This is a genomic window from Kribbella sp. VKM Ac-2569 (assembly GCF_004216905.1).
Taxonomy (GTDB): domain Bacteria; phylum Actinomycetota; class Actinomycetes; order Propionibacteriales; family Kribbellaceae; genus Kribbella.
This window is the reverse complement of record NZ_SGXJ01000009.1, coordinates 57672-114483: the sequence shown is the minus strand read 5'-3', so window position 1 is coordinate 114483 and position 56812 is coordinate 57672. Positions and strand designations below refer to the sequence as shown.

Genomic DNA, 56812 nt, shown 5'->3' with positions numbered 1-56812 from the left:
GGGCAGGAAGATCGCGGTCGCGATGATCTGTCCGGCCTGGGTGCCGTTGAGCGTGAAGCTGGTGTAGTACGCACGGCGTGTCGCGGGCGCGTGCTCCAAGGTCATGGAATTGGCGCCGGCCTGTTCGCCCGACACGGAGAACCCTTGCAGCAGGCGGAGAACGACGAGCAGGACCGGAGCGAGTACGCCGACCTGGTCGTAGCTGGGCAGGCAACCGACGAGGAAGGTCGACGTACCCATCATCACCAGCGTGGTCACCAGGACACGCTTGCGCCCGAACCGGTCCCCGACGTGCCCGAGGACGAAGGCGCCGACCGGACGGGCGAGATAGCCGACTCCGAAGGTGGCCAGCGCGAGCAATGTCCCGGTCGCGGGCTCGGAGGACGGGAAGAAGACCTTGCCGAACACCAGCGCCGCGGCGGTGCCGTAGATGAAGAAGTCGTAGTACTCGAGTGCGCTGCCGATCCAGGCGGCGACCGCCGCCTTGCGTGGTTTGCCTTCTGTCGTCACGGTGACTCCCGAGGTGGAGAGGGCGGGCCCGTTTCGGGACGCTAACTCACTAGTTCGTACATTACAAGGGTAGAGTGGAGGAGAGGATTCCGTCCGGAGAAGGAGATGCCGATGAAGTCATACCTGATCGGATTGGTCGGTTCCGGCATCGAGCCCTCGCTGAGCCCGGCGCTGCACGAGGCCGAGGCCGCAGCCCTTGGCTTGCGGTACGTCTACCGGCTGCTGGACTCCGACGTACTCGAGGGCGATCTGGGTGAGCTGGTCAGAACCGCACGTCGCCTCGGGTACGACGGACTCAACGTCACCCATCCGTACAAGCAAGCCGTCATCGCGCACCTGGACGAGCTGTCCGATGACGCGGCCGAGCTGGGTGCGGTGAACACCGTCGTGTATTCCGGCGACGGGGCTGTCGGCTACAACACGGACTGGACGGGCTTTGCCGGGTCCTTCACCGAGGGACTGCCTGACGTGCCGATGCGCCGGATCGTCCAGCTCGGAGCCGGTGGAGCGGGCGCCGCAGTGGCGTATGCACTGCTGAGCCTTGGCGCCGGGCAACTGACGATCGTCGACAGCGAGGCGCAGCGAGCGGTGGAGCTCGCTGACCGGCTGGCGGATCGGCGGGTATTCCACGCGAGTCAGGACGGCCTGGCGGATCTTGTGGCGAACGCCGACGGGTTGGTCAACGCCAGTCCGATCGGGATGGCGCAGTACCCCGGCGTGCCGCTGCCCGAGGCGTTGCTTCGGCGGGAGTTGTGGGTCGCCGACATCGTCTACCGGCCGCTGGAGACCGAGCTGCTCCGCCGTGCCCGCGCGGCGGGCTGCCGGACACTCGACGGTGGCGGGATGGCGGTTCTGCAGGCGGCGCACGCCCTCGAACTCTTCACCGGTCGTACGCCGGACACCAGCAGGATGCTCACCCACTTGAAGGAGCTGGCCAATGCGTGAGGCGTGCGGTGCTGCGCGATCCGGGCGCGGGTCCTCCCTATGATGAGGCCCATGGCTACTACGGAGCGCCGGCGCGACGCCGAGCGCACCAAGGCGGAAATCCTGGAGGTCGCGCAGCGGGAGTTCGCCCGCAAGGGCTACGCGGGTGCTCGGGTCGACGAGATCGCCGAGATGATGCGCACGACCAAGCGGATGATCTACTACTACTTCAGTAGCAAGGAGCAGTTGTTCATCGCCGTACTGGAGAAGGCGTACTCCGATGTCCGGGCAGTCGAGCAGGAAGTCGACGTTACCCACCTGGACCCGGTCGAGGCGATCCGTACTCTGGCCGAGCTGACCTTCGACCACCACGACGCGCACCGGGACTTCATCAAGCTGGTCGCGATCGAGAACATCCATCAGGCCGACCACATCCGCAAGTCCGAGGTGCTGGCCAATCTGGGTACGCCGGTGCTCGATCTGATCGAGCCGATCCTGGCGGCCGGTAAGGCGAGCGGCGACTTCGTCACCGAGGCCGACGCCGTCGACGTCCACATCATGATCAGCTCGTTCTGCTTCTTCCGCGTGTCCAATGCGCACACGTTCGGCGCGCTTTTCGGACGCGACATGACGGCTCCCGAGAACCGTGCGAAGCTCCGCACGATGGTCGGCGAGATGGTCGTCGCCTACCTGCGCGGCGTCGGCGCCCGAGACTGACCGGCAGGATTCGGAACGTGAGCTACCCGCCGATCGGGGCGTGTTCGGCTGTCTGGATCGTCAGGAATGCATCCCGCGCGGTGATGAAGCCGTCGCGCAGGTTCTGTTCGGTGACGTCGCGGACCTTGGCGACGTACGACCGGTGGGACGGGGACAGCTCCGCAAGGGTCGTCTGATCGAAGGGGATCCAGCTTCCGCTCTGGCGGCACGGAAAGGAGGTCAGAGGCCCAGGTAGATGCGCCTCACTTGGGGGTCGTGCCGGAGGTCGTGGGAGGTGCCGGTGGTGGCGATCTCACCGTTCTCCATGACGAGGCAGGTGGTGGTGACTTCGAAGGTGAGCTTGGCGTTCTGTTCGACCAGGACGATGGCGAGGCCGTCCGCGTTGAGTCGGGTGAGGACGGCGGCGATCTCGGCGACCAGGATGGGGGACAGGCCCATCGACGGTTCGTCCAGCAGCATGACCTTGGGCCGGCACATCAATGCGCGGCCGACGGCGAGCATCTGCTGCTGGCCGCCGGACAACGTCCCCGCCAGCCGATGACGCATATCGGCGAGGACAGGGAAGAGGTCGTAGACCTCGGCGATCGCGGTGTTCTTCCAGCTTCGGCTGTAGGCGCCGAGCAGAAGATTCTTCTCGACCGGCAACCCGGAGAAGACGTGCCGGCCTTCGGGTACGTAGCCGATGCCCCGCCGGACCAGAGTATGCGGCGCGGCGCGCAGCAGGTCGTCGTCACCGAAGCGGATCGCACTCGCGTCGCGCGGCGCGAGACCCATGATCGCCTTCAAGGTGGACGTCTTGCCGGCCCCATTGGCGCCGATGATGCCGAGCGATTGGCCCGCTTCGACGGCGAAGGTCACGTTGTGCACGGCGCGGACACCGCCGTAGTGGACCGACAAGCCGTCAACGGTCAGCGTGCTCATGCTCGGCCTCCCTGTCCGTGTCGTCCTCGGTCGGCGCGGCCATCGAGTCGCCGAGGTAGGCCTCGACCACGCGTGGATCGACGGCCACCTCGTCGGGTGTGCCGTCGGCGATGACCCGGCCGCCGGACAGCACGGTGACGTGATCGCACAGCGACATCACCAGGCCCATGTTGTGTTCGATCACCACCACCGTGACGCCGGAGTCGCGGATGGACCGGACGATCTCGGCGAGTTGGCGCACCTCGTCGCCATTGAGTCCCGCGGCCGGTTCGTCGAGCAGCAGGAGCGACGGCCGCATCGCCATTGCCCGGGCGATCTCGATCCGGCGCTGGATCCCGTACGGCAACGACCGCGGCACAACGTCGGCGAAGCCGGTCAGCCCGAACCGCCCGAGTACGTCGTCCGCCCTCGAACGCAGGCCGCGGTCGTACGTCGACACCGTCCACGGCAGCGCCAGATACCGCCAGATCCACGAGGTCCGGGTGCGGTCGGCCGCAACCAGGATGTTGTCCCGGACCGTCAGGTCCTCGAACAGCCGCAGGTTCTGGAATGTTCGCGCGACCCCTTTCAGCGACAGCCGGTACGGCGCCGCGCCGGTGACGAATGTCCCAGCCAGCCGGACTCGTCCCGCGGTCGGCGTGTAGAACCCGCTGATCACGTTGAACAGCGTGGTCTTGCCCGAGCCGTTGGGTCCCACGATGCCGCGGATCTGTCCGGCCGGCACGGACAACGAGATGTCCTGCAGTGCGATGAGTCCCTTGAACCGCTTGGTGATCTGGTCGATCTCGAGCACGGTCTGCGCTTCGACGGCGGGTGCTTCGTCGTACGGGATGAACGGCGACAAGCGAGGCCGTTCGGCGCGCTTGCGACGGAACACCTGCGCCGGCAGGCCGGCCAGGCCTTTGGGGAAGAAGACCACGACGAGTACGACGATGACGCCGTAGCCGAGTTGGGCGAAGGCCGACACGTCCAGCAAGGCTTCCCGGACGAAGGCCAGGCCGAGGGCGCCGACCACACAGCCGATGACACTGGCGCGACCGCCGATGATCACCATCGCGAGCAGCAGGAACATGTTGCCGATGTTGAACGTCTCGGGCGCGACGAACTGGATCAGCCCGGCGTACAGCACGCCGGCGATCCCGCCGTACAGACCGGAGAGCACGAAGGCCGTCATCCGCAGCAACGGAATCTCGGCGCCGAGTGCACCGGCGGCCAGGTCGTCGTCACGCATCGCGCGGAGTCTGCGCCCGAGTGGCGAGCGGGTGACGAACAGGGCGAACGCCAGCGCGAGGACGAAGACGACCAGCTCGAGGTAGTAGTACAGGTAGCCGCTGGACAGGTCGATGCCGAACAGCGGCGGCACAGGGATGTCGCTGATGCCTTCGGCGCGACCGGCGATCTCGGCGTTCGTGACCCAGTTGATGAAGCCCAGCGCGAGCCCGAGCGTGACGATCCCCAGGTAGTGCGACTGCATCCGCAGCGCCGGGATGCCGACCAGCAGGCCGGCGACGATCGAGGCGACGACGGCGAGTACGGCGGCGGGCCAGAAGCCGAGTCCGGTCTTGGTGGTGAGGATGGCGACTGTGTAGGCGCCGATACCGAAGAAGGCGACCTGGGCCAGGTTGATCTGTCCGGCCACGCCCATCGTCAGGCCGAGACCGATGGCCAGGACGGCGAAGATGACCGCCACGTCGACCACGTGCATGGTGTAGCCGCCGAGGCCGTAGGGGAGGAGCCACGCCGCGACCGCGGCCGGTGCGAGGTACAGCAACCGTCTCCTCACGCGCGGTTCACCGTGGCCTCCCCGAAGATCCCGGTCGGCCGGATCATCACGGCCAGCGCGAAGACCACGAACGTGACCAGTTCGGAGTACGCCTGGAAGTTGCCCGCGGCAAAGGCATCCAGGAGCCCGAAGGCCATCCCGCCGACGATCGCACCGGGCATGCTGCCGAAACCGCCCAGCATGGCGGCGGCGAAGCCCTTGATGCCGAGGGTGCCTCCCATGGTCGGATTGACGTAGAGCATCGGGCCGATCAGGCTTCCGGCCACCGCGGCCAGGCCGGCGCCGATTCCGAACGACAGGGCGTTGCTCCGGCCGACGTGGATTCCACACGCGGTGGCGGCCTCGTGGTCCATTGCCACCGCCTGCATGGCCGCCCCGAGTTTGGTCCGTCGCAGGAACAGCGCCAGCATGGTTGTGGCCACCGCGGCGACCCCGATCACCAGCAGGCTGTACGTCGGAATGCGCACACCGCCGAGGTTGATCGGCTCGGTCGCGACCGGGTTCGGTACCGCGTGGCCGGTCGCGCCCCAGATCAGGATCGCCAGCGCTTCCAGGACCGCTCCGAAGCCGATCGTACCGATCAGCATCAGCGTGAAGTCCTTGTTCTCCAGTGGACGCAGGAACCGTTCGATGACGAGTCCGATCAGGCCGGTCACCACGATGGCGACCACCATGGCCACCGCGAACGGCAGCCGGGTGGCCATGTAGAAGGTCGAGGCGGCGTACGCGCCGATCATCACCACGCTGCCGTGGGCGAAGTTGACCAGGCCCATGGTGCGATAGACGATCGAGAAGCCCATCGCGACCAGCGCGTACACCGCTCCGAACGTGATGCCGCCGATCAGCGTCTGGAGGAAGACCTGCACGTCAGCTCGCGGCCGCCGGCACGGCCTTGCCTTCCTTGACCAGGCCGATCTTCGTCTCGTGGATGCCGACGCCGGACTCGTCGTAGTTGTACTGACCGAGCAGACCGTCACGTTTGACGCCGCGAATCGCGTCGGCCAGCTTCTGTCCGCCCTCACCGCCTGTTTGCTTGAGTGCTTCGATCATGATCGACGCGCCGTCGTACGCCTTGGCGACGTGCAGCCGTGCCTCCTCGCCGTACACCGCCTTGTACTTGGCGGCGAACTCCTTGATCGCGGGGCTCGCCTCGTTGCTGAGGTACGGCGAGCTGACCACAGAACCCTCCGCGTTCGCCAGGCCCGCGGTGGTTGCGTAGACGTCTGTGCCCATCGGCGCGCCGCCGGCGAAGACCGCCTTCAGGCCGAGTTCACGGGCCTGCTTGGCGATCAGCCCGGACTGGACCTCCTCGGCGCCGATGAACAGCACCTCGGGGTTCTGCTGGCGGATCTTGGCCAGGTTGGAGTTGAAGTCCTTCTGCTCAGGGGTGACCACCTCGTCGGCGACCGGTGTCACGTTGCGCTGCTTGAGTGACTTCAGGAAGGCGTCGTGCTCGCCGCTGCCGTAGGCGCCGTTGTTGCTGATCAGCGCGATCTTCTTGGACGCCTTCTCGTCGACCAGGTACTTGGCGAGCGTCTCGTCGAAGGTGACGCTGGTCGGCGCGTTGAGGAACAGGAACGGGCTCTTCAGGTCGGCCAGCTTCGGCGATTGGCCAGAGGTGATGTTCGGGATCTTGGCGGTCTTGAGGATCGGGGCCATCGCCAGTGTCACCGCGCTCTCCGCCGTGCCCAGCATCGCGACGTACCCGTCCGCCGAGATCTTGCGAGCCAGGTTGGTGCCGACGGTCGGGTCGCCCTGGTCGTCGAACAGGTCGAGCTGGACCTGGCGGCCGTTGACACCGCCGGCCTTGTTGGCCTCGTCGACGGCCAGCTTGACGCCCTTGTTCTCCCACTTGCCGAGCGAGCTGAGCTGCCCGCTCTGGGCGTTGATGTTGGCGACCTTGATGGGTCCTTCGGTTTTCTGCCCCGACCCGGAGTCCTCCCCGGGAGGGGCGCAGGCGGTCAATGCCACCAGCGTGACGGCAACGATCGTGAGCTTCACGGTTCACCTCTTCTCAGGCGTGGAACACGCCTTGGTAAATGTCTTTGATGTTCCAGTGGCCCGGAGTGGGGACCGGCTCGTTGACCATCGGCACGTCGACGACCGCCGGCCTACGGTTCGCGACGGCCTGGCCCAGGGCGACGGCCAGTTCGTCCGGTGCGGTGACGGCGTACCCGTCGGCTCCGCAGGCGGTCCCGAGCGCCGCGAAGTCGGGAGTGGCGGCGAAATCGCAGCCGTAGCTGCGACCGAAGAACGAGGACTGCAGGTCGGAGATGGTTCCGTGCGACTGGTTGTTCATCACGACGAAGATCACCGGCGCGCCCTGCTCGACAGCCATCGGCAGAGCAGGCAACTGCGCGCTCATCCCGCCGTCCCCGATCAGGGCGACGACGGTTCGGTCTGGCTGGGCCAGCTGGACGCCGACCGCGGCGGCCGGCCCGAAACCCATCGTCGACGCGCCGCCGGGAGTGATGAAGCGGCCCTCGTCAGGCAGCTGGTAGCACTGCGCGACGCCGTTCTTGTTCCAGCCGACGTCAGTGACCAGTACCGCGTCGGACGGCAGCGCGGCGCGCAGATCGGTCAGAATCCGTTGGGGTCTCAGCGGGAAGGCGTCACTCGAGTCGCGCACGAAGGATGCCGTACGAGTCGCGCGGATCGTCTCGCGCAACTCGTGCCGCTCCACCGCGGGATGCGACTTGACGGCTTCGCCGATGGCACGGATCGCCAGGCCTGCGTCGGCGACCGCCCCGATGGCGACCGGGTAGCTGCGGCCGAGCTCGGCCGGATCGATGTCGATCTGGATCAACGTGCTGTCGCCGAAGTCCCAGGTGTAGCGCGGATCCCACGAACTGGCGTCGGTCTCGGCGAAGCGAGTGGCGACGGCAAGTACAACATCCGCGGTGCGCGCGTAGTCGTTGGTCAGGTCCAGACCCCAGAACCCGGTCATTCCCAGCACCAGTGGATGGCTGTCCGGGACGGTGCCCTTGGCCATCAGCGAATGCGCGATCGGGATGTCGAGATGCTCGGCCAGCCCGATCAGCACGTCCTGCGACTCGCGCAACCCGCCGCCGACGTAGATCAACGGCTGCTCGGCGCCGGCCAGTTCTGCGGCGATCCGCTCGGCGGTGTTCGTCGGCAGGTCCGGACGTTCCGCGTGGCTCGGCTTCGGGTACGGCGCCGCCGGCCTGCTGAACACATCCATCGGCACGTTGACCAGGACTGCCCCTGGCCGCCCGGTCGTGGCCGTCCAGAAGGCGCGTTCGACCGCGCGGCCGAGCTCCTCGGTGTGCTGGACATCCCAGACCCGCTTGGCGAACGGCCGGAAGACCGCCGACTGGTCCCCATCGGCGTGGAGGTTGATCTCCTGATGCGGATGCCGTCCCCGGTAGTACGACGGGATGTCGCCGGAGATGACCACGAGCGGCACGGAATCCAAAGCGGCCGTCATCACTCCGGTGGCCGCGTTCGTCAGTCCCGGCCCGACGTGCACGAGTACGACTCCGGGCTTGCCCGAGGCGCGCGCGTAACCGTCGGCCGCGTGCGCAGCGGCCTGCTCGTGCCGTGCGATCACGAAGTGGATCGGGCTCCGGCCGAGGGCGTCCAGGACGGCGATGTTGGTGTGACCGCAGGTGCCGAAGACAACCTCGACGCCATGGTCCTGGAGCTGCGCGACAAGCGCCTCGGCAGCTGTACTCATCGGTCCCCCCAGATCGACATCCCGCGCAGCAGCAAGGTCTTGGTCACGGTGAAGTCCTCGATCAGCCAGCGCGGCGACTCCCGGCCGATCCCGGAATCCTTGACCCCGCCGAACGGCACATGGTCGAGGCGGAAGTTCGACGAGCCGTTCACCACGAGGCCGCCGACCTCCAGTTCGCGCCAGGCGGTGACGACGCGGCGTACGTCGTACGTGAACAAGCCGGCCTGGAGGCCGTAGCGGCTCTCATTGCAGGTCGCGACGACGTCCTCGAACGTGTCGTAGGGGAGTACGGCGACGCACGCGCCGAACACCTCCTCCTGCACGAGTGTCGCGTGGGGGGTCGGTGCGGCGACGACAGTCGGCGCGCAGACGGCGCCGTCCCGACTGCCGCCGATCGTGACCGTGCCGCCCGACTCGGCGCTCCAGCGGACGACCCGTTCAGCCGCGTCGTCGTCGACCATCGAGCCGACATCGGTGTCCTCGTTGAGCGGATCGCCCACCACCAACGCCTTGACCTGGGTGGTGAAGATGTCGACGAACTCGTCGAAGCGTGCGCGTTGGACGTAGACGCGTTGCACGGAGATGCAGCTCTGACCCGAGTTGCTGTAGCCGGTCCGGGCGCAGATGGTCGCGGCCTGCTCGATATCGGCGTCCTCACACACAATGGTCGCCGCATTGCCACCGAGCTCCAGCAGCGTGCGCTTAGGCCCGGCCGCGCGGGCGACCGCGGCGCCGGCGGCAGCGCTGCCGGTGAAGCTCACCACCGCGATCTCAGGTCCTGCGCACAAGGCCGCCCCGACTTCGCCGCCGCCGTGCAGCACCTGCACTGCCTCGATGGGCATCCCTGCCTCGAGCAGCAGCTTCACCAGTTCGGTCGAGACAGCCGGCGCCTGCGGGGGAGGCTTGACGATCGTGGTGTTGCCGGCCGCGAAGCTCGCGGCCAGCTTGTGGGCGAGCAAGTTGGCGGGCGCGTTGAACGGCGTGATCGCCAGCACCGGGCCGGCCGGGGCGCGATGGGTGAAGGCGGTGTTGCCTACTCCGCGCGCCCAGCCCGCGACCGGCAACGTCTCTCCACCGATCGCACGGGCTTCCGCGGCCGCGACGGACAGGGTGTCGGCCACCCGGAGCATTTCGCCGCGACCGTCCTTGAGCGGTTTGCCCAGCTCGACGGCCAGCAGGTGCGCGAACTCGTCACGCCGCGCGGTGACCTGAGCAGCCGCGCGTTCGAGGATTTCGGCCCGCGTCGCCGGAGCCAGTCGGGCGATCGACGCGGCTGATTTCCGTGCGTAGGCGAGCGCAGCCGCGATGTCATCGGGTTGGGCTGTTCGAGCGCGGCTGACGGTGCGGCGTACGTAGGGACCGGATCGCTCTCTCGCAGAGCCGTCGGTCACCCAGTTGCCGGCCACCAGGGATCCAGCTTCGTAGATTCGGTCCATCTCACTCCGTCCGTTGGCGGTCCGGCGGCCCGTGTGCTGAATGAACTAACCGTATGGTTCATAAGCGAGTCTGACAAGAGTCCATGAAGTGGGTCAGAAGATCCGCTGAGTGGACCCCCGGTGGTAGCGTGCGAGGCACGAGATTCCCGGCGGCGGCAAGTGAGGAAGAGTGCCTGCGAACAACAGCGCGGAGACCGGCGTGCGGAGCGTGCAGAGGGCCTTCGACATCTTGTCCCTGCTGACCGAGGGGCGCCGTACTCTCACCGTTCGCGAGGTGGTCGAGGAGACCGGGCTGGCCAAGACCACGGCCCTGCGGCTGCTGCAGACGCTGGAGCAGATGGGGTTGCTGTGGGCGACCGCCAACGGCTACACCGCAGGGCCTGCGCTGTGGCGCTGGGCGCACCTGGCGAGGTCGGCGTGGGAGCTGCCGCCGGAGACGCTGCAGCTGATGCGCGAGCTGGCCTCCCGGCAGCGCGAGACGGTCAACCTCTATGTTGCCAAGGGCATCCATCGCGTCTGCATCGCGCAGCAGGAGAGCCCGCAGTCCTTGCGGCACGTGGTCCGGGTCGGGGACGAGTTGCCGTTGTGGGGCGGTGCGTCGGCCAAGATCCTGCTCCGCGACGCGCCGGCGGCTGTGCTGTCCAGGGTCGCCGCGAGTTCGCCGTACGGCAAAGGGCATGTGGACACTCTGCGCGAGTGGGTGGCCGAGGCCGAGCGGGACGGCTACGCCATCAGTCACGGCGAGCGGGAGCGAGGGACTTCGGCGGTTGCGTTGCCGGTGACGAGTGGCGCCGGGACGATCATCGCGGCGCTCACTCTGAGCGGACCGAGTGTCCGCTTCACCGATGACAAGATCGACGGGTTCGTCGCGGACCTGCGCGAGGCGGTCAAGCGGATGACCGAGCGCGGGTTCGATCACCCGTTGAGCTAGGTCCTGTCTGGTGATCCAGACAGGACCTAGTAGACCTCGACCTTCCCGGCCGGGCGGCCGTCGTTGAAGAAGTACTCGCCCTGCTTGGTGAAGGTGTACTGGTACGACTCGCCGGGTTCGAGGGCGATGTCGAAGAGTCCCTCGAAGAACTGTGTCGCGCGATGGACCTTGGCGTTGTCAGCCGGGTTGACGAAGGTGACCGTCGTACCGACAGGCACCCGGAGGTGGGTGGGGGTCACGGCGTTCACTGCGTCCGATTCGACGCTCTGGCCCATGACGCGGCCCAGTAAGACGGTGTTGTTCACGGTGCTGCCTTCGACGGGGCTGCCGGACACCGGACGTCGAATCACCGGTGGCGGCGGCGTGGCGGCCGGAGGCTGGTCGCCGCTGAGTTTGAACGCCCACAGATGGTCTCCGCGTGGGGCCGAGTTGCCGTACGGAATGCCCGTGCCGCCCGCGTAGACGGCGATGTACTGCTCCCCGTCTACCTCGTAGGCGATCGGGCTGCTGCTCACCGCGGCGCCGGTCTGCCAGCGCCAGAGCTCGTGACCGTTCTGCGCGTCCAGGCAGAGCAGGTTGCCGTCCGGCCGGCCGATGAACAGCAGGTCGGAGGCGGTGGTGAGGATACCGTTGCCATGAGCAAGTGAGTACGGCATCCGCTTCTTCCAGCGGACCCGGTTGGTGCGCGGATCGACCGCGACGATGCCGCCGGTCATGTACTCGCCCGGCGGACGGAGGCCGTTGGACGCCTCGGTCAGCGAATGGGCTGCGGCGACATAGCCGAATCCTGTGTAGACGAGTCCGCTGCGGTGACTGTACGACTGATGGTTCCAGTCGGCGCCCCCGCCGTGACCTGGGATGGTGAGGATCGGTTCGTCCCAGTGCGGGGTGTAGATCCGGCCGACCTCGAAGTTCGGTACGGCGCGGTTCGGGTTGCCGGGGATCTCGGTGCCCAACGGCTGGAGCACCGGTTTCTGTTCGGTCCAGCCACCCTGGCGAGGGAACGGCTGGGTCGGCCAGGTCTTCTGCCGTGGCTCCTGCGGGACGGGGCGCTCGTCGATGCCGAGTGGCGCCGAGCCGTCGCGTCGGTCGAGGAGGTAGTACATGCCGGTCTTGCTGCCGTAGACGACCAGCTTGTGGTGCGGTGTGTCGACCAGGACCGGCGCCATCACGTTATCCATGTCCCAGATGTCGTGGTGGATCGACTGGAAGTGCCAGCGGTATTCGCCGGTTTTCAGGTCGAGCGCGACGATGGAGTTGGCGAACAGGTTCTGGCCACCGCGTTGCGAGCCGTCCTGGGATGACTGACTGCCACGGGCGTTGCCGAATGTCCAGTAGGCCAGCCCGAGGTCCGCGTCGATCGCGCAGTGCATCCACGGTGTCGCGCCCCCGGTCAACGCGGACTCTCCCTCCCAGGTGTCGCCGCCGAGTTCGCCGGGAGCTGCCGTACCCCAGAAGTGCCAGAGCGGATCGCCGGTCTCGGCGTCGAAGCAGAGCGCCGCACCGCGTGGACCGTCGTTGGTGCCGCAGTGGAGCCGGCCGTCGTGATAGACGATCGCGACCTTCTCGAGGTTGCCGTAGTCGTTGTGCTGCCGTTCCCAGACGACCTGACCGGTGTGCTGGTCCAGCGCGATGAGCCAGTTCCCGTTCGCGCACGTGAAGACCTTTCCCGCGCCGATCGCGACGCCGCGCCGGGTGAGTGGTCCGCGCGTCTGCAGGTACTTCCACTTCGTGGCGCCGGTGCGGCCGTCCACCGCGATGACGTTGCCCAGCGCGGACTCGATGTAGAGAACGCCGTCGACTGCCACGGCGGTGCTCTGGCTGTTGCCCGCCATCGCACCACCCTCGATGTTGTTGACCCAGGCCCCTTTCAGGCGGTTGATGTTGCCGCGGTGGAGGCGGGCCAAGGTGCTGTAGTTCTGGTTGCCCAGATTGCCGCCGACCTTGGGGAAGTTCCGGCCGGGCAACTCGGGCTGCGGTGGCTTCGTAGCCTCCGCGGTGTCTGCTTGGGTGAGGACGGGGACAAGGGCGGCGGCTTTGAGCAGGTCCCTGCGACGGAGCATGAGCGATCCCTTCATCGGTCCGCCAGGCGGACTTATGGAACCGGTGAATGGACGCACCCTAGGTCTTGTCGTGCTCAGGGTCAACGGCTACGGTCAAACCGCTATCCGGTCCTGTCGAACCGCTCTACGGACCTAGGAGTCGCCATGCGCTTCGCTCTCGTCACCCTTCTCGTCGGCCTGGTCCTCTCCCCTCCGGGCGCACAGAACCTGGGCGATCCCGACTACGGCGTCTGCCGTGGCACGGACGCCCGGTGCTACCACGACTGGGGAAACTTCGACCCGGCCAACGGCTACCGGCTGCTCGTTTACTCCCGTACGGCGGGACCACGGCACGCCCATCTCGGTACGCTGCTCGCGCCGGGGCTCAACCCTCCGTTGAACGACAACAACGTGGCGGTGAAGGCGATCGTGAAACTGGGGGCGGAGAACGGGTTCGCCGTCGACTACACCGAGGATGTCGCGCAGTTGTCGTCGGCCGGTCGGCTGCTGTCGTACAACGCGGTGATGTTCCTCAGTACGACCCGCGACACCCTCGACGACGCGGCGCAAACGGCGCTTCGCCAGTACGTCCGGGCCGGCGGTGCCTTCGTCGGCGTGCACAACGCGTTCGGCACCGAGTACAACTGGCCGTGGTACGAAGGCTTGCTCGGCAACGCCAACTTCTACGATCACAGCGCCCATCAGCCCGGTGTCGTCGAAACCGTGAACAATCGCGACGTTTCCACCCAAGGACTGCCGAAGCGGTGGAACTTCAGCGACGAGTGGTACAACCTCGTGCCGGCTCCGACCCGTGTTCGCGTGTTGCTCGAGGTCGATGAGAAGACGCTGGCGCAAGGTGTCCGCGGCAGCCTCGGGCATCCAGGGCACGGTGAGAAACACCCGGTCAGTTGGTGCCAGTACTACGACGGCGGCAAGGCGTGGGTGACCACGCTCGGACATGACGTGAAGGCCTGGACGGACGAGCCGCTGGAGGGCGACCAGTTCTTCACCCAGCACCTGCTTGGTGGGATCCGGTCGGCCCTCGGGATGGCGCCGTTCTGCCGCTGACCCGTTGGCAAGCAGGTGCCGGTCGGCGTATAACTAATGAACTAGTTCGTTCATTAGTGAGGTGCGATACGAGTGCTCACAGCTGAACGTCAGACCGCCGCGCCGTTGGACACAGGTCCTCGCCCGGTGATCGCCACCTCCTGTCTGTCCGGCACCCTGGAGGACAAGCTCCGTGCCGCCGCCGCGGCAGGGTTCACCGGGGTCGAGATCTGTGAAGACGACCTGATCATGTCGCCGTGGTCGCCGCACCGAGTACGGGACGAGTGTGCGGCCCTCGGTCTGAGGATCGATGTCTACCAGCCGTTCCGGGACTTCGAGGCCGTGCCGCCTGACATGTTCGCGGCGAACCTGCGCCGAGCAGCGAGGAAGTTCGACCTGATGGAACAGCTCGGGGCCGCGACCCTCCTGGTCTGTTCAGCGGAGTCGTCGGACGTTGTGGATGACGATTCGCTGGCTGCCGAACAGCTTGGGGAGCTGGCCTCTGATGCCGAGCGCCGTGGGCTGCGCATCGCCTACGAGGCTCAGGCCTGGGGACGCCACGTGACGACGACCGCGCACGCCTGGCGAATCGTGCGAGCGGCGGACCATCCCGCGCTGGGCCTGTGTTTGGACAGTTTCCACGAGTTAGCGGGGAATGAAGAGGTCGGCGGGCTGAGCGACATACCCGGATCGAAGATCTTCCATGTCCAATTGGCCGATGCGGCGCGGCCCGGAATGGATGCGGCACAGTGGAGTCGGCATCACCGGCTGTTCCCCGGGCAGGGTGCGTTCGACCTGTCCGGCTTCCTCGAGCAGGTGTTGGCGACCGGGTACGCCGGGCCGCTGTCGCTCGAGGTGTCGAATGATGTCTACCGGCAGGGCGACCCGCGATACACGGCGATCGATGCCATGCGAGCGTTGCTCGCGTTGGAATCGCCGCCGCTCCTGCCTCCGGCGCCGCGGCTCGGTGGTCAGGCATTCACCGAGCTGGCCGTCGACGAGATCTCGGGACCTGAGCTGGGACATGCTCTCGCGACTCTTGGGTTCGTACACGTCGGGCAGCATCGGTCGAAGCCCGTACAGCTCTGGCAGCAGGGGAGCGCGCGGATCCTTCTGAACTTCGCTCCGGATCGTGCCCTGCATCCGGCGACGGCGTCGATCTGCGCGCTGGCGGTGAACAGTGCGGATCCACAGCTGTCCGCACGGCGGGCGGAACGCTTGCTGGCACCTGCCCTGCCTCGGACGCGTCGCGCGGATGAGGCGGATCTCTGCTCTGTCGGAGCACCCGACGGTACGGCGGTCTTCTTCTGCCGCAACGATTGGCTCGACGACTTCCTGCCGACAGGGGCGTCGTCGCCTGATGGACCCGTGAGTACGACCGACCACGTGTCGTTCACCGAATCGGTCGACGACTTCGATCACGCCGTACTGTTCTATCGCTGTGTTCTCGGCATGCAGTCGGACCAGATCTCGGAACTGCCGGCGCCGTTCGGTCTGATCCACCGACGTACGGCTACCGATCCTGATCACCAGGTCCGGATCAACTTGAACACCGCGCCCCTGCGCCGCGGCGATTGGGGGCCGGCGGTGCCGAGTCCCCAACACGTTGCCTTCAGCACCGATGATGCGGTGGGGGCGGCGCGGGCGATGCGTGAGCGTGGAGCTCAGCTGCTGACGATCCCGGACAACTACTACGACGATCTCGACGCCCGCCTCGGGCTGCCGTCCGGGCTGCTGGCGTCGATGCGTGAACACTCGATCCTGTACGACCGCGACGAGCACGGCGAGTACCTGCACTTCTCCACCGAGATCGTCGGTGGACACCTCTTCTTCGAGGTTGTGCAGCGCATCGGCTCGTACGAGGGTTACGGCGGGTCGAACAGCGCCGCAGTCTGCATGGCCGCCCATCGGCGTAGCCGACGGGTAACGCTACCCACCAGCCAGAACTACTCACTGGCGCATCTGACGGCGCTCAGCCTCTCACCGCCCGAGTTGGTCGAGGCGGCCGCGGAAGCGGGCTACCGGTACGTCGGGCTACGAATGACCCGGGTGACGCCGCAGGAACCGCACTACCCGCTGGCCACGGATCCAGCGCTGATGCGAGCGACGAAGAGCCGGCTCGCTGCGACAGGTGTCGACGTACTCGACGTCGAGCTGGCCAGGATCGGCCCGGACGGCAATCCGCGCGACTACCTCCGGTTCCTCGAGGCCGGCGCCGAACTCGGCGCGCGCCACGTGATCACCCAGCTGCCCGACGGGGACTTCGCTCGCAAGTCGGACCGCTTTGCCGAACTGTGCGACTTGGCCAGACCACTCGGCCTCACCATCGACCTCGAGTTCCCCTCCTGGACCGAAACCCCGAACCTCGCCGAAGCCACTCGCGTCCTGCGTACGGCGGCACGGCCGAACGCCGGCATCCTCGTCGACCTGCTGCATTTCGCCCGCTCCAACTCAAGCGTCGACGAGCTCCGCGACCTGCCCCCGGAGTGGTTCCACTTCGCCCATGTCTGCGACGCCCCAGCGGAGATCCCGCCCACCGAGGAAGGCCTCATCCACACGGCCCGCTTCGAACGCCTCTTCCCCGGCGAAGGAGGCATCGGCGTCCACACCATTCTTTCTGTTCTCCCACCCGGAATCCCTTACGCGCTGGAGATCCCACACGCCGAGCGCGTCGCCCAGTTCGGCGCCAAGGAACACGCCCGCCTGGCCATCACCGCCGCCCGCAAGCACCTCGACCCCGCCCAACCCCACATCGACGCCGCGTAGGGACGCAGGGGCTCGCCCGGTCTGCGGCGAACCGTTATGGGCGTCCGACGTTGCGCAGTCGCGATCATTCGAAGGAGCAGCTGGATGAAACGTCGAACCGTCATTACCTCAGGCGCCGTTGCCGGCGCCGCCGCGACAATCGGTGCCGCGAGCGCCACGCCCGCGCACGCCTTCGCCGCCGATCACCTGACTGCCGCCGAAAGAACAAATGCCCGACGACCTGAAACCATTGCCGCCCGCCGGCTGATCTTCGGCGTCGAGAATGTCGATTCCCGAACCGGCCTGCTACCTACAGATCGGATCGTCATTTCATGGATCACCAATTCGAGCTTCGCCGTCGCAGTGGCCGGCCGAGTGGTCCTTCTTGACACGTTCATCACTCGCCTCGAGGTAACTCCGGGGCGTACCCCATTCGTGATTAAGGACCTCGTCGACGTCGCGCCAAGTGCAGTGTTGATCGGCCACGGGCACTCCGACCATGCCGAAAATGCGGCCTACCTCGCGGGAAAGACCGGCGCAACTCTCTACGCTTCTGAGGAGACCTGTGGCGTGCTGCGCAGTGACTTCGAGCGCATCGGCGAAGACCCCGTGATTCAGAACGATCCGGTCGCACGCTTCCCGCGTGACGCGAGCCTCAACCTGGTTTCGGTGACCGCAGCGGGTTCTGTGCCTGGAACGCAAGTCCTGCGGCTCAAGTTCCTTGAGCCCTTCGCCCAGGTTGTCGCTTTTCGCCACCTGCACTCGATCGCGACACCCCCCGACCCGACGTACCCGCGCAACACTCTTATTCCACCGGATGGTGTCCTACCGGTTGACCCCCGTGATGCTGCCCTGTTCCCGGTTGGTGTCCCTCTCCGGCCTTCCGACCCGCCAGTTCGCGGACAGATGAACCTCCGCACCGGTGGAGGTGCCGGCGGGCCTGTGGCCATCTTCTACAACATCACGCTGCGCACTGGCTCACATTTCTCTCTGGGTTGGCAGGACACCATTGGCGCGCTCAGAGAGGGCAAGGGATCAGCATGGCCGGACGGCACTCCCGCCGACGGAAAGCGCATCACAGATATCCTGGAGAGGCTTGCGCCCCTGGATTTCTTCTCGGCGGCCGTCGGGACGGCAAACTTCCTCAACAACGGCTTGCGTGACCTCATCGACTATCAACAGGCGCTGCGCGCGCGAATCTTCGTCCCCAATCACCAGACCACTGGTGGGTCGGACGTGGGGGAGACGAAGGCGGTGATGCACTACGCGATTTACCTGCAGCAACTTCGCAATATGGGAATCCCCGAAAGTGAATGGCCGGACATCCGGTGGACGCTCGACCCCGCCGATTACCTCAAGCCGATCGCCTTCGACGTATCGAGGCCGGACACGACAACCCACCAGCGCAGACTCGCCCAACTCAGGCACTTCGACAAGTTCCCCTACGCAGAGACCCGGGCGCCATTGCCCTAGAGTCCCTTAGTTGAGAAGCATCTTCTCGGCCGGGATGCGGTGCAGCCTCTTGTGGTCGTACCAGCTCGTCACACCGAACCCGAACAGTGCGGTCACCACGAGCGCGACGGCCATCATCACCCAGCCTCGGGTCAGGCCGGCGTCACCCTGGGCGTCGTAGTAGAGGATGGAGCGGATACCACCCGTGATCTGCCGCAGCGGCTCGAACTCCGCGAGGAAGCGATAGAAGCCGGGCAGCGCCTCGAGCGGCGTGGTGGCGCCGGCTGTCGGCACTGCCATCCCGATGAAGACCAGCGTGACGACCAACATGCCGGGCGTACCGAAGACAGCAAGGAGGGCGAGCGCACCGACTCCGGCGACGGCTATGGCGGCCACCGAGTAGAGCGGATGCCCGTCCTGGACCGTGACGGCGGCCGGGTCGGCCAGCAGCAGGCGGGCCGCGGCGGGTAGCTTCGCTTGCCCGGGCCCGGTCCGGGTGGTCAGATCCTTGCCTACCTGGAGCGAGGCGCTCTCGGCCGCCGCCGTCGAAGCCGCCCGAGCCAGGCTGGAGCCCACGCTGCCGGCGGACTGGTTGGTCAGCACTGTCAGCGTCGGGCGAACCGGGTTCTCGATGGCCGCGGTGCTGGTCAATGCGGTCCTGGTCAATTCGGTGACCGAGGAGGTGAAGTTGCCGGGTACGACGAGCGCGCCGTACAGCTTGCCCTCGCCGAGTTGCTCCTTCAGCTCTCTCTGGTCCATCTCCTTCCAGTCGATCTTGTCCCGACTCGCGGTGGACTTCTTGATCGACTCGGTGATCTGCGCCCCCAGGTTGACCTGCTTGCCACCGACAGCAGCCCCGTTGTCTGCGTTGACCAGACCGACAGGCAGGTTCTCCAGGTGATCGACAGGATCGATGTTGGCGCCGACGTAGAAGACGGTGAACAACAGGGCGAGTACGCCCGTGATGATGCCGTTGGCGATCCACACGGGCCTGGCGCGAAGTACGCGGAAGGGGTGAACACCAGTCATGACTTACTCCGGTCTGTTGCCTTGCTGATCGTCAGCTACTCGGGCAGTCCGACCTGGTTCTCTCAGGTCAGCTTGGCTCCGGGCGGGTAGGGCGGGTGTCAGCCGGCCAGTTGGTTGAGCTTGCGGATCTGACTGTCGAAGGCCCAGGCGGGAACGAAGCGGCGCAATGTGCTGGCGCGTCCGGCCAAGGTGCCGGCGGTGTAGCGCAGCTTCGGTTTGGGGTCCGTCGCCGCCGCGACGATCACCTTGGCGACGATGGCGGGGTCGTCGCCGTCCTTGATCGCTGCCGCCATCACGCGGCCGAAGGTCTGCCGCTGCTGTGCGTACACCGGCAGCGGCATGTCGGGCTGCGTGCTGTTGGCCTCGAATCCGGTCCTGGTGTAGGCGGGTTCGACGAGCAGCGCCCGGATGCCGTACTCCCGGACCTCGTGGTCCAGGGACTGGGAGTAGCCCTCGATCGCGTGTTTGGAGGCGCCGTACACGGCCATGTAGGGCGCGGGGATGAATCCTTGCACGGACGAGAGGTTGATGATGCGCCCGCGTCCCCGGTCGCGCATGTGGGGCAGGACCTCCTTCACCATGCGCATCACTCCGAAGACGTTGATGTCGAAGACCCTTTGGGCCTGCGCGATGGAGCTTTCCTCGGCTGCACCGATCGAGCCGATGCCGGCGTTGTTGACGAGGACGTCGATACGCCCGAACCGTTCGATCACCTGCTGGACGGTGGCGGCGGCCGAGGTGTCACTGGCCACGTCGAGGTCGAGGAACGTCACCCCGTCCAGCGGGGTGACCCGCGAGGTGTCGCGGCTGGTGCCCACCACGTCGAAGCCCGCTGTGACCAGCGCGAGCGCGGCTTCCTTCCCGATGCCGGAGGACGCACCAGTCACGAGTGCCACCGGGCGAGTTGTCGTCATCATGAACTCCAGAATCCAAGAAGAAATGGTGTGTTGTGTTTTCCTACCGACTGGCCGCAACGGTAGACCAGTGAGTTGGAAATCGCAACACACCTGACTAGGGTGAGATGGTGACCGATACCCAGCCACGCACCGGCATCCGCATGGCCGAGCAACCCTTGGAAGTCCGTCCCTGCTCACTCGCAGGCGCTCTGGAAGTCCTTGGCGAGCGGTGGTCGCTCCTGGCCCTGCGCGAGATCGGCTACGGCGTGCACCGCTTCGCACGTATCGCCGGCTACACCGGGGTGTCCCGCGACATCCTCGCCGACCGACTCCGCAAGCTGGAGGCTGCCGGCGTCATCGAACGCCGGCCGTACAGCGAACACCCACCCCGCCACGAGTACCACTTCACCGAGGCCGGCCGGGAACTGTTCCCGGTCATGCTCGCGCTGTCCCAGTGGGGCGACAAGTGGGCGGTGGACACCCCAGCCCTTACCCGCCGACACTCCTGCGGCGAGCCGCTCCAAGTCGACCTGCTCTGCCACGACTGCGGCGAGCCGGTGACTCGCGAATCCATCTACGCCGAACCCGCCGAAGCCTGACCGGCGGCAACTCGGCAGGCGACTGACAGACGTACGCGCCGATAGTCTCCAGGCATGGGTGAGAGTGCGGGTAAGTCGGCAGACCTTCCCGAATCGGTAGTGCTCGAGATGCGCCGCACTGCCACCGAACTGTTGGGGAACGTGTCGTCGCTCGCCGATGACATGCTCGACTACATCCTCGTACGGATCCCAGAGGCCGGTGCTGATGACGACCTCCGCGGTCTGACGCTCGGGTCGTGCTCGTCGAACCTCGAGGCAGCGCTGTCGATGGTCCGGCACGGTATCGACGTGAGCGCCGCGACGGCGCCGGTCACGGCCCTCGAGCATGCACGCGCCATGGCTGCCCGCGGCCGGACTGGAGGCGCCCTACGCCTGCCTCGGCGGAGCCTGTGGCACCTGCAGGGCGAAGGTACTGCTGGGGTCGGTCACGATGGAACAGAACTTCGCCCTACCGCCGGCCGTTGTGGAAGCCGGCTACGTGCTCACGTGCCAAGCCCACCCCATCACGCCGTCGGCCACCGTCGACTACGACACCTGAAATCACGCCGTCGAACACGGCCTCGCTGCTTGCGTGTCAGGCCGGTGTCGCGGTGTAGGGCTCGGCGGGTGTTGGAGGGGTCGGTTAAATGGAGTTCGGAATCGGGTATCTGCCTTGTAGTAAGGGTTCTACCTTGGCTTGCAGGCTGTCGAGGACTGTCTTGGCGGGGGATTTGCCGGTGGCGATCTGCTCGATGGCGGGGGTCAGGACCTCTTGGATTGCAGGGACGTTCTTGAGGACCTGGGTGAAGTCGCGGACCGAGTTGTTGAGGCGGTAGTCGACGGCCGCCGTACGGTACTCGGGTGGGTGTACGTCGTTCTTGATCCAGGAGTCGATTGCCGCGTCGTCGGAGTAGTACTTCGTCTCGACCGGCATCCAGAGGCCCTTCTTGAAGAGGTCGCTGTTGGCGCCGTCGACGCTGTAGGCGTAGAGCTCGATCGCCTGGTCGGGATGTTTGGTGGTGGCCGACATGACCCGGCAACTGCCCGCCTCCTGGGTGATCGGTTCCTGGTACGACGGCAGGACCCCGATGCCGTACTTCAGGTCGCTTTCGCCCATGTCGAGCAGCGTCCACTGGCCGTCGATCGCCATCGCGACCCGCTTTGTCTGCAGCTGGACCGTGGTGGTCGGCGCGTTGGAGCCATCGGCGCCGCCGCCGAGTTGAGCAGGGCTGGGGGCGACTTTGTGCTTGTAGATCAGGTCCTGCAGGTCCTGGAACACCTTGACGCACTCGGGACTGTTGAGCGTGTACTTGGTGCCGGTCTCGTCCGTGACGTCGCCGCCGTTGCTGCGGATCAGTGGGTACCAGGTCCACTGCGTCGTCAACGGCGCCGAGATGCCGAACTGGCGGATGCGGTCGGGCTTGAAGCCGGAGTCGCTCGGCCGCTTGCCGTTCTGGTCGAGGGTGAGTGAGGTCGCCACCTCGACGAGGCGGTCCCAGGCCCAGGCCTTGTCAGCTGTCGCCGGCGGAACCGTCGACGGGTCGGTGAAGAGGTCCTTGTTGTACCAGAGCAGGCTGATCTCGCTGGCTGCCGGAGTTCCGGCCACCTTCTTGTCGCCGTACCAGAAGAAGTTCTGCGGCTTGCGGCCGGAGAGCTGGGCGTACTTCTCGATGTGTGGGTAGATGTTGGCGATCTTGCCCTGGTCGGCCAGCCGGTACGCGGTGGGCGCCGTCATGTACGCGACGTCGGGCAGGTTGCCGCTGGCAACGAGAGTGTTGACCTTGGTCTCGTAGTCGCCCGGCACGTGCACGGGCTGGACCTTGATGTCCGAGTGCGATTTCTGGAACTGCTGGATCATCTGCTCGATGGCGGCCTTCTCGTTGGCCGAGCCCCAGTACATGAACTGCAGGTTGGCCGACCCGCCGCTCTTCGTGGTTGATTGCCCGCCGCAACCGAACAGGCCGAGTCCGGCAGCGGTGAGAGCGCCTGCGCCGAGAAAGGTCCGGCGGGACAGGCCGGGTGGCAGAGAACGTGGATCGGTGGTCATCGCTGTCTCCTTCGCACGCGATGGAACTGTCAGGTCAGGCGGCCGACAGGTGTTTGGTGAGGTAGTCGCGCGACACCTGCAAGCCTTCGAGGACCTCGGCGCGGCTCTCCTCGTCGACGCAGAGCGTGACGTCGGGGCCGAGGGCGGTGATGGCGTCCAGGACGCTGATCAGATCCACCGATCCCTGTCCGAGCAGGCGGAACTCGTCGTCGGCGTAGTCCTTGAGATGGATGTTGTCGATCACCGAGGCGAAGTCCGTCAGCAGAGCGGGTACGTCGGTGACCCCGGACCTCAGCAGGTGCCCGGTGTCGACTGTGAGTCGAAGGGTGTTCTCGCGGACGGCACCGAAGAACACGTCGAAGTCCCGTCGATGCATCACGGGCTCGCCGGTGTGGTGGTGCAATGAGAGTGCGACGCCGTGTTCGGCCGCCTCCTCGGCGTGGTCGGACAGCTCACCCGCGAAGCGGATCAGGTCGCTGTCGTCCAATCCCTCCCGGGGTACGTCGTGGCAGATCACGACCCGCTGTGCGCCGACGGCACCGGCGAAGGCGGACAACGTGCGGAGCCGTTGCCGGCCGGCAACGTCGAGCGGGTTCATCGTGATCAGCGAGGAGACGTGACCCGGTTCGGATCCCCAGTCGTGCCGGAACCGGTCGGCGCCGGCGACCGGGTCGTCGAGGTAGTCGCCGTACTGGCCGCCCTTCAGCTGAAGGCCGGCGAATCCGTACTCGGGATAGCGGTCGAACAGCAGTCGTTGCTGTTCGGCGCCACGGGTGGGCTTGGAGAATGCGATCATCACCACGGCAAACCGTCCTTCAACGAGATGGGAGCGCCCGAGTCGGCGGACCGGTAGGCGGCGTCGAGAAGCGCGATGGTGCGCAGGTTGTCCTGGCCGCTGTTCGCGGGTTCGGTACCGGTCTCGACGGCGATCAGCAGACGGTCGAGTCCGAGGAACATCGCTTCCGAGCGGTCGCTGCCGACGAGCGGGTTGGGAATCGTCTTGGTCTCACCATCGCGGTGCAGGACTGCTTCGGCGTACCCGAGTTGCAGTGTGGCCGACGTACCGATGACGACGGTCTCGGTGCGTTCGAGGCGGCTGGAGAAGCTCTGAACATACGTGACCGGGGTGTCGCCGAAGAAGATCTGGACACTCGCGTCCGTCTCGCCGACAGCGTCGACAGCAGGGGACGAGAAGGTGCGTGCGGACAACCAGGTCGCTTCCCGGCCCAGCAACAGCCGGAATCCGTCGAACCAGTGGACGCCCATGACGGACAGCGCGTGCCGTTGCTGGTCCAGTCGCCAGCCCTTGTCCTGCCGGAAGGTCAGCTCCTGCTGCGAGATCGCGAGTACGTCCCCGATCTCACCCTGCTCGATGAGCTCACGGCCGAGACCGAAGGCGTAACTGTCCCGGAAGTTCTGGTTGACGGCGATCGGGGCACCCGTGGCCGCACAGGCGTCGACGATCGTACGGGCGTCGCCGAGGTCGAACGAGAGCGGCTTCTCCACGAAGATGGGCTTCCCGGCTGTCGCGAGCTCGAGTACGGCGGACGTGCGCACGTGGCTCGGCGTACAGACGACAGCGACGTCCCAGCCGCCTGCGTCGATCAACTGGCCGATGGTCTCGTAGGTGTGCTCGACCCCGAAGGTGTCGCGCACCCACTCCCGCCGCTCTTCGACGGGATCGCAGGCGGCGACGACCTGAACCCGGTCGGGGTGCCGTGCATAACTGGTGAGATGAGTGCGGGAGATGTTTCCCGCTCCTACCAAGGCGATCTTGTGAACGGTCATGTGCCTTCCCGTGCAATCGGCGGAGGAATCAGCCCTTGACCCCGGTGAGGGTGACGCCCTCGATGAGGTAACGCTGGGCGAAGAAGAACAGCAGGATGATCGGCAGGATGGTGGCGGTGGCCGCGGCCATCAGGTAACCCCACTGCGCGTTGTAGGTGCCCTGGAACGAGGCGAGGCCGAGGGCGAGGGTGAATTTGCTGCTGTCGTTGAGGTAGATCAGCGGATCGAGGAACTCGTTCCAGGTCCGGATGAAGGTGAAGATCCCGACCACCATCAGGGCCGGCTTCGACAGCGGGACGATCACTTGCCAGAAGACCCGCCACGGCGACGCCCCGTCGATGTACGCCGCCTCGTCGAGCTCGTACGGAATGGTCAGGAAGAACTGGCGGAGCAGGAAGACGTTGAAGATCCCGCCGCCGGCCCCGCCGAACCAGGCGGGCACGATCAACGGGTAGTAAGTGTTGATCGCCTGGGCGGCGTCCCACATCAGGAACGTCGGGACCAGCAGCACGGCCTGTGGCAGCATCAACCCGCTGAGCAGGATGCCGAAGACCACGTTGCGTCCCCGCCAGCGCAGCCGGGAGAAACTGAAGGCCGCGATCGAGCAGGTGAGCAACGTCCCGGTGACCGTGAAGACCTCGATGATCATCGTGTTCAGGAAGTACCGGGCGAACGGCTGCGCGGTCAGTGCACCGCTGAAGTTGGCCCACTCGAACGGGTGTGGGATCCATTCCGGTGGTGCGATGAACATCTGGTTGTTGTCCATCAGCGCGCTACGGACCAGCCAGATGAACGGCAGTACGGTCGGTACCACTCCGGCGATGAGTACGGCGTAGACGAGCACGCGCCGTGCCCGCCGGCGACGCTGGTAGTTCGGGTCGGTTTTGGGCTCGGTCTGCTTCTCGCGGGGGGCCGCGGTCGCTGTTGTTGTCACGGTCATCGGGCGGCTCCCATCTCGTAGTAGACCCAGCGGCGCGAGGAGCGGAACAGCACCACCGTGATGACCATGACGAGTACGAACAGCGCCCAAGCCAGCGCGCTCGCGTAGCCCATCTCGCTCTTGGTGAAGGCGGTCGTGTAGAGGTAGTACACGTAGAACGTCGACGCGTTGTTCGGGCCGCCCTGCGTCATGATGTAGGCCTGGTTGAAGACCTGGAACGTGCCGATGATGCTGGTGACCAGGTTGTAGAACAGCACCGGCGTCATCATCGGCAGCGTCACGTGCCGGAACTGCCGCCACGCTCCGCCGCCGTCGATCGCGACCGCCTCGTAGAGGTGCCGCGGCACGCCCTGCAACCCGGCCAGGAAGATCACCATGATGTTGCCGAAACCCCAGGTACTCATCAGGATCAGCGACGGCACCACTGCCGCCTCGCTGAACACCCAGTTGGAGGTGGGCATCCCCAACTGCCGCAGGGTCGAGTTCAGCAGGCCGAAGTCGGGATTGAAGATCCACAGCCACAGGACGGCGTTCGCCACGCTCGGCACCAGCGTCGGCAGGTAGTAGATGGTCCGGTAGACCCCGAGTCCGCGCACCTTCGCGTTGAGCAGCATCGCGATCGCGAAGGCGACGATCAGCGTCAGCGGCACCGCGCCCAGCGTGTAGTACGTCGTGACGCCGAGCGACTTCAGGAAGAGCGGATCACGGGTGAACATCTGCAGGTAGTTGTCGACGCCGACGAACGACGCCGCCGAGCCGATGGTCCAGTCGGTCAGGCTGATCACCGCCGACGCCGCCATCGGCACCAGCGTGAAGACGATGAACCCGACGATGGCGGGCATCGCCAGCAGCAGTCCCCAGCGACGCTCGAGCCGGCTCTGTCCGCTGACGCCGTGCTTGGTCTTCATGGTCAACTCCCCGCCTCACGGTCGTCGCTACTCGCCGACGACCTTCCGGTCAGGGGTGGAGAAGGCGATCATCAGGACCGCGGGCTCGGACCCGACGTTGCGGGCGTTGTGCACGGTCCCCGCCGGGATCGAGATGGTGTCGCCGGCCGACATCGGCAGTTGGCTCTCGCCGAGCCGATGGTCGATCGTCCCGCTGATCACGTGCAGCACCTCGTCGCAGTTCGGGTGGTAGTGCGGCGGGTTCTGCCGACCAGGCTCGATCGTGCAGCGACCGACCGTCATCGTGTCGGAGTTGCCGATGGCCCCCGACACCATCCACTCGAGCCGGCCCCAGTCCTGGGGTTCGACGACGGCTTGGTCGAAAGGGGTCAATCCACCACGGCCCACGATGTGCTCCTGACGTCGATGTGTTCGCCTGCAGTCATCCTGGGAGCACGACAGGAACTGCGACAGTGCCAATTCGGCACTCATGGGTGGAACGGACTAGGTGCGCCTCCTAAGCCCGCTTGCCGACGATCCGCCAGGCCTCGGTGAGCATCCGTACGCCGGCCCGCAGCTGATCGTGGCCGGCCGCGAACCCGATCCGCAGATGGTCGTCGAACGCGTCGACGCAGCTGAAGGTCGTTCCGGGCAGCAGTTGTACGCCGAGGCGCTCCGCCCGTTGGACGAGACTGGTTGCAACCGGCGCCGGCAGCCGGACCCACAATGACGCGCCACCGACCGGCTCAACCGGTTCGCACTCCGGGAGGCACTCCGCCAATGCGGTCAGTACGACGTCCCGGGCCGCGCCCAGCACCCGGCGGCGCTCGGCCCGGGCCTCCTCGATCCGGGGCAGCAGCCGTGCGGTGGTCACCTGCGCGAGCAATGAGGTGCCGAGGTCTTCGCCAGCCTTCATCGAGGCCAGTGACGCGACCGTTCCAGGATCGGCCCTCAGCCAGCCGACGCGAAGGCCACCCCAGAACGACTTGCTGACCGAACCGACGGTGATCACGCTGGAGCCCCAGGCGGCCATCGGCGTCGCCGGCGGACCGTCGATCATGGCGTCCGCCAGCGTGGTGTCGTCCAGCACCGTGAGGCCGAGTGACTCCGCGGTGATCGCGAGCTGCCGTCGCCAGCCGGGGTTGATCACCGTCCCAGTCGGATTGTGCACCGTCGACTGCATCACGAGCAGCCGCGGCCTGGAACGTCGTACGGCTGCGACGAGCTCGGAGGTCTCGATGCCGTACGGGCCCCGCCGGACCGGTTCAAGCCTCGCCCCGGCGGCACGCAGTACTTCGATCACGCCGCGGAACGACGGTTCCTCGACCAGCGCCACCGAGCCCGGCTCGAGCATCGACACCGCGGCCATCCGCATCGCCTGCTGCGCGCCGGAGGTGATCAGGATCTGGTCGGGTGTGGTCGGCAGGCCGATCGAGCTGTAGTAGCCGGCGACCTCGACTCGCAACGCCGGCAGGCCCTCGGGGAGGTATCCGTGGGACTCGACCAGCGGCGCGAGCTCGGGACCGACGACCGATGCCGCGTCGACCACGAGGCTGAGGCCGGGCAGGGCGGCGCTGCGCAGGTCGATGCGGTGGCCGGCGCCGGTGGCCGGTGCCAGGAAGGACTCGAAACGGTCGTCGCCGCGGACTCCGAGGAACTGCCGGGCAGAGCTGACGTAGGTGCCGTCACCGCGCCGACTGGTCAGGATGCCGTCGCCGCGGAGCTCGTCGAATGCCGCACCGACGGTGTTGCGGCTGACATCGAGTGCTTCGGCGAGCGCGCGTTCGGACGGCAGCCGGACTCCGGCGGCCAGCTTTCCGGAGACCACGAGCATGCGGAGATGGCTCGCGAGCTGCGTGTGCAGAGCCCCGTCGCCGAGGCCCCACTCGCCCATCAACCGGACCATCTGATGGACGGGCAGCGGAGTGACCAATCGGGCGGAATTGGCTCTCGTTGGCTTCATACCGGTCCTCCATCATGGGACAGGACTTCGGGAGGAGATCATGGCCACCGTCGCACTCGTCGGTACGCTCGACACCAAGAGCTCTGAGTATCGGTTCGTCGCCGAACGACTCCGCGATCTCGGGGTCGAGGTGATCATGATCGACTGCGGCGTACTGGGTGAGCCAGGTTTCGTCCCACAGATCGATCGCTACCACGTCGCCAGGGTTGCCGGCGAGGATCTCGACCGGCTCGCCGCCGCGGGTGATCGCGGCGCGGCCGTCCAGGCGATGTCGCGCGGTGCGGCCGGAGTCGTCGAGCAGTTGTACGGTGAAGGCAGGCTACACGGCGCGATGGCCCTGGGAGGGACGGGCGGAACCTCCCTTGCGGCAGCTGCATTCCGGCCACTTCCGCTCGGTGTGCCCAAGTTGATCGTCTCGACCGCCGCCGCAGGAGACAACCAGCCGTACGTCGGCGAGACGGACCTGATTCTGGCACCGAGCGTCGTCGATGTCGCCGGGCTGAACCGCATCTCGACTCGCATCCTCGCCAACGCGGCAGCGGCGATGGCGGGCATGGTGACCGCTGCGCCGATTCAGCCCCGGGACGACGAGCGGCCGTTGGTAGCAGCCAGCATGTTCGGCGTCACGACGCCCTGTGTCACCCGGGCGCGCGAACAGCTGGAGGCGCTGGGCTACGAAGTTCTGGTGTTCCACATGACCGGCGCCGGCGGGCGCACGCTCGAGAGCCTGGTGTCGAACGGCATGCTGGCCGGGGTTCTCGACGTCACCACGACGGAGCTCGCCGACCACCTCGTCGGCGGAATCTTCGACGCCGGCCCCGATCGGCTGTGCGCCGCAGCTCGCACCGGCACACCTGCCGTGGTCTCGCTCGGCGCACTGGACATGGTGAACTTCGGCCCTCCGGAGACCGTTCCGGAACGCTTCGCCAGCCGCCTCACCTACCGCCACAACGCCACGACGACCTTGATGCGTACGACGCCCGCGGAGTGCCGCGAGCTGGGTACCCAGTTGGCTGCGAAGGTCTCGAAGTCGGTTGGCCCCGCCGCCGTCTTCCTGCCGCTGAACGGCATTTCGGCGATCGCGGTGAAGGACGGTGCCTTCTACGACCCGGACGCCGACGTCGCGCTGTTCGACGCCGTACGGGCCGGTCTGCGTGACAGCGGCGTCGAGCTGATCGAGCTGAACAGTGACATCAACGCGGTGGAGTTCGCCGACGCCATGGTGCAGCGGCTGCACGCGGCAATTTCCAGCGCCACTCGGTTGTGAGCACGAGATCACGAGGGAGACTGAGCATGGGTCGAATCGAGCGCCAGGACATCCTGCGGCGGCTGCGCGGCAAGGTGGAGCGGCACGAGCCGATCGTCGGCGGCGGGGCGGGCACCGGCCTGTCGGCCAAGTGCGAGGAGGCCGGGGGGATCGATCTGATCATCGTGTACAACTCGGGGCGCTTTCGGATGGCTGGCCGTGGATCGCTGGCCGGCCTGCTCGCGTACGGCAACGCGAACGAGATCGTGCTCGAGATGGCTCCCGAGATCGTCACCGTCGTCGAGCGGACGCCGGTACTCGCCGGCGTCAACGCGACCGACCCGTTTCTTCAGCCGGCGTCCTTTCTGGAGGATCTGGTCAGGGCCGGGTACTCCGGAGTGCAGAACTTCCCGACCGTTGGCCTGATCGACGGCACGTTCCGCGTCAATCTCGAGGAGACCGGAATGGGGTACCAGCAGGAGGTCGAGCTGATCCGGCTCGCGGCCGAGCAAGAACTGTTGACGACGCCGTACGTCTTCTCTGCCGAGGACGCGATCGCGATGGCCGGTGCGGGAGCCGATGTGATCGTGTGCCACATGGGTCTGACGACCGGCGGACGCATCGGCGCCGAGACCGCCCGCAATCTCGATGACTGTGTCCAGCTGTGCAACACGTGGTCCGAAGCCGCCCGAAGCGTTCGCGACGATGTCATCGTGCTCGTGCACGGCGGTCCCGTCGCGGAACCAGGCGATGCCGAATACGTGCTCCGCAAGACCACCGGCGTACACGGCTTCTACGGTGCCTCCTCGATGGAGCGCCTGCCGGTCGAACGAGCCCTCATCGAGCAGACACGAGCATTCACCGAAATCACCTTCTGAGGCCGCCGGATGTGGTCACGTACGACCAGCAGGACGGGGTGTTCGCGGCGTCCAAGGCCTCGACGACGCCGGGCGACCCTCAGTGCGGGTGGTTGCTGGTTTGTTGGCGACTGGGCATCTACGATGTGGATGAGGAAACCATAATCAGCGAGAGGGTGTGTTGTGGCGCGGGCGATCGGGCGTGAAAGTGGGCCGGGAACGCAGAGTGTCGAGCGGGCACTGTCGCTGTTGTCCGAGTTCACCGAGGCGCATCCGCAGCGTCGCGTGTCGGAGTTGGTCCAGGCGACCGGGCTCGGTCAGTCCACCGTGTCCCGGCTGGTCGCTGCTTTGGTGGCGCTCGGGTTCCTGGCCTATGACCAGCGCAGTGGCCTGTACGGCATCGGTCCGCGGGTGATCACGCTGGCGGGTATCGGCCTGAACGAGATGCCTGTGCATCAGCAGTCGCGCCAGGTCGCGCAGAACCTCGCTGCCGACCTGAACCTCGGTGCCAATGTCGCGGAGCGCCGTAGTGCGGAGATGTTCTACCTGTGCCACTTCGAGGGGCGCGCGGCCGGTCGCTCATCGACTCTGGTCGGCAGGACCGGTCCGTTGCACGCGACAGCCATCGGCAAGGCGCTGATCAGTGAGCTGCCGCGAGAGGAATGGCAGGAGCTTCTCGGTGACGACTTGCCGCGGTACACGCCGCACACCGTGACCGACCCTGATGAGCTGGAGAAGATGCTCCGGCAGGTGCGTGAGCGTGGCTACGCCCTGGAGCTGGAGGAGCTGGCCTTCGGCCGCGCCTGTCTCGCGGCGCCGATCCGCGACCGCACCGGAGGGATCGTGGCCGCCTTGTCGGTTTCTGGTCCGCTGTCGGCGATGGACCTCGCGAACCGTGAAGAGTCGCTCGCCATGCAGGTCATCGAGCAGGCGGATCAGATCTCGTCGGGTCTTGGATACCACGCGTCCGCGGCGGTCGGCTGACCCGCCGTACCACCAGCACGGCTGCGAGGGCCGAGCCAGCCGGCCAGAACATCAGCGCGGCCGGTACGACGTACCACCCAGCGAGAGCCAGTGCGATGAGTCCTGCGGTCCCCGCGAGAGGTAGTGCTGGACGACGCCAGGTGAGGTGCAGCGTCAACAGCCACAGGTCTTTCGCCCGCAGCTGGCTAGCCGTGACAGCTACGGCGGGGAGCAACCAGAGCGAGACCAGATAGCCAAGTGTCACCACCGAGAGCGGCCACGCCCACAGAGTCTGCCTTGAGGCGGCCAGGTAGAACGCCAGCACCCATACCGTGGCCAGCGGGGGGCCGAGAACCACCTGGCCTCGGACGAACCAAGCACGCCAGGCAGACCAGAAGCGGGACCACAGCCGTACCTCCGCCTCTCCAGATATCAACACCTGGTGACTCGCCAAGGTGGCTGGAGCGATTCCGGCGATGACCAGCCCGGCGGCGACCCCCAGTAGCCACAGCAACGTGACCAGGGCCAGCCGCATCGGCCAGTCGAGCAGCCGGTAAAGAGGTGCTGCTCGCCCTGTCAGTTCGACCTCAGGCATCCCGCAGCCTTGCTCGAAGGTCGGCCCGACCGACCGCTGCGGGGGACAGTATGGACAGACCGCCATCCACTGGGAGTACGACGCCGGTGATGCCGGAAGCTCTTGGTCCGGCGAGGAAGGTCACAGCGTCGGCGACCTCGGTCGGCAGGATCGTCCTGCCGATGGGGTAGCCGGCCGCCGCATCGGGCAGGTTCGCGCCACCGACCATTCCAGGGGCGACTGCATTCACCCGGATGCCACGGCCGCCGTAGTCCACGGCGAGTTGCCGGACCAGTGCGTCCACTCCGCCCTTGGCTGCGGTGTAGGCAGCTGCCCAAGGGGCAGCAGCCAGTGTGTTCACCGACGACACCGCTACGACGGCTGCCGCATCGCTCTTGAACAGATGCGGCAGCGCAGCCCGCACCGGGAAGAAGAACGTGTCCAACGTGTTCGACAATGCCTCGAACCACTGCGCGTCCGTGGTCCGGTGGGCCGGCTCGAGCGGCATCCGGCCGGCCGCCGTGACCAGGACGTCGAGTCCGCCGAACTCGGCCACGACCCGTCCAACCACCTCAGCCGCTCCGTCCGGGTCAGAGCAGTCCGTCGTCAGGTGGAGATCCAATCCGTCGACCTGCTTGTCCTCGAGTGCTGCACCGGCGACGTGGCAGTCGTCCGCGGCCAGCGCTGCGACAATCGCCGTACCGATAGGTGTCGTCGACCCGATGACCAGCGCCCGGCGGGTCACCGGATGCACCCAGCGCGTACGGCGTCCTCGTCGACCTCGATGCCCAGGCCAGGCCCGGCCGGTACGGCGAAGCCGAGTGTGCCTGGTTCCAGAGGTGTCCGCAGCACGTCGTTGACCGGCTCGAACAGCATCGAGTGGAACTCGTAGGCCAACAGGTTCGCCACCGCAGCGGACGCGTGGATGCTCGCGGCCATGATGATGCCGAGTCCCGATGAGTGGTGCGGGGCGAGCGGCGTGGACCAGGTCTCGGTCACAGCTGCGAGATCCAGCAGTTCGGTGATTCCGGTCCGGCCGACATCTGGCTGAAGGATCGCGGCGGCCCCGCCTTGCAGCCAGGGCCGGAATTCCTGGCGGTGCCGCAAGCTCTCACCGATCGCTACCGGGGTATCGATCCGTCGAGCCACTTCAGCATGCCCAGCGATGTCTTCGAACCCGACAGGTGCCTCCAGGAACCAGGCGCCCAAAGTGTCCAGTCCGCGACCCAGCCGGACCGCGTCCGCGACGTCGTACACGCCGTGGATGTCTACTGCGACCAACAGGTCGTCGTGAACGCCGCGCAGCGCTTCGACAGTCGCCAGATCCGCGCGCACGCCGTACCCGAGACCTAGTTTCACCTGCCGTACACCTTGCGCCACCCAGTCGCGGGCGTAGGCAACGCGCTCGCTGTCCTTCTTGCCCGGCAGGCCGGACATGTACGTCGGTACTACGTCGCGCTGAGCTCCTCCGAGGAGTTGGTGGACAGGTAACCCGGTGATTCGGCCGGCTAGGTCCCACAACGCCACGTCGACCGCGGCGACGGCGTCGCCCTGATGGCCGCCGAGGTGGCCGCGTTCTCGCATCAAGGCGCGGAGGCTGTTCACCAACGGGCGCACCCTTGTGGGGTCTGCCCCGAGGAGTGCGGGCTTGAGTAGAAGTTCAATGATCTTCGCCGGAACTTCTGGTGCGACAGGCGCCAGGGCCTCACCCCACCCGAAAGAACCGTCGTCCGCGGTCAGCTTCACCAGCAGCGCCTCGCGTGACGAGGCGTAGATGCTCGGCCAGGGCGGCTTGGTGGAGTAGCTGCGCGCTGGCGCGTCCGGCCCGGCCAGAACGAGCGGGAAGACTTCTACGTCGGTGATGGTCGGCATCAGCGAACTCCTGTCAGTGAAGTAATCCCAAGCCGGTCGAGTATCGCAGTCAGCCCGGCGCGCGATCTGATGTCGAGGTCGCGGGCCGGAACCCTGACAGTCGCGTGGTCAATCAGGCCGCGACGTACCAGGACCTCCTTGTGGACCGCCCACGCGAGCCCGGGCTGCAAGCCGTACACCAGTAACGGCAGCAGGCGGTCGAACCTCGCGCGAGCATCGTCGTACCGGGCGGCCTGCCAGTCGGCGAGGACCGGTGCGAGAAGGTCGGGGATCTCGCAGGCCGGCATCGAACCGACAGCGCCGGCCGCCAGTTCGTCGAGCAGGAACTGCGCGTTCTGTCCACCCAGTACCACGAATCCGGACTCGTCGATCCGGTCAGCCACGGCCGCGACCTTCGGCGCGGTGGGAGGCGCCTCGACCTTCACCGACGTGACTCCGGTGATTCTGCTGAGCTCGATGATCTGCTGCGGTGACATCACGACACCGGTGGCGCCGGGCGCATCCTGCACCATGACCTCAGGACCGATTGCGGCCACCGCGGCGTAGAAGTCGGGCAGTTGAGCCGGGCTCGGGGCCACCATGAACGGCGGCAGCACCATGACTGCGTCGGCTCCGGCCGCGGCTGCCTCGGTTGCTTGCTCGACGGCGGTTACCGTCGACGTCGCCGCTACCCCGGCGACCAGTGGGACCGCACCGGCGATCACCTCGGCCACCGTCGTCGTGATCAGGCGGCGCTCGGCCGCGGTCAGAGCGAAGGCCTCACTGGCCATCCCGAGGACGGCGACCCCGTGGACGCCGCTGGCCAGCTGGAACGCGGTGAGTCGGCGTAGTCCCGGCAGATCCAGGCTGCCGTCCGGGAGGAATGGCGTGGCCAGGATCGGTACCAGACCGTGGACGGTATTCATGGCTCGCTCCTCAGTGTCAACATTCGATATCCGATGGATGCTTGACGAGATCCACTATGTGCGTAAGGCTGCCACATAGTGGATGACATCGTCCATCATCTCTGCAAAGGATGCAGTCTGTGGGCAATGAGGCGGGGACCAACCAGAGCGTCGAGCGAGCGGCCGCAGTACTGCGGGCCTTCGCGGGCACCGGGACGCTCCGCGTAACCGAGGTCGCCAAGTTGGCGAAGCTGCAGCAGTCCACCGCGTCGCGGCTGTTGAGCACCCTCGAGCAGGCCGGATTCGTGGAGCGGGACGACGGCCAGTACCGGCTCGGCGCCGAGCTGATCACCCTGGCCGGCGTGGCGCTGAACGGTCATCCTGTGCACCATGCGGCTCGGCAGCGAGCGCAAACCCTCGCGGCCGAAACCGGGCTCGGTGTCAATGTCGCTGTCCGCCGTGGGGCGGAGTTGTTCTACCTCTGCAACTTCGAGGGACAGTTCGCACCGCGTTCGTTCGTCTTGATCGGGCGGCGCAATCCGCTGCATGCGACAGCGCTCGGCAAGTGCCTGCTGCTCGGGGTGGAGCAGAGTCGCGACTTGCTCGGGGAGTTGGAGCGATACACCCCGCGCACCATCACCGACCACGACGTACTCGCGGCCGCGGTCGAACAAGCTGCCTGGCAGGGCTACTCGACCGAGACCGAGGAGTTGTCGCTCAGCCGGTCCTGCCTGGCCGCACCGCTGCGCGACCGGACCGGCCGGGTGGTCGCAGCACTGTCACTGTCCGGTCCGTCAAGCTTCGTCGACCTTCCGGCTCGCGAGCTGGAGCTCTCCCGGCTCGTGATGGAGACCGCCGACGCCATCAACTCACAGCTGGGCCACCACGGCCCGGCAGACCAACAGATCTCGGCGCCCAGGCGCCACGACCTCCGGAGCCGATCATGAAGATCCGCCCTGCCCTCGCCGCGTTCGCGTGCGCGGTAACCCTTGCCCTGTCGGGGTGCAACCTCGTCGGCGGCAGCCCGGACTCGAGCAACGCCACCGACAAGGTCACCGTCACCGTCGCGCTGGTGCCGGACCCACCAGGCGCCAGTCAGTTCTACCGGCAACAGTTCGACGAGTTCGAGAAGGCGAACCCCGGCATCGCCGTGAAGGTGGTGGAGAACCCGTCGGATCAGCAGTTGAACGCGGTTGAGCTGATGTTCCAGCAGAACAACGCGCCGGACGTCTTCCGGGCCCAGGACGACGGCATGGATCGGATGGCGGCTCGCGGCTGGGTGGCGCCGCTCGACGAGTTCGTCACGCCGGACTTCCTGAAGCGGTTCCCGGCCGGCTCGATGGACCCGGCGACGTCCGGCCTGCACCGTGACGGCAAACTGATGAGCCTACCGCTGGTGTGGGGACCCTGGTCGACGCTGCGAGTGTTCCTTTACAACGAGGACCTGCTGAAGAAGTCCGGGTACGACGGCCCGCCCAAGACATGGACCGACCTCGAGCAGATGGCCACGAAGGTCACCGCGGACGGCAAGGGCAAGTACTTCGGCTACGCGCCGACCGCCGCAAAGGCGGTAGGTGTCGAGATGCTGGCCGATACGGCCGTCCCGTACTCCGTGCCGGCAACTGGGATCGACTACCGCACCGGCAAGCCGGCCACCTCGAGCCCCGGTCTGCTGGAGGCCGTCGAACTGCACCGGCGGATGCAGGCGGCGAAGGTAATGATGCCGGGCTGGGAAAGCTGGGACGGCAGCCGAGCCTTCAAGGAGTTCGCCGCCGGTCGGCTGGCGATGTATCCGACGCCGCCGTGGCACGTCGCCGAGGTCCGCAAGCTCGCGCCCGAGATCAAGATGGGCATCACCGGACTTCCCGTTCCCGCTGCTGGGCGCGGAGCGTATTTGCCGCTCACCAAGTCGTTCAGCCCGCTGTGGTCGATGTCGGCCAAGTCGACGCACAAGCCGGAGAGCTGGAAGGTGATGGACTTCCTCGCCTCGGAGCCTTTCCACAACGCCTACTACAAGAAGTTCGGCACCCTCACCGCACTCGAAGGGGCCTGGAAGTCGGAGGCCGAGAAGAACCCCGACCAGGCCGCGATCCTGAAGGTGGCGCAGGAGACCATGCGCCGTGCACCGAACCCCGCCCTCGCGACCACGGGCGGACGGGCGATGACGGACGCGCTGGCGGCGAAGCCCGATCTCAAGTACACCGACGCCTCGTTCAGCTCGATCATCAAGAACCAGCCGTTCGCGCCGGCCGCCGCGAAACTCGACCAGGACCTACAGGGCTACCTGGACAAGACCACGGCCGACCTGAAGGCGAAGGGCAAGGAAGGCTCCGCCAAGGATCTGACCTTCGCCGGCTGGGACCCGCTCAAGGACTACACACCGGGAGGCTGACCGCATGACGACGACCGTCGAGCGTCCGCTCGAGAAGATCCCGGTCGCCGGCACGTCGCGACGCCGGCCGGGACGGTTCCGCAAGCACCTGTGGAGCTATCTGTTCCTGATCCCGATGGTGCTGCTGTTCGGTGGCTTCACGGTGTGGCCGATGATCGCCAGCTGGTGGTACTCGTTCTTCAACTGGGACGGCGTCGGCACACCGTCGGACTGGGTCGGACTGGCGAACTTCCGCGAGGTGCTCGGAGCAGACTCGTTCTGGCGAGCCTTCTGGCACTCGCTGGTCTTCTCGCTCGCGGCGATCTTCGTCGAGCTGCCGCTGGCGCTGGTCCTGGCGATCCTGCTGAACAACAGCTGGCTGCGGTTCCGCAACCTCTACCGGCTGGTCCTGTTCCTGCCGGTGGTGGCGACGACCGCAGTGATCGGGATCGTGATCGCCATCCTGCTCGACCCGGCCGGGGGGCTGGTGAACCGGATCCTGCTGGACACCGGTCTGGTGGACCAGCCCGTCAACTTCCTCGGTAGTACGTCGACCGCGCTGCCGACGCTGCTGTCGATCGACGTGTGGAAGGGCTTCGGGATCACCCTGATCTACTGGCTCGCCGCGCTGCAGACCGTGCCGAAGGATCTGCAGGAAGCGGCGGCGATCGACGGTGCGGGCTTCTGGCGGGCCCTGCGCTTCGTCACGCTGCCGGTGGTGACGCCGATCGCGATCGTGATCCTGCTGCTGGTGTTCCAGCGCAGCCTGAACACGTTCGATCTCGTCCGGGCCGTCACCGAGGGTGGACCGGACTATGCGACCGACGTGGTACCGACGTACATCTACCGCTACGCCTTCGATCCGTCGTTGCAGGCGCCGCGGTACGGATTCGCCTCGGCAGCCGGTGTGGTGTTCGGGCTGCTGACGCTGGTCGTGACATTGCTCCAGGCACCTTTCCTGAGGCGGCGACTGGGTGGAGGCAAGGCATGAACAGGCTCGTGCTGAGGCGAAACATCTGGCACCTGCTGCTGATCCCGCTCTGTCTGGTCTGGATCTATCCGTTCGTCTGGATGGTTTCGGCGGCCTTCAAGACGCCGCGGGAGATGCTGATCGGCGGTCTCTCGTTGCTGCCCGACGAGGCGACCCTGGACAACTTCGCGCGGGCGTGGACGACGGCCAAGTTCAGTACCTATACGGCGAACACGATCACCTTCTCGATCGCGGTCGTGATCCTGGTGCTCCTGGTGGCATCGACCGCGGGCTATGCGCTGGCGAGACCGGGGCTGCCGGGCAAGAAGGTGCTCGTCGGTGTGCTGATCGCCACGATGTTCGTGCCGCACGGTTATACGATCATCCCGACTTTCATCGTGGTGAACGGCCTCGGGCTGGGCAACGGCCTGCTCGGTGCCGCGCTCGCGCAGGCGGGCCCGGCGCTCGTCGTACCGGTGCTGCTGTTCATGGGGTTCTTCAGTGGCATCCCCAAGGAGCTGGAAGAAGCTGCGCGGATGGACGGCGCCGGCTACTTGCGCACGTACTGGCGGGTGATGCTGCCGCTGGCGAAACCGGTGATGGGCACGGTCGCGTTGATGAACTTCATCGGCGCCTGGAACGCCTTCTTCATCCCGCTGGTGTTCACCCTGGGCAACCCGGACCTGCGTACGCTCGGCGTCGGTATGTACGGGTTCTACGGGCAGGACACCACCGACTGGACCGGACTCGCGGCCGCGGCCTGCATCAGCGTCGTACCGATCGTAGTGGTGTTCCTGTTCTTGCAACGGACCTTCGTCGAGGGGATCGCTGGTGCGGTCAAGAGCTGACCAGATCTCTGCAACCTCTTATCTGCAAGGCGAATCATCCCGGCTTGATGCCAGGACGCGACCGCAGTGTGCTTCCAAGGCAGCACGCTGGTGATCACCATTGCCTCCCTCGGCGTGAATCACCCGTTCCCGGGTAGCGGTCATCTGTTCGCCGCCGACGTCGGGGTCACTGGCCCGCCGGCGCGTCCGTGAGGCGGCCGGATCTAGCATTATGCGGATTGACAATCCGTAGTATGGACATAAAACCTGCATAGTCATATCTTCGTCCCACATCTGAATGTTGGGAGCCGTTTGATGACCATCCGCCGCTCTGTTCGCTTGCTGGCCTCCTTGACCTTGATCACTACCTCCGCACTGGTTGGGACCGGGGTCGCCGACGCCGAGCCGGCGCCCGGACCGAACTACGTGCCCGCCGGCTATCAGCTCGGCTGGGCAGACGAGTTCGCCGGTACGACGCTCAACACGAACGACTGGTACCACCGCGAGGGAGAGAAGGCGATCTGCGCGAACCGTCCGGGCAACGTTTCGGTCAACGACGGCACCATACATATCGCGCTGAAGCGAGAGACCTACCAGGACAAGAACTACACCTGTGGCGGCATCATCTCGAGGCAGACCTTTGGATACGGGTACTACGAGACTCGCGCGAAGCTTTGGGGTGACAAGGGGTTCCACTCCGCGTTCTGGCAGATGGGTCTGGCTGACTACGTTCCAGACACGCCGTCGTACAAGGGTCCTTACAACCGGTTCAACGAGATCGACGGGTTCGAGATCGACTCGCATGCGCCGACCAGCGTTCAACAGCACTCGCACTGGACCGTGCCGCAGCACATCGGCAACCAAGGCGGTGTCTACACCGGCCCTGACTCGTCTGACGGCTACCACACCTATGGCTACGAGTGGCTGCCCAACGAGATCCGCTTCTACGTCGACGGCGTATTGAGTCGGACTCTGGCCTACCCCGGCCCCCATGCGCTGCAGAACGTCTGGCTCACCACCTTGGGCTACACCGAGCCGGTCGACGAGACGCGCCTTCCTGGTGAGACCACGTGGGACTACTTCCGGTACTACAAACCCATCGGCTCGGCAGACGACATCGCAACCGGCACAGTGCTGGTGGACAACTGCGACCCGGGGTATGCCGAGACAGGGACCTGGACTGGTGTCGGGGAGGCTTACGGCTACCAGGACAAGCTCACCCGGCGTGCGGGCTCCGCCGCCGCCACGGCGACCTGGACGCCGAGCCTGCCGAGCGCACAGACATATGAGGTCTACGCCTGGAACCCCGACTTCATCAGAAGCGGCAGTACTGCGGCGCGTTACTCGGTCTCCCATACGGGCGGCACTACAGACGTCGTCATCGACCAGACCAAGGCAGGTCAGCAGTGGATCGACCTGGGGTCCTACGCGATGACTCCCGGAGCCGGGCACAAGGTCCAGGTCGCCGGCAGCACCGGCGCCACCGGCACGTTGCGGACCGACGCGGTCAAATTCGTCCCGACAGTTGTCATCGACAACGGAGGCTCCGGCTACACGGAGGCTGGGCCTTGGACGAGCACGACCACGGTAAAGGGCTGGCGCGGTACCGACACTCGCTACTCCTCGACGTCCACGAGCACAGCACGCTGGACTCCTCAGCTACCTGCAGCGGGTCGATACGACGTGTATGCCTGGGTGCCTGGCAGTTCGGTCAATGTGCCGACGGCGCGGTACACAATCAACAGTGCGGACGGCGTCGGTGCTCCGGTGGATCCCGCGGAGTCGATGGGGGTCGACCGTTGGGTGCGACTGGGCAACTACCAGTTCGGCGCAGGCGCCACAGGCTGGGTCGAGCTGAGCAAGGCGACTGGTGAGGAGGGGTACCTCCGCGCCGATGCGGTGAAGTTCGTCCCGGCCGCTGCTCCTGATGCGGTAGCACCGGCGACACCGATCAATGTGACGCAGAAGGTCAAGACCACACCGTCGACCGGCGATGCCGTTCTCACCCTCGGGTGGACTCCGGTCCCTGGGGCGGACGTGATCGGCCACCATGTCTACCTCGACGGTCGGCGCCAGACCGCCAACCCCGTGCAGCGCGGCTCATTCGAGTTGCACGAGCTGCTGGCCGGCCAGACCTACCAACTGTCGGTCACGGCCGTAGACCGGTCCGGCAACGAGTCCCCGGCTTCCCAGTCGATCGCCGTACCAGTCCCTGCCGACACCATCGCGCCAGCGACCCCGACGGGTTTGGTCGGGGAGGCCGCCGATGGCAGAGCGGTTCTCTACTGGAGCCAGAATTCGGAGGTGGATCTGCTCGGCTACAACATCTACGCCGACGGCACCCTCGTCACCACCGACGAACCCGTCGGCAACATCGGCAACCCGGATCTGGTCAAGCAGGGCATCCCGGTGCCGGACCTGGCGAACAACGTGGCACACAGTCTGCAGGTCCGCGCCGTCGACCTCGCCGGCAACGAATCCGCACCGGCCACCGTTTCAGTGACCCCGACGCCCATGACGTTCGTCGGCGTCGCCGATTCCGGCTACACCGAGACCGGCGTCTGGGCAGCCTCCAGTGTGCCCGGCTGGCTGACGTCGGGAACCCGCGCGTCGAACGGCGCCGGCAAGACCGCCGAGTGGCGACCCGATCTCCCGAGTGCCAGTTCGTACGACGTCTACGCCTGGGTGCCCAACCACAGCAACAGCACCGCAGCCGCGCACTACGTCGTCAGTCACGCGACCGGCTCCTCGACGATAGACATCGACCAACGATCCGGCGGCAATCGGTGGATCCTGCTGGGCCGCTACCAGTTCAACGCCGGCACCGCCGGGTACGTGACCATCTCGAACCCATCCGCCACCGGCTACCTCCGCACCAGCTACACCAAGTTCGTCCCCGCAAGCTGAGTATCTGTCGGTGCCGGACCACAGTCCGCGGTCCGGCACCCGAGCGTCGAGTTCGAGCTAGCGGGAGTCACACCCAGGGTTGTCTCAGGTGGATCAGAAGATAGAGAAGCCGGTGGCGGCGGTTGGGAGGACGCCGAGGAGGAGCCAGGGGGAGAGCGGGTTGCGGCGGAAGATGGCGAGGATGCCTGCGGCGGTGAGGACGCCGATCACCCCGGACATCAACCACAGGCCGATGCCGCGGCCGAAGTCGGTGGCCGCGACGCCGATGCTGTAGACGGCCAGCGTGACGGCGGGAACGGTGCCGACGTGGAAGAGGACCGCGGAGACAACCCAGCGTTGGACGGTCTCGATGTTCATCGGGCGAGGAGTGCGTCGGCGTCGTATCGTGCGTCGTTCCGTGGCCTGCTCCATCATCACTCCAATAGTTAGTGTACTAACTATTAGCCTACATATGGTTGGTACGCTCGTGGCATGGCAGCGACGAAGATCACGCCGGCCGACAACCCGCTGGCGCTGGAACACCAGGTTTGCTTCGCCCTGGCGGTGGCCGCGCGGACAGTCATCGCGCTGTACCGCCCGGTTCTCGAGCCGATGGGCCTGACGCATCCGCAGTACCTGGTGATGTTGGCGCTGTGGGAGTTCGAGCCGGTTTCGGTGAAGGATCTGTCCGGAATGCTTCAGCTCGAGCCGGCGACGCTTTCGCCGTTGCTCAAGCGGCTCGAAGCCTCCGGTCTCCTACGTCGCGACCGTTCAGCCTCGGACGAGCGGTCGCTGGCTGTCGTTCTGACCGAAGAGGGTCGGGCGCTTCGTGACCAGGCTTTGGAGGTGCCGCCGGCCGTCGTCCAACGCCTCGGCATGGACGTCGACGAGCTGATGGACCTGCACGACCGGCTGACCAGGGTCATCGCCGCAGCCACGGATGGCCGAACCTCTGGCACGCCCCGGACACCTTGACCAGTTTGGTCGATCACCTGGCGGCTGAGAACTTCGCGTAGTCGACGATGGAAGCCGCGGCTTGCCTGGACATGACAACCAGCGCGGCAGGGCTACGCCGGCGGGTGGGGGGAGGGGGTTGGTGGTCGTGTTCTTGCCAGGCCGTTCTTGATCGCGGTGAGCAGGGTGAGAGTCGCGTCGAGGTGGGTGGTGTCGTGGTCGGCTGCCGCGCTGACCACGGTCGCCCACTCATGTCGTACCAGGGCGGAGTTGCCGCGTCCGTGTTCGGTCGGACTGACGGTGACGCCGCGGCCGTCGTCCGGGTTGGCCTGTCGCTGGACGAGGCCCTTCTGTTCGAGGCCGCGCAGTGTCGTGGACAGGTTGGTGCGCTGGAGTCCGGTGGCGGCGGCGATCTGGCTGGGGGCGGCGACCGCCTCGCCCTGGAGCAGGTAGCGCATCACGATGCCCTCCGACTGGGTCAGCGAGACAGCTTCCTCGTCGGTGTAGCCGCGGTACTGGATCTCCCGGCTGATGATCAGCGCCAGATCGGCGAGTTCGGCCCAGCGCTCCTCGGCGGCTGATCGGCGGGAGCGGGGTCGCGATGGGGTCTTCGTCACACCTCCAGCATAGATGGTTGTCGGCACATAGTTATGAGCACATACTGATCATGCCTTAATAGTTATCGAGTCATAATCAGTTGGAGTCGAAATGGCCGTCACTCTTCCAGCCCCGGGCGCCACCTCGCCGCGTGCGGTAGCGCTGGCCGGCGGACTGCACCCGGCAGGGGTGTTCTTCCTGCTCGCCGGCGCGTTCCTGCCGATCATGGATTTCTTCATCACCAACGTGGCGCTGCCGAGCATCGACGCCTCCCTGCACGCCTCGGCGTCCGAGCTCGAGCTGGTGATCGCCGGGTACGGCGTCGCGTACGCCGCGCTCCTGGTGCTCGGCGGCCGGCTGGGTGACCGCTACGGTCGCCGTCCCCTCTTCCTGGGTTCGCTCGTCGGCTTCGTGGTGGCCTCGGCGGTCTGCGGCTTCGCCCCGACTGTCGGGGTCCTCATCGCCGCACGCATCGTGCAGGGCGCGACCGCGGCGCTACTCGTCCCGCAGGTGCTCGCGACCTTCCACCAGACGCTCGAGCACGAGCGCAAGGCTCGGGCGCTTGCCCTGTACGGCGCTACGTCCGGCATCGCGGCCGTCGTCGGCCAACTGGTGGGCGGCCTGCTGGTGAGCGCGGACATCGCCGGCGCCTCCTGGCGGCCGATCTTCTTGGTCAACGTGCCCATCGGCCTCATCGTCCTGGTGGTGGCGGCGCGGATCGTGCCGACCACTCGCTCGGATCACCCTGTCGGCATCGATCTGCCTGGCACGGTGCTGTTCGCTGCGACGCTCACCGCCGTACTGGTCCCGCTCACGGAAGGCCACTCGTTGGGCTGGCCCTGGTGGACCTGGGCGATGATCGCCCTGGCTGTCGTGCTCGGTGCCGTCACCTTCGTGGTCGAGCGGCGCGCCGAGTGGCGCGGCGAGATCCCGCTGCTGCCGCCGTCCTTGCTGCGGCTGCCGTCGATGTCGCGTGGCCTGGTGATGGTGCTCGCGTTCAGCATCGGATTCGGCGCGTTCATGTTCGTCTTCGCCCTGACCGTTCAGGACGGTCTGCACGCCGACGCCCTGCACGGCGGCCTGGCCATCCTGCCGATGGCGGTGATGTTCTTCCTCGGCTCCGTGTTCGCACCGCGGTTGATCGGTCGGTTCGGCCGGGCCGCGTTGTCGACCGGCGCGATCATCCAGTTCGCCGGCCTCGCCGCACTCGTGGCCGTCGTGGTCGGTCTCTGGCCGCACGTCAGTCTCTGGGACATGGCCCTGCCGCTCGCACTGGCCGGTGCCGGACAGTCGATGCTGTTCGCCGGATTGTTCCGGAGCGTTCTCGCCGATGTCCCGATCCATCTCGGCGGTGTCGGCAGCGGCGTACTGATCACCCTTCAGCAGAGCGGTCTCGCGCTGGGCGTGGCCACCCTCGGCACGCTGTACCTCGCCCGGGCCGAGCACAACACTGCCCACGCCTTCGCCGCCGTCGAATTGGTGCAGCTGGCGATCATCGGCTTGCTCGCCATCGGTGTCGCCGCACTGCCGCGCTTCACCAAGGCCGCTGCCGACGCGCCGGTACTGGACGCCTGAGATGAGTCTGCTGGATCTGTCCCGATGGCAGTTCGTCATCACCGTGATGTTTCACATGACGTTCCCGGCGATCACGGTCGGGTTGTCGATCTTGCTGAGCATCCTGTACGGGATGTACTGGCGGACCCGCAAGGCGGTCTATCTGCAGATGTTCCGGTTCTGGCGGCGTATCTTCGCGGTCGGGTTCGCGATCGGTGTCGTAGCGGGGATCGTGATCACCTTCGAGATGGGCCTGAACTGGGGCGGGTACGCGGCGAAGACCGGCCCGATCATCGGTCCGATCATCGGCATGGAGGTCGTCACCGCGTTCTTCGTCGAGGCCGGGTTCATCGGCGTTCTGCTGTACGGCGACGGCCGGGTGCGGCATGCGACGATGTTCGCCTCGTCGGTGATGGTGTCGATCGGCACGATCCTGTCCTCGACCTGGATCATCGCCGCGAACTCCTGGATGCAGACGCCGGCCGGGTTCGTCGTCCGGGACGGGCGGTTCGAGCCGACCGACTGGCTGGACGCGATCGTCAACCGGTCGTTCGTCTGGCGGTGGCCGCACATGGTGCTCGCCGTACTGATCTCCGCCGCGTTCTTCGTGGCCGGCATCGGCGCGTACTACCTGGTCAAGGCGCGGGCGCTGCCGTTCGCCCGCCGGTCGGTGTCGATCGCGCTGGGTGTCGCGGCGATGCTGGTGCCGGTGCAGATCTTCGTCGGTGATCACACCGCCGGCGCGGTCCTGCCGTACCAGCTGTCGAAGCTGGAGGCGCTGGAGGGCAACTGGACCAATGGCAACACCGGCTTCGTGCTCTTCGCGATCCCCGATCAGCAGGCGCAGCGCAACCTTGCGGAGCTGGACATCCCCTGCCTCGGCAGCGCGATCAACAAGGACCTCACCTGTAAGACCGCGGTGCCGGGGCTCGACCTGACGCCGAAGGCCGACCGGCCGGACATGGCCGCGGTCTTCTGGGGGTTCCGGGTGATGTTCCTGGCCGCGCTGCTGATGTTCGGCACCGCGTTCTACGCAACGATCCTGCGGTTTCGCCGGAAACTGTGGACCTCCAGACGGTTCCACCGGTTTTTGCTCTGGACGACGCCCGTGGGCGTCCTCGCGATTCTCGGCGGATGGGCCACCGCTGAGACGGGTCGCCAGCCATGGGTGGTGTTCGGTCAGCTCCGCACCGCTGATGCAGTCTCGCACCTGGCACCCGGCGAGCTCGTGTTCTCGGTGGTGGGTTTCTCCCTGCTGTACCTGGTGATGCTGATCGCGTACGTCGCCTACATCATCCGCACGGTGCGGATCGGTCCCGAGCACGTCCTCGGCCTGGCCGGCGGGAGGGCGAACTGATGTCGACGATCTGGTTCCTCCTCATCCTGCTGTGCTTGCTGATGTACGTCGTACTGGACGGCTACGACCTGGGTATCGGCATCGCCACTCTGGTCGAGCCGGACGCGAGCCATCGGCACGAGATGCTCGAACAGGTCGCTCAGGCCTGGGACGGCAACGAGACCTGGCTGGTCCTCCTGGGCGTCAGCCTCTGGGCCGGATTCCCGACCGCCTTCGGCACGATCCTCCCGCACGCCTATCTGCCGGTGATCGTCATGCTGTTCGCGCTGATCGTTCGCGGCGTCAGTGTGGAGCTGGCTTCCCAAGCTCCTCCCGCGCCACGGTGGGAGAGGGCCTTCGGCATCGCCTCGCTGATCGCCGCGCTTGCGCAAGGCGTCGCCGCTTCGACCTTGATCGGTGCGATCGGCTGGTTCTCAGCACTAGTGGCTGTGACGGTCGGGTGCGGCTACCTGGCCCTCGGATACGCCTACGCACAGTGGAAGACAACCGGCGAACTGCGTGCCCGGGCAGCACATCGCGGCAGAGTCAGCACGGTGCTGGCATCGATAGCGGCCGTTGCGTGTCTGCTGGCCGCACCTCCGAACCTGCACACACCCGCCCGACTCATCGCCTTCGCCGGACTGCTGCTGTTTGCCGTGGCCGGCGTGGTGATGAGCATGATTACCTCGCCGTACGACGGTCTCCCGCTAGCGGGCCTGGTCACCGCCGTGGTCGCGCTCGTCATCGCCTTGGTGGTGGCCCGCTACCCCCTGCTCGCGTCGCCCGACCTGACGATCGCCAAGACGGCAGCTCCGTCCGGCACTCTGACGTTTCTCGCCGTCGGGATCGGCCTGAACGTGCCCTTGATCCTCTTCTACAACTGGTTCGCCCACCACGCCTTCCGAGGCAAGGCCCCCGCCAACCACCTGGCCAACGGACGAACAGGAGCCACCCAATGACACAGCATGCACACGGGATCCGCCGAAGGCTCGTACGCGCGGTGCTGACCGTCGTGGGCGCGATCGGGGGCTTGTTCTGCTACTTCGTCTGCCAGGGCATGTTCTCCGGTTATTCGAAGTACCACAGTCGGCTGCTCAGCATCATGGGTCTGGCCCTCATCGTTCTGACCGGCGGTGTTGCCTGGCTCGTTGATGAACACCGGATGCACGATGACAAGTGAGCGGGCAGCGGCGGAGGCGCGCAACTGGCTCGCCGGGACAGCGGCGCCGGGTCGTCGATGGCTGCTGGTGGCGGCCGGCTCTCAGACGCTGGAGACGGCATTCACCGTCATGCAATGGACGGGTCTGGCCTGGGTCGCGCGTGATGTGCTCGACGGAGGGCGTCCGAGCTGGCAGGGATCGGGCGTTCTGCTCGGCGGCGGTCTGTTGGCGGCTGCAGCGGCCTGGAGTACGGCACGATGCCAATCAGTCGGGCGGCAACGAGTCGCCCACGCTCTCCGACGGCGCCTGGTCGCCGGGCTGCTGCCGACAGCGCAGCGGCACGCCGAGCCACACCCGGCGAGGGCTGCGCTCGCAACGGTGGAGCTGACCGACGACATCGCCGATTATCATGCGCAGACACTTCCTCAGCGAGTGTCCGCTCCCGTTTCGATGACACTGATCTTCGTCGTCACCGCGGTGGTGCAGTGGCCGGCTGCCGTGATCCTGCTGCTGGCGAGCATGCTCATACCGCTGAACATGCGGCTCGCGGGCCTGTTCGCCAAGGAGGGCGCAGACGCGCGGTTGGCGGCCGGTGCCAGACTCGCCGCCGTCGTCCTCGACAGCTTCCGCGGCATGCCGACCCTGCGGAACATCGGGGCGCTGGGACGACGCCGTACGGATCTGGCCCGTGCCGCCGACGACCTGAACTCCACCACCATCGCGGTCATCCGGCGCGCCTCGCTGTCCGGTGCGGTGATGGATGTCGTCATCACCTTCTCCATCGCGGCCAACGCGACGTACGTCGGTCTGTCTCTGCTCGGGTACGTACGCATCGGTGCCGGCATGTCGCTGTTCCGTGGTCTTCTCGCCCTGCTGATCTGCCCCATGTACTTCCAGCCGATGCGGGCCATGGCTGCCGCGTTCCACAGCAGGGAGCGGGCGCTGGCGGCGGTACCGGCGATCAGCGAGCTGCTCGTCGGTACCGAGACCGGGATGGCGAGCGCTGAACGAGTACCGCCCCCGTGCGGACCGGTCACAGTTGCCCTGGACAACGTCTCGTTCCGCTTCCCCGGTAGCGAGGAGCCGGTACTGCACGGACTGAACCTCACCGTCCATCAGGGACAGTGGACGGCCGTGGCCGGACCGTCCGGCGCAGGGAAGACCACACTGCTGTCGCTGATCGCCGGAGTCCGTCCGCCGAGTGGTGGAACCGTCCAATGGCTGACTTCAACCGGAGCGTCATCGCCATGGCTCGGAGGCTGCGCCTGGATCGGTCAGCAAACCGTACTGCTGCCGGGATCCATCGGCGACAACATCCGCATCGGGAGGCCGGATGCCAGTCTGGCCGACGTCCTGCACGCGGTCGCCGCGGCCGGGCTGGCTGACGTCGTCGCCCGGCTGCCACGCGGATTGGACACACCTCTTGGTGAAGGCGGCTCGGGCCTGTCCAGCGGAGAGGCTCGACGCGTCGCGATCGCCCGCGCATTCCTGAGCGACGCCGGACTCTGGGTCCTGGACGAGCCGACCGCACACCTCGATCTGGACACCGAGGCGCAGCTCATCGTTGCCTTACGCAACGCCACCGACGGTCGTACCGTCATCGTCGCGACCCACTCGCCATCCCTCGCCCACTCCGCCGACTTCCTGATCAGCCTCGACGAGAAGACGGTCCGGGAGGCGATTCGGGTATGAAGGCGAAGTCGCTCGCCGCGACGGGCTTCCTGCTGGCGGTGCTCGCAGAGGCATGCTCCGTCGGAATTCTCGGACTCTCCGGATGGTTCGTCGCCGCGTCAGCTGTGGCCGGAGCTAGCGCCTACAGCGCCTTCTCCTACCTGGCGCCCAGCGGCGGGGTACGCGCGTTCGCGCTGGGCAGGATCTCGGCCGGCTACGCCAACCGGGTCGTCCTGCACGCCGCGGCACTGCGCCGGATCAGCGCCACCCGGCTCGCCGTCTACGACCACGCCGCCGGATCCGAGGACACCAGCTGGTCCGGACAGTCGCTCGACCGGGTGATGGCCGACGCGGACACCACCGGACTGGCGCTCATCCAGGCGACCACGCCGGTCGTCGTCGCCGCCGTGATGACCGCGGGTGGCTGTGTCGCGATCGTCCTCGCCGGCTATCCGATCGTGGCGCTGACCTTGGCCGTTGCCGTGGTCGCCTGCGCCATGCTCGCTGCGGCTGCGGCACGCCGGATGGACGACACAAGCCGTACCCGAGGTCTGCTGCGGACCGAACTGGTGACCGCGATCGAGGCTTGGCCCGAGATGGCATCGCTGGGCGCCGTCGACCAGCTGGCGCGCCGCACGCTAGGCCGCCTGACTGCCTTCGAGAGCGGGCGAAACCGTCACGCGGCAACAACCGCGCGCGCAGTGGGCGGGGCCCGCGGCGTGACAGCGACCGCGCTGCTGCTCGCAGTGGTGCTCACCGCGCGGGACGGCGCCACGATCGCGACCTTGGTGTTCGTCGCTCTGCTCACCGCCGGCGTCCTTGCCAATGCCGAGCGCCTGGTCAGCGCCGCCGGTGCGTGGGTCCAAGCTCGGCAGGCCGACGCGCACCTCAGGTCGGCAGGTGAGAACGAGAGCCGCCGGCCTGAGATCGCCAGTACCTTCCGGGCCACGTACGACGGCGACAGGCTCGCCGTGGCCGGATATCAACTGCCCGAGACACCCACCCGTGAAGCGCGCGAGATTGCCTTCACCGTTGCCGCTGGCAATGCACTCACGGTGACCGGTGTGTCCGGCAGCGGCAAGACGACCCTCCTCACCGCGATCACCACGGTCATCCGGCAACAAACCGGGTCGGCGGTGATCACCGCCGTACTTGCCGACGACTATCTGTTCACCGGAACCGTCGCCGACAACATCCGCCTCGCGAACCCCGCGGCCACGGAAGCCGACATCACGGACCTGCTTGCCGCCATGGCGTTGGAGCACATCGACCCGCAGACCCCTGTCGGCGTTGGGGGACGAGGGCTATCCGGTGGCGAGCAGCGCCGCCTCCACCTCGCCCGTGCACTGGCAAGTCAACCCGACGTACTCCTTATCGACGAACCGACCGCCGGCCTCGACACCAGCACGGCCGCTGATGTCCTTGCCGCCGTACGCCGCCGACTGCCCCGCGCGGTCCTTGTCCTGGCGATCCACGAGACGCCGGCGGATCCGAACCTCCACTTTGGAGTGGGGGCGAGGTTGGCTGCGAACAGGCATTGGTTGGCCTTGGATCGGTAACAAGCCGCGCACTGCTCTGGCGATACTTCCCCTGTCTCAAGAGCACAGCACTGAGAAGGGAACAGAAACGCATGGCAACGTACATCCTCGTGCCCGGCGGGTGGCACGGATCGTGGGCGTTCGAGGCAGTCGTCCCGCTGCTGGAGCGCGCCGGCCACACCGTCCACGCCCTGACCCTCACCGGCCTCCGGCCGGACGACGACATCGAGACGGTCGCAACCGCCAACCTCGACACCCATGCCGACGACGTGTTGCGGATTCTCGATCAGGAACACATCACCGACGCGACGCTCGTCGGCCACAGCTACGCCGGCATGGTGATCGCTGCCGCCGCCGACCGCGCTGGCGGTCGGATCTCACGACTGGTGCATCTCGACGCCTACGTACCACGCGACGGCGAGTCATGCTGGTCGCTGACGAGCGACGAGTACCGGCGGGCATTCGTCGACGGCGCAGCGGACATCGGCTACGCCGTCCGTCCGCCCTTCCGTCCGCCGAACGGTGGCGATCCCCGCCGCCGGCCTCATCCCCTCGCCTCGATCATGCAAACGATCCGCCTCACCGGCGCTGTTGATCGCGTGCCGCGCCGGGAGTTCGTCTACTGCTCCGGATGGGATGCCCGGACACCGTTCGCCGAACTCCGCAATCGGCTCCAAGCCGATCCCGAATGGCAGGTCCACGAACTCCCCACCGCACACAACGCAATGCGCGAGGCCCCGGAGGCCGTCGCCGCACTACTGCTCGACGAGCTCACCGCCGATGCATCGACCCACAGCAGACAGCCCCGCGAATGACGGCCGTACGAGCTCCGTCATCCGGGTCCAAGGATCCTGCCGCCGCGAGGTCACGGTATTCCTCATCCCACTCACCAGCTTCGACATCTGGGCACGCCACCACCTGCGGGCCGCGGCCTGACCAACCACGTCACCAGCCAGCAGTGGCCGACAGGTAGCGGTCCATGAAGCAGGTCAGGAACTCACGCTGGGTCGACATGGCTTGTCTGCCCGCGCGCTGGTCGTTGAGGGTTCCGGTCGGGAAGGACATCTCGAGCTGGGCTCCGAGGGCGGGGTCGGCTCGCGCGGCTTGCGGGTTGAACACGACCCAATCTGTGTAGCCGTAGTGCTCCACGTCGAGCTGCCTGAGCGGGTGCGGACCGCGCAGGTTCGACAGGAACTGGAGCAGCCTTGGATCATCGAGCGGGAACTCCCGTCCGAGCATCAGCCCGAACGGCTGGTCCAGGCCGCCAGTGACCACGTCGCCGCGCAGGCTGCCGTCCAGGTCGACGCCGGCCACGACCTGCGGGTGGGAGAACATGACCTCAGCGGTGGTGGCTCCACCACGTGAGTGGCCGAACATGCCGATCGGCGTGCGCCGATTGGCTTGGGGCACGAGTCGTGGCACCTCGGCCATGACGACCTCGGCGTCCAGGAGTCGCTCGTTGGGCGGCCTACTCTCGGGGTCGTCGCCCGGGATCAGCGTCCCGTCGGGTTCTTCGATCAACAGGCTCTCGTGCGGGTGCTCCATGGTGACCAGGGCGTAGCCGCGACTGGCCAGCTCGATCACCTGTCCGGTCTGGAACGCTGCCAGCGTGCCTGCACCATGTTGGACAAGGATCACGCCCTTGACGCGAGGCAGTGGTCGCGCACCGGTCGACGCATGGGTGTCGATGTCCAGGAGGCCTGTCGGTAGACCTGCTTCCAGCTGTGCCTGAACGCCTGGAGACAGGTACGGCGCGCTGTTGCCGGTGGCATGGCCACGAGCCGGGTACCAAACCCGGATGGGCAGCCTCCGCGGCCGGCCTGTCTGCCCGTCGATGCGGGACGGATCGGACACCGACGCTGAGCGCACGCCTACGGCGTACGGGCCGGTCGGACTGGGTAGCGAGAGCACCGGGTCGGCGGGGCTGCCCGCTGGGGCTGCGCTCGCCGCGCCGACGCCGGTGATCAGGCAGGTCAGCACGGCCGTAGCTGCCGCGATGATGATCTTTGTTCGGGTCCGTCGGCCGTCCCGCGCAGTCATGCGACGGCCGGCTGGTTGGGTTGAGGAGTCGTGTTCTTGGTGCTGTTGGTTCGCGTTGCGACGGTCACGACGATGATTGCGATCCCGATGAGCGTCAGTACGCCGCCGGCGACGAGTGCGACGATGGCGACGGGCAGGATGACGGGCAGTTCTGCCGCGGCGCTGATGTTGGCGTCGATGCCGGACGATCCGTCGGCGTTCATGATCAGGACCGTCCAGTTGCCATCGGCAACGTCCCAGGTGAGCGTGCGTGGTCCGGTCCCGGTGTCGGACGCGACCCAGAAGGACTGCTCAGCTGGATTCGAGGCGGGCTCGCCGCCGGGCCTTGACGTATACGTGGCCTTGAAGGGGGAGGCGTCGATGTCGGTGAGTTCGTCGTGGCCGACTCCGTTCAGATACTTGGCGACGTCATCGGCCCGGCCGATGCCGATGAACAGCGGGCTGCCGGCATTCGTGGACTCCATTCGGATCCGGACGCGGCCCAGCAGGTCTTCGGCGGAGAAGACATCAGGGCCGGCGACGTCGACGTCGAGCGAAGGAACTGACAGCGCAGAGGTGTCGGTGGTGAATCGTTCTGGACCAGCCGTGAAGTAGCCGTCGTTGTCTTGCTGCTGATGCAGCCACAGTCCGGCCCCGCCGCCGATGAGCGCGCTGCCACCGAGCAGGATGAACAAGCTGCCGAAGATGACGAGCACTGTGCGCCAGCCACTCCACCGGCGCACGGTCACCGGTGCCTGCGGTACGTCGCGAGTCGTTGGTGTCGTGGTCATGAGACGGCTCCCGTGATCTCGTCCTTCGCCGGTGTCCTGATCAGCCAGATGCCGAGCCAGGCCATCGCCAGGCCGAGGCCGAGGCCCCACGGCGGCAGGAGTGCGCTCCAACCGAGTAGGCCGCCGATCACGATGGCAACGCAGATGACGCGCGGGAACACACCGGCGCGCAGGCTGGCGATCCCGAACAGCGCCCAGCCGATGGCGAACAACAGATAGCTGGAGACGGCGCCGATCACGATCAGACCGGACGGCTTCAGGTCGAGTATCTGCGGCGCGACGTCGGCGAGATAGGTGACGTAGAACGTCTCGAACCACAGGTCACCGCCGAGGAACATCGTCCCGACGACGGCCGCGATCAGCCCGACGACGCCGAGCCGGCCGGCCTTGTGCGCCTGCCGGCCGTACGCCGCGACCGCGGCGAGCACCAGCAGGCAGAAGGCCAGGAAGTACACGATGCCGCTGATGCGGTACACGAGGTTGGTCGAGGTCGCCTCGTGGTTGTCGGCGTCGACGATCGGCAGGATCACCAGCTCGACGACGATCATCAAGATGCCGGCCGTCAGGGCCAATGGGCCGGCCAGCCGGGAGAGTGCCGACCGCGAATAGTCCGGTGAGGTAGTGGTGGATCCTGAACTCTGGTGTGCGTCTAGCCCGGTCATGGGGCCAACCTTTCGGTGAGCGGGGATGTGGCGGGACCGCCACATCCCCAGGTACGAATGGACAATCGATGAAGCCGGGTTTTCAGTCGGCGACCACCGCCCGTAGTACGTCGACCTTGGCGGCGGATCGTGCCGGCCCGATGGCGGCGAGCACACCGGCGACGGCCGCGAGCACGACGTACAGCGTGACCTGCAGGCCCGGGACCGAGATGGACTTGATGCCTTCGTCCGCGAGTGCCTGGGAGAGCGCGAGCCCCAGCCCGATGCCGAGGGCGGCTCCGGCGAGTGCGCCGATCAGGGAGATGACCACGGACTCCCACCGGACCATCGCCCGGACCTGGGCCCGCGTCATGCCGACGGCCCGCAGCAGGCCCAGCTCACGGGTGCGCTCGTACACCGAGAGCACGAGCGTGTTGACGATGCCCAGCAGCGCGATCACGACCGCCAGCAACAGCATCACGGTGACGAAGGTGAGCAACTGGTCGATGAAGCCGCTCGCTTCCTTCTCGAATCCCTTCCGGTCGAGCACCTTGGCATCCGGGTGGCCGGCCAGAGCGTCGGTGACGGCACGCTGCACCGTTCCCTTGTCGGCGCCGTCCACGAGCGTGACCAGGCCGGAGGCCGTCAATTGCTGGCCGGCGGCCGCGGTCTGAGCAGCGATGCTGATGACGTAGTCGTCACTGATCCAGCCCTTGCTGTCGTAGATACCGACGACGCGCAAGGTGTGTTTCCCTGTCTCGGCGAACTCGCCGCGGATGACGGTTCCGAGCTTCCACCCGTGAGTGGTGGCGGCCTTCTGCGCCACCACGACCCCGTCCAGACCGAGGTCGGAGACCGAGCCGGACGACAACCGCAGGTTCAGGCCTGCTGTCGCGGTCGCGGGGTCGATCGCGGAGTAGCTCGAATCCGTACCGTTGAACCGGGCTTGTCCCCAGCCACTGGCCGACACCTTGTCGACACCGGAAACCGCCTGGACAACCTTGGTCACCTCGGGGCTGAAGCCCGGGGCCTGTTTGCTCGAGGGCGTCACGAACAGGTCGGCATTGGTCGAATCTCCGACGAGGTCGGTGAACGAGGCCTTCAGCGACGAGGCGAACACGCCCATGCTGACCACCAGCGTCAGACCGACCATCAGCGCGGCCGCGGTGGACGAGGTACGGCGGGGATTGCGCATCGCGTTCTGCCTGGCCAGATCACCCGGCAGACCACGCAGCCGCAGCGGTACGCCGATCAGCGAGGCGAGCGGACGAGCCGCGGCCGGCAGCAGCATCAGGACACCGACGATGATGGCCAGCAGGCTGGGGCCGAAGACCTTCATGGTGAGATCGCCGTACAGTGTCATGAACAGTCCGGCCAGGCCGAGTCCGGTCACGATGGCGCCGGCGATGACGCGCTTCGGAGACGGGTTGCCTGCGCCGGGCACTGCTTCGCGGAGAGCCTCGACCGGCAGTACCTTCGTGGCCCGGTACGCCGGCACGAGGGCGGCCACGACGGTCACCAGCGTGCCGACCAGTAGCGATACGACGATGGTGCGCGGTTCGACTTGCAGCGACGTACTGGGCAGGCTGAAGCCGACAGCGTCCATGAGCAGGTTGAGGCCCTTGGCAACCAGCAGGCCGAGAGCGATCCCGACCGCCGACGCGAGGGCGCCCAGCAGGAGGGCCTCGACGATCAGGCTCCGGTTCACCTGGCGCCGGGTGGCACCGATGGCCCGCAGCAACGCGATCTCCCTGGACCGCTGGGTGATCGTCATGGTGAAGGTGTTCCAGATGATGAACGCACCGACGAACAACGCGATCCCGGCGAAGATCATGAACATGATGCCGACGACCTTGAGGTCCTTGTTCACCGCGTCCGCGGATTCCTTCACCACGGTCGCGCCGGTGACGGCTTCGGCGCCGTCAGGCAGTACGGCGTTCATCCGTCGGACCAGCTCGGCCGGTTGCACACCGGTGTCCGAGCTGACGTTGATCGCGTCGAAGAACCCGGGTGCGCCGAGCACCTGCTGTGCGGTGGCGGAGTCGAAGTACGCGCCAGTCGTCCCGCCGAGGTTCTTCTCCTTGCCGAAACCGACGGTCCCCACCACGGTGAAGTCCTGGGCCGGGCCCTGGAACAGCACCTTGATGGTGGAGCCGAGCGCGATGTGGTGCTCCTCGGCACTGGTCGCGTCGATCGCCACCTGGCGCGGTCCCGACGGAGCGTTGCCGCTGAGGAGCTTGACGTCACCGCGCAGTGCCGAGTCGGCCGCGAGGCTGTAGCCCATGGTGGGAGCTCCACCACTGGTCAGTACCGCCTTGCCGGCATTGTCGGTCAGCAGTGCGTAGCCGCTGACGGCACCTTCGGCGACGCGGACTCCGTCAACCGTGCGTACCTGGTCGAGGACGGAAGCGGGGATCGGTGCACGGCTGGTGCTGATGCCCTCGGTCTGGCTGAAGGCGGACTCGGCGCGGACGACCGCCGAGGTCCCGGCGGAGACCTTGCCGAACAGTTGGTCGAAGGCCAGTCGCATGGTGTCGGTCAGGATGAGGGTGCCGGCCAGGAACGCGACCCCCAGCGCGATCGAGGCGATGGTCAGTACGAGTCGTACCTTGTGGGCGAGCATGCCCCGCAGAGTTGCCGTGAACATGGCTCAGCCTCCTAGGTGCTTCATGAAGTCGAGTACGGCGTCGGCGGTCGGCTCGAACATCTCGTCGACGACGTGGCCGTCGGCCAGGAACAGGACCCGGTCGGCATAGCTCGCCGCGGTC

General features: G+C 66.7%; 52 protein-coding genes (2 of these 52 only partly in view). 24 read left to right on the top strand and 28 right to left on the bottom strand.

The features are described 5' to 3' along the window. Positions 1–510, bottom strand: partial view of an MFS transporter gene (locus EV649_RS39670; protein WP_130388895.1) — the 5' portion only. 792 nt of this gene lie to the left of the window's left edge; the window shows 510 of its 1302 coding nt (coding positions 1–510); it begins with the start codon at positions 508–510; the stop codon falls past the left edge of the window. Positions 511–621: 111 nt separating this feature from the next. On the opposite strand from EV649_RS39670, the gene EV649_RS39665 reads away from it, so the two are divergent. Beyond that, complete coding sequence (locus EV649_RS39665) at positions 622–1455, top strand: shikimate dehydrogenase (protein WP_198682953.1); 834 nt, start codon at positions 622–624, stop codon at positions 1453–1455. A 51-nt stretch (positions 1456–1506) separates the two neighbouring features. After that, positions 1507–2151 (top strand): TetR/AcrR family transcriptional regulator, encoded by a 645-nt coding sequence (locus EV649_RS39660; RefSeq protein WP_241999257.1) that lies wholly within the window; start codon positions 1507–1509, stop codon positions 2149–2151. A 219-nt stretch (positions 2152–2370) separates the two neighbouring features. Here EV649_RS39660 and EV649_RS39655 read toward each other — a convergent pair whose 3' ends face one another. From EV649_RS39655 to EV649_RS39630, 6 genes are read right to left on the bottom strand one after another with little or no spacing between them, the layout of a single operon-like run. Then, positions 2371–3072 (bottom strand): ABC transporter ATP-binding protein, encoded by a 702-nt coding sequence (locus EV649_RS39655; RefSeq protein WP_130388892.1) that lies wholly within the window; start codon positions 3070–3072, stop codon positions 2371–2373. Next, complete coding sequence (locus tag EV649_RS39650; protein WP_130388891.1) at positions 3053–4855, bottom strand: branched-chain amino acid ABC transporter ATP-binding protein/permease; 1803 nt, start codon at positions 4853–4855, stop codon at positions 3053–3055. Before EV649_RS39650 ends, EV649_RS39655 begins: the two co-directional genes overlap by 20 nt. Continuing rightward, on the bottom strand, positions 4852–5721 hold the full coding sequence (locus EV649_RS39645; RefSeq protein ID WP_130388890.1) for a branched-chain amino acid ABC transporter permease: 870 nt from the start codon (positions 5719–5721) through the stop codon (positions 4852–4854). The genes EV649_RS39650 and EV649_RS39645 overlap by 4 nt, the downstream gene beginning before the upstream one ends. A 1-nt stretch (position 5722) precedes the next feature. After that, positions 5723–6856 (bottom strand): ABC transporter substrate-binding protein, encoded by a 1134-nt coding sequence (locus EV649_RS39640; protein WP_130388889.1) that lies wholly within the window; start codon positions 6854–6856, stop codon positions 5723–5725. 13 nt (positions 6857–6869) lie between these two features. Next, positions 6870–8552, bottom strand: a complete 1683-nt coding sequence (locus tag EV649_RS39635; RefSeq protein WP_130388888.1) for a thiamine pyrophosphate-binding protein — start codon at positions 8550–8552, stop codon at positions 6870–6872. Then, positions 8549–9988, bottom strand: coding sequence for an aldehyde dehydrogenase family protein (locus EV649_RS39630; protein WP_130388887.1), 1440 nt, complete (start codon positions 9986–9988; stop codon positions 8549–8551). Before EV649_RS39630 ends, EV649_RS39635 begins: the two co-directional genes overlap by 4 nt. Positions 9989–10157: 169 nt before the next feature. Here EV649_RS39630 and EV649_RS39625 point away from each other — a divergent pair, with 169 nt between their 5' ends. Further along, on the top strand, positions 10158–10919 hold the full coding sequence (locus EV649_RS39625) for an IclR family transcriptional regulator (RefSeq protein WP_130388886.1): 762 nt from the start codon (positions 10158–10160) through the stop codon (positions 10917–10919). Between the two features lie 26 nt (positions 10920–10945). On the opposite strand, the gene EV649_RS39620 is transcribed toward EV649_RS39625, so the two are convergent. Next, positions 10946–12982, bottom strand: coding sequence for a PQQ-binding-like beta-propeller repeat protein (locus EV649_RS39620; RefSeq protein WP_198682952.1), 2037 nt, complete (start codon positions 12980–12982; stop codon positions 10946–10948). 144 nt (positions 12983–13126) lie between these two features. On the opposite strand from EV649_RS39620, the gene EV649_RS39615 reads away from it, so the two are divergent. From EV649_RS39615 to EV649_RS39605, 3 genes are all read left to right on the top strand, one after another. After that, a complete protein-coding gene (locus EV649_RS39615) occupies positions 13127–14029 on the top strand; it encodes a ThuA domain-containing protein (protein ID WP_130388884.1) in 903 nt (300 codons plus the stop codon). Between the two features lie 72 nt (positions 14030–14101). Next, positions 14102–16774 carry a TIM barrel protein gene (locus EV649_RS39610; RefSeq protein WP_130388883.1) on the top strand — a complete coding sequence of 891 codons (2673 nt, stop codon included), beginning with the start codon at positions 14102–14104 and terminating at the stop codon, positions 16772–16774. An 84-nt stretch (positions 16775–16858) separates the two neighbouring features. Next, positions 16859–18226, top strand: a complete 1368-nt coding sequence (locus EV649_RS39605) for an MBL fold metallo-hydrolase (protein ID WP_130388882.1) — start codon at positions 16859–16861, stop codon at positions 18224–18226. A 6-nt stretch (positions 18227–18232) separates the two neighbouring features. Here the strand turns inward: EV649_RS39605 and EV649_RS39600 are convergent, their stop codons facing one another. Both EV649_RS39600 and EV649_RS39595 read right to left on the bottom strand, forming a co-directional pair. Then, positions 18233–19234 carry a DUF3533 domain-containing protein gene (locus tag EV649_RS39600; protein WP_130388881.1) on the bottom strand — a complete coding sequence of 334 codons (1002 nt, stop codon included), beginning with the start codon at positions 19232–19234 and terminating at the stop codon, positions 18233–18235. A gap of 98 nt (positions 19235–19332) precedes the next feature. Next, a complete protein-coding gene (locus tag EV649_RS39595; RefSeq protein WP_130388880.1) occupies positions 19333–20151 on the bottom strand; it encodes an oxidoreductase in 819 nt (272 codons plus the stop codon). 107 nt (positions 20152–20258) lie between these two features. Here EV649_RS39595 and EV649_RS39590 point away from each other — a divergent pair, with 107 nt between their 5' ends. Beyond that, a complete protein-coding gene (locus EV649_RS39590) occupies positions 20259–20729 on the top strand; it encodes a helix-turn-helix domain-containing protein (RefSeq protein ID WP_241999254.1) in 471 nt (156 codons plus the stop codon). A 325-nt stretch (positions 20730–21054) separates the two neighbouring features. Continuing rightward, positions 21055–21267, top strand: coding sequence for a 2Fe-2S iron-sulfur cluster-binding protein (locus tag EV649_RS39580; RefSeq protein ID WP_130388879.1), 213 nt, complete (start codon positions 21055–21057; stop codon positions 21265–21267). Positions 21268–21351: 84 nt separating this feature from the next. Here EV649_RS39580 and EV649_RS39575 read toward each other — a convergent pair whose 3' ends face one another. The 7 genes from EV649_RS39575 to EV649_RS39545 form a co-directional block, all read right to left on the bottom strand. Beyond that, the gene (locus EV649_RS39575; RefSeq protein WP_130388878.1) at positions 21352–22755 is read right to left on the bottom strand and encodes an extracellular solute-binding protein; all 1404 of its coding nucleotides are present in this window, start codon (positions 22753–22755) and stop codon (positions 21352–21354) included. Positions 22756–22789: 34 nt separating this feature from the next. Beyond that, a complete protein-coding gene (locus tag EV649_RS39570; protein WP_241999267.1) occupies positions 22790–23551 on the bottom strand; it encodes a sugar phosphate isomerase/epimerase in 762 nt (253 codons plus the stop codon). Next, entirely contained in the window at positions 23551–24543 is a 993-nt protein-coding gene (locus EV649_RS39565) for a Gfo/Idh/MocA family oxidoreductase (RefSeq protein ID WP_130388877.1), read from the bottom strand. Before EV649_RS39565 ends, EV649_RS39570 begins: the two co-directional genes overlap by 1 nt. A 28-nt stretch (positions 24544–24571) precedes the next feature. Further along, entirely contained in the window at positions 24572–25483 is a 912-nt protein-coding gene (locus EV649_RS39560; RefSeq protein ID WP_130388876.1) for a carbohydrate ABC transporter permease, read from the bottom strand. Continuing rightward, positions 25480–26391, bottom strand: coding sequence for a sugar ABC transporter permease (locus EV649_RS39555; RefSeq protein WP_130388875.1), 912 nt, complete (start codon positions 26389–26391; stop codon positions 25480–25482). The genes EV649_RS39560 and EV649_RS39555 overlap by 4 nt, the downstream gene beginning before the upstream one ends. Before the next feature lie 27 nt (positions 26392–26418). Beyond that, a complete protein-coding gene (locus tag EV649_RS39550) occupies positions 26419–26778 on the bottom strand; it encodes a cupin domain-containing protein (RefSeq protein WP_241999252.1) in 360 nt (119 codons plus the stop codon). Positions 26779–26887: 109 nt separating this feature from the next. Then, positions 26888–28333: a PLP-dependent aminotransferase family protein gene (locus EV649_RS39545; RefSeq protein ID WP_130388873.1), complete on the bottom strand. Its 1446-nt coding sequence runs from the start codon at positions 28331–28333 to the stop codon at positions 26888–26890. 40 nt (positions 28334–28373) lie between these two features. Between EV649_RS39545 and EV649_RS39540 the strand changes: the two genes are divergently transcribed. From EV649_RS39540 to EV649_RS39530, 3 genes are all read left to right on the top strand, one after another. Then, the gene (locus EV649_RS39540; protein ID WP_130388872.1) at positions 28374–29600 is read left to right on the top strand and encodes a Tm-1-like ATP-binding domain-containing protein; all 1227 of its coding nucleotides are present in this window, start codon (positions 28374–28376) and stop codon (positions 29598–29600) included. Between the two features lie 26 nt (positions 29601–29626). Then, a complete protein-coding gene (locus EV649_RS39535) occupies positions 29627–30457 on the top strand; it encodes a phosphoenolpyruvate hydrolase family protein (protein WP_130388871.1) in 831 nt (276 codons plus the stop codon). Positions 30458–30619: 162 nt separating this feature from the next. Next, positions 30620–31420: an IclR family transcriptional regulator gene (locus EV649_RS39530; RefSeq protein WP_130388870.1), complete on the top strand. Its 801-nt coding sequence runs from the start codon at positions 30620–30622 to the stop codon at positions 31418–31420. On the opposite strand, the gene EV649_RS39525 is transcribed toward EV649_RS39530, so the two are convergent. From EV649_RS39525 to EV649_RS39510, 4 genes are read right to left on the bottom strand one after another with little or no spacing between them, the layout of a single operon-like run. Further along, the gene (locus tag EV649_RS39525; protein WP_157996408.1) at positions 31356–31994 is read right to left on the bottom strand and encodes a DUF624 domain-containing protein; all 639 of its coding nucleotides are present in this window, start codon (positions 31992–31994) and stop codon (positions 31356–31358) included. The two genes, EV649_RS39530 and EV649_RS39525, sit on opposite strands and share 65 nt — an antisense overlap. Beyond that, positions 31987–32718 (bottom strand): SDR family oxidoreductase, encoded by a 732-nt coding sequence (locus tag EV649_RS39520; RefSeq protein WP_198682951.1) that lies wholly within the window; start codon positions 32716–32718, stop codon positions 31987–31989. Before EV649_RS39520 ends, EV649_RS39525 begins: the two co-directional genes overlap by 8 nt. Continuing rightward, the gene (locus tag EV649_RS39515; RefSeq protein ID WP_130388867.1) at positions 32715–33845 is read right to left on the bottom strand and encodes a mandelate racemase/muconate lactonizing enzyme family protein; all 1131 of its coding nucleotides are present in this window, start codon (positions 33843–33845) and stop codon (positions 32715–32717) included. The genes EV649_RS39520 and EV649_RS39515 overlap by 4 nt, the downstream gene beginning before the upstream one ends. Further along, positions 33845–34750, bottom strand: a complete 906-nt coding sequence (locus tag EV649_RS39510; RefSeq protein WP_130388866.1) for a dihydrodipicolinate synthase family protein — start codon at positions 34748–34750, stop codon at positions 33845–33847. The genes EV649_RS39515 and EV649_RS39510 overlap by 1 nt, the downstream gene beginning before the upstream one ends. A 110-nt stretch (positions 34751–34860) precedes the next feature. Between EV649_RS39510 and EV649_RS39505 the strand changes: the two genes are divergently transcribed. The 5 genes from EV649_RS39505 (at position 34861) to EV649_RS39485 (ending at position 41804) form a co-directional block, all read left to right on the top strand. Continuing rightward, entirely contained in the window at positions 34861–35676 is an 816-nt protein-coding gene (locus tag EV649_RS39505; protein WP_130388865.1) for an IclR family transcriptional regulator, read from the top strand. Continuing rightward, complete coding sequence (locus EV649_RS39500; protein WP_130388864.1) at positions 35673–37121, top strand: extracellular solute-binding protein; 1449 nt, start codon at positions 35673–35675, stop codon at positions 37119–37121. Before EV649_RS39505 ends, EV649_RS39500 begins: the two co-directional genes overlap by 4 nt. 4 nt (positions 37122–37125) lie before the next feature. Next, complete coding sequence (locus tag EV649_RS39495; protein WP_130388863.1) at positions 37126–38091, top strand: sugar ABC transporter permease; 966 nt, start codon at positions 37126–37128, stop codon at positions 38089–38091. Next, complete coding sequence (locus EV649_RS39490; RefSeq protein ID WP_130388862.1) at positions 38088–38918, top strand: carbohydrate ABC transporter permease; 831 nt, start codon at positions 38088–38090, stop codon at positions 38916–38918. Before EV649_RS39495 ends, EV649_RS39490 begins: the two co-directional genes overlap by 4 nt. A 294-nt stretch (positions 38919–39212) precedes the next feature. After that, positions 39213–41804 (top strand): family 16 glycosylhydrolase, encoded by a 2592-nt coding sequence (locus EV649_RS39485; RefSeq protein WP_130388861.1) that lies wholly within the window; start codon positions 39213–39215, stop codon positions 41802–41804. 93 nt (positions 41805–41897) lie between these two features. On the opposite strand, the gene EV649_RS39480 is transcribed toward EV649_RS39485, so the two are convergent. Continuing rightward, positions 41898–42161, bottom strand: a complete 264-nt coding sequence (locus tag EV649_RS39480) for a hypothetical protein (RefSeq protein WP_130388860.1) — start codon at positions 42159–42161, stop codon at positions 41898–41900. A gap of 114 nt (positions 42162–42275) precedes the next feature. On the opposite strand from EV649_RS39480, the gene EV649_RS39475 reads away from it, so the two are divergent. After that, on the top strand, positions 42276–42758 hold the full coding sequence (locus EV649_RS39475; protein WP_130388859.1) for a MarR family transcriptional regulator: 483 nt from the start codon (positions 42276–42278) through the stop codon (positions 42756–42758). A 92-nt stretch (positions 42759–42850) separates the two neighbouring features. On the opposite strand, the gene EV649_RS39470 is transcribed toward EV649_RS39475, so the two are convergent. Beyond that, the gene (locus EV649_RS39470) at positions 42851–43354 is read right to left on the bottom strand and encodes a MarR family transcriptional regulator (protein ID WP_130388858.1); all 504 of its coding nucleotides are present in this window, start codon (positions 43352–43354) and stop codon (positions 42851–42853) included. 91 nt (positions 43355–43445) lie between these two features. Between EV649_RS39470 and EV649_RS39465 the strand changes: the two genes are divergently transcribed. The 7 genes from EV649_RS39465 (at position 43446) to EV649_RS39435 (ending at position 51408) form a co-directional block, all read left to right on the top strand. Next, the gene (locus tag EV649_RS39465; RefSeq protein WP_130388857.1) at positions 43446–44909 is read left to right on the top strand and encodes an MFS transporter; all 1464 of its coding nucleotides are present in this window, start codon (positions 43446–43448) and stop codon (positions 44907–44909) included. Between the two features lies 1 nt (position 44910). Continuing rightward, entirely contained in the window at positions 44911–46245 is a 1335-nt protein-coding gene (locus tag EV649_RS39460) for a cytochrome ubiquinol oxidase subunit I (RefSeq protein WP_130388856.1), read from the top strand. Next, positions 46245–47183 (top strand): cytochrome d ubiquinol oxidase subunit II, encoded by a 939-nt coding sequence (locus EV649_RS39455; protein ID WP_130388855.1) that lies wholly within the window; start codon positions 46245–46247, stop codon positions 47181–47183. Before EV649_RS39460 ends, EV649_RS39455 begins: the two co-directional genes overlap by 1 nt. After that, positions 47180–47404: a hypothetical protein gene (locus EV649_RS39450; RefSeq protein WP_130388854.1), complete on the top strand. Its 225-nt coding sequence runs from the start codon at positions 47180–47182 to the stop codon at positions 47402–47404. The genes EV649_RS39455 and EV649_RS39450 overlap by 4 nt, the downstream gene beginning before the upstream one ends. Next, entirely contained in the window at positions 47394–49076 is a 1683-nt protein-coding gene (locus EV649_RS39445; RefSeq protein ID WP_198682950.1) for an ATP-binding cassette domain-containing protein, read from the top strand. Before EV649_RS39450 ends, EV649_RS39445 begins: the two co-directional genes overlap by 11 nt. Continuing rightward, positions 49073–50614: an ATP-binding cassette domain-containing protein gene (locus EV649_RS39440; RefSeq protein ID WP_130388852.1), complete on the top strand. Its 1542-nt coding sequence runs from the start codon at positions 49073–49075 to the stop codon at positions 50612–50614. The genes EV649_RS39445 and EV649_RS39440 overlap by 4 nt, the downstream gene beginning before the upstream one ends. 71 nt (positions 50615–50685) lie before the next feature. Next, positions 50686–51408 carry an alpha/beta hydrolase family protein gene (locus tag EV649_RS39435; protein ID WP_130388851.1) on the top strand — a complete coding sequence of 241 codons (723 nt, stop codon included), beginning with the start codon at positions 50686–50688 and terminating at the stop codon, positions 51406–51408. Between the two features lie 130 nt (positions 51409–51538). On the opposite strand, the gene EV649_RS39430 is transcribed toward EV649_RS39435, so the two are convergent. From EV649_RS39430 to EV649_RS39410, 5 genes are all read right to left on the bottom strand, one after another. Beyond that, positions 51539–52633 (bottom strand): hypothetical protein, encoded by a 1095-nt coding sequence (locus EV649_RS39430; RefSeq protein WP_130388850.1) that lies wholly within the window; start codon positions 52631–52633, stop codon positions 51539–51541. Next, on the bottom strand, positions 52630–53403 hold the full coding sequence (locus tag EV649_RS39425) for a hypothetical protein (protein WP_130388849.1): 774 nt from the start codon (positions 53401–53403) through the stop codon (positions 52630–52632). The genes EV649_RS39430 and EV649_RS39425 overlap by 4 nt, the downstream gene beginning before the upstream one ends. After that, positions 53400–54065, bottom strand: a complete 666-nt coding sequence (locus tag EV649_RS39420) for a hypothetical protein (protein WP_130388848.1) — start codon at positions 54063–54065, stop codon at positions 53400–53402. Before EV649_RS39420 ends, EV649_RS39425 begins: the two co-directional genes overlap by 4 nt. Positions 54066–54147: 82 nt before the next feature. After that, a complete protein-coding gene (locus EV649_RS39415; RefSeq protein ID WP_130388847.1) occupies positions 54148–56691 on the bottom strand; it encodes an ABC transporter permease in 2544 nt (847 codons plus the stop codon). 3 nt (positions 56692–56694) lie between these two features. Then, positions 56695–56812 carry the 3' portion of an ABC transporter ATP-binding protein gene (locus EV649_RS39410; protein WP_130388846.1) on the bottom strand. The gene runs 650 nt beyond the window's last position, so 118 of the gene's 768 nt are visible here — the last part of the coding sequence; its start codon lies beyond the right edge, outside the window — the gene reads right to left on this strand; its stop codon occupies positions 56695–56697.

What these genes read in the sequence shown, in the direction of transcription:
- EV649_RS39665 (WP_198682953.1), top strand. Translation starts at nt 622, where the DNA reads ATGAAGTCATACCTGATCGGATTGGTCGGTTCCGGCATCGAGCCCTCG.
- EV649_RS39660 (WP_241999257.1), top strand. Translation starts at nt 1,507, where the DNA reads ATGGCTACTACGGAGCGCCGGCGCGACGCCGAGCGCACCAAGGCGGAA.
- EV649_RS39655 (WP_130388892.1), bottom strand. Translation starts at nt 3,072, where the DNA reads ATGAGCACGCTGACCGTTGACGGCTTGTCGGTCCACTACGGCGGTGTC.
- EV649_RS39635 (WP_130388888.1), bottom strand. Translation starts at nt 8,552, where the DNA reads ATGAGTACAGCTGCCGAGGCGCTTGTCGCGCAGCTCCAGGACCATGGC.
- EV649_RS39630 (WP_130388887.1), bottom strand. Translation starts at nt 9,988, where the DNA reads ATGGACCGAATCTACGAAGCTGGATCCCTGGTGGCCGGCAACTGGGTG.
- EV649_RS39620 (WP_198682952.1), bottom strand. Translation starts at nt 12,982, where the DNA reads ATGCTCCGTCGCAGGGACCTGCTCAAAGCCGCCGCCCTTGTCCCCGTC.
- EV649_RS39615 (WP_130388884.1), top strand. Translation starts at nt 13,127, where the DNA reads ATGCGCTTCGCTCTCGTCACCCTTCTCGTCGGCCTGGTCCTCTCCCCT.
- EV649_RS39605 (WP_130388882.1), top strand. Translation starts at nt 16,859, where the DNA reads ATGAAACGTCGAACCGTCATTACCTCAGGCGCCGTTGCCGGCGCCGCC.
- EV649_RS39600 (WP_130388881.1), bottom strand. Translation starts at nt 19,234, where the DNA reads ATGACTGGTGTTCACCCCTTCCGCGTACTTCGCGCCAGGCCCGTGTGG.
- EV649_RS39595 (WP_130388880.1), bottom strand. Translation starts at nt 20,151, where the DNA reads ATGATGACGACAACTCGCCCGGTGGCACTCGTGACTGGTGCGTCCTCC.
- EV649_RS39580 (WP_130388879.1), top strand. Translation starts at nt 21,055, where the DNA reads ATGCACGCGCCATGGCTGCCCGCGGCCGGACTGGAGGCGCCCTACGCC.
- EV649_RS39575 (WP_130388878.1), bottom strand. Translation starts at nt 22,755, where the DNA reads ATGACCACCGATCCACGTTCTCTGCCACCCGGCCTGTCCCGCCGGACC.
- EV649_RS39570 (WP_241999267.1), bottom strand. Translation starts at nt 23,551, where the DNA reads ATGATCGCATTCTCCAAGCCCACCCGTGGCGCCGAACAGCAACGACTG.
- EV649_RS39565 (WP_130388877.1), bottom strand. Translation starts at nt 24,543, where the DNA reads ATGACCGTTCACAAGATCGCCTTGGTAGGAGCGGGAAACATCTCCCGC.
- EV649_RS39560 (WP_130388876.1), bottom strand. Translation starts at nt 25,483, where the DNA reads ATGACCGTGACAACAACAGCGACCGCGGCCCCCCGCGAGAAGCAGACC.
- EV649_RS39555 (WP_130388875.1), bottom strand. Translation starts at nt 26,391, where the DNA reads ATGAAGACCAAGCACGGCGTCAGCGGACAGAGCCGGCTCGAGCGTCGC.
- EV649_RS39545 (WP_130388873.1), bottom strand. Translation starts at nt 28,333, where the DNA reads ATGAAGCCAACGAGAGCCAATTCCGCCCGATTGGTCACTCCGCTGCCC.
- EV649_RS39540 (WP_130388872.1), top strand. Translation starts at nt 28,374, where the DNA reads ATGGCCACCGTCGCACTCGTCGGTACGCTCGACACCAAGAGCTCTGAG.
- EV649_RS39535 (WP_130388871.1), top strand. Translation starts at nt 29,627, where the DNA reads ATGGGTCGAATCGAGCGCCAGGACATCCTGCGGCGGCTGCGCGGCAAG.
- EV649_RS39525 (WP_157996408.1), bottom strand. Translation starts at nt 31,994, where the DNA reads ATGCCTGAGGTCGAACTGACAGGGCGAGCAGCACCTCTTTACCGGCTG.
- EV649_RS39515 (WP_130388867.1), bottom strand. Translation starts at nt 33,845, where the DNA reads ATGCCGACCATCACCGACGTAGAAGTCTTCCCGCTCGTTCTGGCCGGG.
- EV649_RS39510 (WP_130388866.1), bottom strand. Translation starts at nt 34,750, where the DNA reads ATGAATACCGTCCACGGTCTGGTACCGATCCTGGCCACGCCATTCCTC.
- EV649_RS39505 (WP_130388865.1), top strand. Translation starts at nt 34,861, where the DNA reads ATGCAGTCTGTGGGCAATGAGGCGGGGACCAACCAGAGCGTCGAGCGA.
- EV649_RS39500 (WP_130388864.1), top strand. Translation starts at nt 35,673, where the DNA reads ATGAAGATCCGCCCTGCCCTCGCCGCGTTCGCGTGCGCGGTAACCCTT.
- EV649_RS39495 (WP_130388863.1), top strand. Translation starts at nt 37,126, where the DNA reads ATGACGACGACCGTCGAGCGTCCGCTCGAGAAGATCCCGGTCGCCGGC.
- EV649_RS39490 (WP_130388862.1), top strand. Translation starts at nt 38,088, where the DNA reads ATGAACAGGCTCGTGCTGAGGCGAAACATCTGGCACCTGCTGCTGATC.
- EV649_RS39485 (WP_130388861.1), top strand. Translation starts at nt 39,213, where the DNA reads ATGACCATCCGCCGCTCTGTTCGCTTGCTGGCCTCCTTGACCTTGATC.
- EV649_RS39480 (WP_130388860.1), bottom strand. Translation starts at nt 42,161, where the DNA reads ATGAACATCGAGACCGTCCAACGCTGGGTTGTCTCCGCGGTCCTCTTC.
- EV649_RS39475 (WP_130388859.1), top strand. Translation starts at nt 42,276, where the DNA reads ATGGCAGCGACGAAGATCACGCCGGCCGACAACCCGCTGGCGCTGGAA.
- EV649_RS39465 (WP_130388857.1), top strand. Translation starts at nt 43,446, where the DNA reads ATGGCCGTCACTCTTCCAGCCCCGGGCGCCACCTCGCCGCGTGCGGTA.
- EV649_RS39460 (WP_130388856.1), top strand. Translation starts at nt 44,911, where the DNA reads ATGAGTCTGCTGGATCTGTCCCGATGGCAGTTCGTCATCACCGTGATG.
- EV649_RS39455 (WP_130388855.1), top strand. Translation starts at nt 46,245, where the DNA reads ATGTCGACGATCTGGTTCCTCCTCATCCTGCTGTGCTTGCTGATGTAC.
- EV649_RS39450 (WP_130388854.1), top strand. Translation starts at nt 47,180, where the DNA reads ATGACACAGCATGCACACGGGATCCGCCGAAGGCTCGTACGCGCGGTG.
- EV649_RS39445 (WP_198682950.1), top strand. Translation starts at nt 47,394, where the DNA reads ATGACAAGTGAGCGGGCAGCGGCGGAGGCGCGCAACTGGCTCGCCGGG.
- EV649_RS39440 (WP_130388852.1), top strand. Translation starts at nt 49,073, where the DNA reads ATGAAGGCGAAGTCGCTCGCCGCGACGGGCTTCCTGCTGGCGGTGCTC.
- EV649_RS39435 (WP_130388851.1), top strand. Translation starts at nt 50,686, where the DNA reads ATGGCAACGTACATCCTCGTGCCCGGCGGGTGGCACGGATCGTGGGCG.
- EV649_RS39430 (WP_130388850.1), bottom strand. Translation starts at nt 52,633, where the DNA reads ATGACTGCGCGGGACGGCCGACGGACCCGAACAAAGATCATCATCGCG.
- EV649_RS39425 (WP_130388849.1), bottom strand. Translation starts at nt 53,403, where the DNA reads ATGACCACGACACCAACGACTCGCGACGTACCGCAGGCACCGGTGACC.
- EV649_RS39420 (WP_130388848.1), bottom strand. Translation starts at nt 54,065, where the DNA reads ATGACCGGGCTAGACGCACACCAGAGTTCAGGATCCACCACTACCTCA.
- EV649_RS39415 (WP_130388847.1), bottom strand. Translation starts at nt 56,691, where the DNA reads ATGTTCACGGCAACTCTGCGGGGCATGCTCGCCCACAAGGTACGACTC.